The 41,036-nt window shown below is 43.6% G+C and carries 36 protein-coding genes, 2 tRNA genes, 3 pseudogenes and 1 CRISPR repeat array (1 of these 42 only partly in view); of the genes and pseudogenes, 24 read left to right on the top strand and 17 right to left on the bottom strand.

Translation table 11 applies throughout. The features are described 5' to 3' along the window. Positions 1 to 129: 129 nt before the first annotated feature. The 6 genes and pseudogenes from E2K52_RS00450 to E2K52_RS15160 form a co-directional block, all read left to right on the top strand. A pseudogene (locus E2K52_RS00450) lies at positions 130 to 669 on the top strand (rod shape-determining protein); the annotation flags it as partial. 16 nt (positions 670 to 685) lie between these two features. Further along, the gene (mreC, locus tag E2K52_RS00445; protein ID WP_151203039.1) at positions 686 to 1,543 is read left to right on the top strand and encodes a rod shape-determining protein MreC; all 858 of its coding nucleotides are present in this window, start codon (positions 686 to 688) and stop codon (positions 1,541 to 1,543) included. Beyond that, a complete protein-coding gene (mreD, locus tag E2K52_RS00440) occupies positions 1,530 to 2,021 on the top strand; it encodes a rod shape-determining protein MreD (RefSeq protein WP_151203038.1) in 492 nt (163 codons plus the stop codon). The genes mreC and mreD overlap by 14 nt, the downstream gene beginning before the upstream one ends. Continuing rightward, a complete protein-coding gene (locus E2K52_RS00435) occupies positions 2,009 to 2,575 on the top strand; it encodes a Maf-like protein (RefSeq protein WP_151203037.1) in 567 nt (188 codons plus the stop codon). Before mreD ends, E2K52_RS00435 begins: the two co-directional genes overlap by 13 nt. A 42-nt stretch (positions 2,576 to 2,617) precedes the next feature. Further along, the gene (gene rng, locus E2K52_RS00430) at positions 2,618 to 4,072 is read left to right on the top strand and encodes a ribonuclease G (RefSeq protein ID WP_151203036.1); all 1,455 of its coding nucleotides are present in this window, start codon (positions 2,618 to 2,620) and stop codon (positions 4,070 to 4,072) included. A gap of 134 nt (positions 4,073 to 4,206) precedes the next feature. Continuing rightward, positions 4,207 to 4,380 carry a PA1571 family protein gene (locus E2K52_RS15160; RefSeq protein ID WP_162850565.1) on the top strand — a complete coding sequence of 58 codons (174 nt, stop codon included), beginning with the start codon at positions 4,207 to 4,209 and terminating at the stop codon, positions 4,378 to 4,380. A gap of 187 nt (positions 4,381 to 4,567) precedes the next feature. Here E2K52_RS15160 and E2K52_RS00425 read toward each other — a convergent pair whose 3' ends face one another. Together E2K52_RS00425 and E2K52_RS00420 are read right to left on the bottom strand one after the other, a co-directional pair. Then, positions 4,568 to 5,920: a WS/DGAT/MGAT family O-acyltransferase gene (locus E2K52_RS00425; protein ID WP_151203035.1), complete on the bottom strand. Its 1,353-nt coding sequence runs from the start codon at positions 5,918 to 5,920 to the stop codon at positions 4,568 to 4,570. Between the two features lie 175 nt (positions 5,921 to 6,095). Beyond that, positions 6,096 to 6,830, bottom strand: coding sequence for a phosphoadenylyl-sulfate reductase (locus E2K52_RS00420; protein WP_151203034.1), 735 nt, complete (start codon positions 6,828 to 6,830; stop codon positions 6,096 to 6,098). A gap of 205 nt (positions 6,831 to 7,035) precedes the next feature. Here E2K52_RS00420 and thrH point away from each other — a divergent pair, with 205 nt between their 5' ends. Next, complete coding sequence (gene thrH, locus E2K52_RS00415; RefSeq protein ID WP_151203033.1) at positions 7,036 to 7,653, top strand: bifunctional phosphoserine phosphatase/homoserine phosphotransferase ThrH; 618 nt, start codon at positions 7,036 to 7,038, stop codon at positions 7,651 to 7,653. Positions 7,654 to 7,723: 70 nt separating this feature from the next. Here the strand turns inward: thrH and E2K52_RS00410 are convergent, their stop codons facing one another. The 11 genes from E2K52_RS00410 to E2K52_RS00360 form a co-directional block, all read right to left on the bottom strand. Then, the gene (locus E2K52_RS00410; RefSeq protein WP_151203032.1) at positions 7,724 to 9,109 is read right to left on the bottom strand and encodes an OmpP1/FadL family transporter; all 1,386 of its coding nucleotides are present in this window, start codon (positions 9,107 to 9,109) and stop codon (positions 7,724 to 7,726) included. Positions 9,110 to 9,513: 404 nt separating this feature from the next. After that, positions 9,514 to 10,734, bottom strand: coding sequence for an OmpP1/FadL family transporter (locus E2K52_RS00405; protein WP_151203031.1), 1,221 nt, complete (start codon positions 10,732 to 10,734; stop codon positions 9,514 to 9,516). Positions 10,735 to 11,072: 338 nt separating this feature from the next. Then, a complete protein-coding gene (locus tag E2K52_RS00400; RefSeq protein ID WP_151203030.1) occupies positions 11,073 to 12,326 on the bottom strand; it encodes an OmpP1/FadL family transporter in 1,254 nt (417 codons plus the stop codon). A 337-nt stretch (positions 12,327 to 12,663) separates the two neighbouring features. After that, positions 12,664 to 12,739, bottom strand: a tRNA-Arg gene (locus tag E2K52_RS00395). Between the two features lie 87 nt (positions 12,740 to 12,826). Beyond that, the gene (locus E2K52_RS00390) at positions 12,827 to 14,182 is read right to left on the bottom strand and encodes an amino acid permease (protein ID WP_151203029.1); all 1,356 of its coding nucleotides are present in this window, start codon (positions 14,180 to 14,182) and stop codon (positions 12,827 to 12,829) included. Positions 14,183 to 14,738: 556 nt separating this feature from the next. Further along, entirely contained in the window at positions 14,739 to 15,662 is a 924-nt protein-coding gene (locus E2K52_RS00385; RefSeq protein ID WP_151203028.1) for a CysB family HTH-type transcriptional regulator, read from the bottom strand. A gap of 51 nt (positions 15,663 to 15,713) precedes the next feature. Beyond that, positions 15,714 to 16,775 carry a sulfate/molybdate ABC transporter ATP-binding protein gene (locus tag E2K52_RS00380; RefSeq protein ID WP_151203027.1) on the bottom strand — a complete coding sequence of 354 codons (1,062 nt, stop codon included), beginning with the start codon at positions 16,773 to 16,775 and terminating at the stop codon, positions 15,714 to 15,716. 11 nt (positions 16,776 to 16,786) lie between these two features. Beyond that, positions 16,787 to 17,680 carry a sulfate ABC transporter permease subunit CysW gene (cysW, locus tag E2K52_RS00375; protein ID WP_151203026.1) on the bottom strand — a complete coding sequence of 298 codons (894 nt, stop codon included), beginning with the start codon at positions 17,678 to 17,680 and terminating at the stop codon, positions 16,787 to 16,789. Continuing rightward, the gene (cysT, locus tag E2K52_RS00370) at positions 17,677 to 18,510 is read right to left on the bottom strand and encodes a sulfate ABC transporter permease subunit CysT (protein WP_151203025.1); all 834 of its coding nucleotides are present in this window, start codon (positions 18,508 to 18,510) and stop codon (positions 17,677 to 17,679) included. The genes cysW and cysT overlap by 4 nt, the downstream gene beginning before the upstream one ends. A gap of 86 nt (positions 18,511 to 18,596) precedes the next feature. After that, positions 18,597 to 19,202: an alpha/beta hydrolase gene (locus tag E2K52_RS00365; RefSeq protein WP_151203024.1), complete on the bottom strand. Its 606-nt coding sequence runs from the start codon at positions 19,200 to 19,202 to the stop codon at positions 18,597 to 18,599. Between the two features lie 28 nt (positions 19,203 to 19,230). After that, the gene (locus tag E2K52_RS00360) at positions 19,231 to 20,244 is read right to left on the bottom strand and encodes a sulfate ABC transporter substrate-binding protein (RefSeq protein ID WP_151203023.1); all 1,014 of its coding nucleotides are present in this window, start codon (positions 20,242 to 20,244) and stop codon (positions 19,231 to 19,233) included. Positions 20,245 to 20,956: 712 nt separating this feature from the next. On the opposite strand from E2K52_RS00360, the gene pabC reads away from it, so the two are divergent. The 4 genes from pabC (at position 20,957) to E2K52_RS00340 (ending at position 23,961) form a co-directional block, all read left to right on the top strand. Continuing rightward, entirely contained in the window at positions 20,957 to 21,772 is an 816-nt protein-coding gene (gene pabC / locus E2K52_RS00355; RefSeq protein ID WP_151203022.1) for an aminodeoxychorismate lyase, read from the top strand. A gap of 1 nt (position 21,773) precedes the next feature. Continuing rightward, positions 21,774 to 22,832 carry an endolytic transglycosylase MltG gene (gene mltG / locus E2K52_RS00350; protein WP_151203021.1) on the top strand — a complete coding sequence of 353 codons (1,059 nt, stop codon included), beginning with the start codon at positions 21,774 to 21,776 and terminating at the stop codon, positions 22,830 to 22,832. 2 nt (positions 22,833 to 22,834) lie between these two features. Beyond that, positions 22,835 to 23,434 (top strand): dTMP kinase, encoded by a 600-nt coding sequence (gene tmk, locus E2K52_RS00345; protein WP_151203020.1) that lies wholly within the window; start codon positions 22,835 to 22,837, stop codon positions 23,432 to 23,434. Between the two features lie 92 nt (positions 23,435 to 23,526). After that, positions 23,527 to 23,961: a PaaI family thioesterase gene (locus E2K52_RS00340; protein WP_171478779.1), complete on the top strand. Its 435-nt coding sequence runs from the start codon at positions 23,527 to 23,529 to the stop codon at positions 23,959 to 23,961. Positions 23,962 to 24,018: 57 nt separating this feature from the next. Here E2K52_RS00340 and nadB read toward each other — a convergent pair whose 3' ends face one another. Further along, positions 24,019 to 25,665, bottom strand: a complete 1,647-nt coding sequence (nadB, locus tag E2K52_RS00335) for an L-aspartate oxidase (protein ID WP_161981112.1) — start codon at positions 25,663 to 25,665, stop codon at positions 24,019 to 24,021. A gap of 229 nt (positions 25,666 to 25,894) precedes the next feature. Here nadB and E2K52_RS00330 point away from each other — a divergent pair, with 229 nt between their 5' ends. The 11 genes from E2K52_RS00330 (at position 25,895) to E2K52_RS00280 (ending at position 35,320) form a co-directional block, all read left to right on the top strand. Then, positions 25,895 to 27,280, top strand: a complete 1,386-nt coding sequence (locus E2K52_RS00330) for a Do family serine endopeptidase (RefSeq protein WP_151203017.1) — start codon at positions 25,895 to 25,897, stop codon at positions 27,278 to 27,280. A gap of 127 nt (positions 27,281 to 27,407) precedes the next feature. Then, positions 27,408 to 27,869: an acyl-CoA thioesterase gene (locus E2K52_RS00325; RefSeq protein WP_151203016.1), complete on the top strand. Its 462-nt coding sequence runs from the start codon at positions 27,408 to 27,410 to the stop codon at positions 27,867 to 27,869. A 342-nt stretch (positions 27,870 to 28,211) separates the two neighbouring features. Continuing rightward, a complete protein-coding gene (gene lepA / locus E2K52_RS00320) occupies positions 28,212 to 30,029 on the top strand; it encodes a translation elongation factor 4 (protein WP_151203015.1) in 1,818 nt (605 codons plus the stop codon). A gap of 18 nt (positions 30,030 to 30,047) precedes the next feature. Further along, positions 30,048 to 30,875 (top strand): signal peptidase I, encoded by an 828-nt coding sequence (gene lepB / locus E2K52_RS00315; RefSeq protein WP_151203014.1) that lies wholly within the window; start codon positions 30,048 to 30,050, stop codon positions 30,873 to 30,875. A 24-nt stretch (positions 30,876 to 30,899) separates the two neighbouring features. Then, complete coding sequence (locus E2K52_RS00310; protein ID WP_151203013.1) at positions 30,900 to 31,271, top strand: DUF4845 domain-containing protein; 372 nt, start codon at positions 30,900 to 30,902, stop codon at positions 31,269 to 31,271. After that, complete coding sequence (rnc, locus tag E2K52_RS00305; RefSeq protein ID WP_151203012.1) at positions 31,243 to 31,941, top strand: ribonuclease III; 699 nt, start codon at positions 31,243 to 31,245, stop codon at positions 31,939 to 31,941. The genes E2K52_RS00310 and rnc overlap by 29 nt, the downstream gene beginning before the upstream one ends. Beyond that, positions 31,941 to 32,969 (top strand): GTPase Era, encoded by a 1,029-nt coding sequence (gene era / locus E2K52_RS00300; protein WP_151203011.1) that lies wholly within the window; start codon positions 31,941 to 31,943, stop codon positions 32,967 to 32,969. The genes rnc and era overlap by 1 nt, the downstream gene beginning before the upstream one ends. Before the next feature lie 26 nt (positions 32,970 to 32,995). Then, positions 32,996 to 33,190: an NF038104 family lipoprotein gene (locus E2K52_RS00295; RefSeq protein ID WP_151203010.1), complete on the top strand. Its 195-nt coding sequence runs from the start codon at positions 32,996 to 32,998 to the stop codon at positions 33,188 to 33,190. An 11-nt stretch (positions 33,191 to 33,201) separates the two neighbouring features. After that, positions 33,202 to 33,912: a DNA repair protein RecO gene (recO, locus tag E2K52_RS00290; protein WP_151203009.1), complete on the top strand. Its 711-nt coding sequence runs from the start codon at positions 33,202 to 33,204 to the stop codon at positions 33,910 to 33,912. A gap of 13 nt (positions 33,913 to 33,925) precedes the next feature. Further along, the gene (gene pdxJ, locus E2K52_RS00285) at positions 33,926 to 34,651 is read left to right on the top strand and encodes a pyridoxine 5'-phosphate synthase (RefSeq protein WP_151203008.1); all 726 of its coding nucleotides are present in this window, start codon (positions 33,926 to 33,928) and stop codon (positions 34,649 to 34,651) included. Between the two features lie 15 nt (positions 34,652 to 34,666). After that, complete coding sequence (locus E2K52_RS00280) at positions 34,667 to 35,320, top strand: tRNA-(ms[2]io[6]A)-hydroxylase (protein ID WP_151203007.1); 654 nt, start codon at positions 34,667 to 34,669, stop codon at positions 35,318 to 35,320. 207 nt (positions 35,321 to 35,527) lie between these two features. After that, positions 35,528 to 38,736: direct repeats of the CRISPR family, unit length 28 nt; unit sequence GTGTACTGCCATATAGGCAGCTTAGAAA. Between the two features lie 93 nt (positions 38,737 to 38,829). Here the strand turns inward: E2K52_RS00280 and E2K52_RS00275 are convergent. Continuing rightward, positions 38,830 to 38,905: transfer RNA gene (locus tag E2K52_RS00275), tRNA-Asn, on the bottom strand. Between the two features lie 236 nt (positions 38,906 to 39,141). Here E2K52_RS00275 and E2K52_RS00270 point away from each other — a divergent pair. Beyond that, positions 39,142 to 39,583, top strand: a pseudogene (locus E2K52_RS00270) (hypothetical protein). Between the two features lie 21 nt (positions 39,584 to 39,604). Here the strand turns inward: E2K52_RS00270 and E2K52_RS00265 are convergent. Further along, complete coding sequence (locus E2K52_RS00265; RefSeq protein ID WP_151203005.1) at positions 39,605 to 40,036, bottom strand: PaaI family thioesterase; 432 nt, start codon at positions 40,034 to 40,036, stop codon at positions 39,605 to 39,607. Between the two features lie 143 nt (positions 40,037 to 40,179). Between E2K52_RS00265 and E2K52_RS00260 the strand changes: the two are divergent. Next, positions 40,180 to 40,494, top strand: a pseudogene (locus E2K52_RS00260) (winged helix-turn-helix transcriptional regulator); the annotation flags it as partial. Between the two features lie 109 nt (positions 40,495 to 40,603). On the opposite strand, the gene E2K52_RS00255 reads toward E2K52_RS00260, so the two are convergent. Next, on the bottom strand, positions 40,604 to 41,036 hold the final stretch of the coding sequence (locus tag E2K52_RS00255) for a pyridoxal phosphate-dependent aminotransferase (RefSeq protein WP_151203003.1). Its footprint extends 803 nt past the window's final position; the window shows 433 of its 1,236 coding nt (coding positions 804-1,236); its start codon lies off the right edge, out of view; it ends in the stop codon at positions 40,604 to 40,606.

Below are 41,036 nucleotides of genomic sequence, written 5' to 3'. Positions count from 1 at the left end.
CTTAAGTGCTTCAACAACCCTATACCATTCTGATTGTTATCACTGCTTTTTTAACCGGTTAAGCCCAAATTTGCATGAATCTAGACTGATATAACAGCTCTATGTGCAAAGCCAAACTCAAAGTACATGACTGAAATCGCCATCATCTCGCTACAAGGCTGTGTCTATGCAGATTCGCTGCGTATCGGCGGTGATGTATTCGATGAGCAGATCATCAACTATGTGCGTAAGGCACATGGCTGCGTGATTGGTGAAACCACAGCTGAAGTGATCAAGAAAGAAGTGGGTATGGCATTGCCAGATGAAGGTGAAAAGCCACTGGAAATTGAAGTCCGCGGCCGTAACCTCGCAGAAGGTGTGCCACGTGCGATTGTGGTGAATTCGGATGAAGTCACTCAGGCCATTTCTGATCCCTTACAAAATATTGTCTCAGCAGTCAAATCTGCGCTTGAACAAACTCCGCCAGAACTGTCTTCGGACATTGCTGAACGCGGTATTGTGTTAACAGGCGGTGGCGCATTGCTCCGTAACCTTGACAAGTTGTTAGCCAAAGAAACCGGCCTGCCTGTAGTGGTTGCTGAAGATCCACTGTCATGCGTGACCCGTGGTGGTGGCAAGGTACTCGAGTTCTTCGATAATCCAAATCACGACATGTTATTTGTAGGCTAAGACAAGGATTCGGCGGGTGCAAGCACATCTGTTTTCTCGACAACCGCCATCTTTTCGCTCTTTTATCATTGCATTGGTCACCTGTCTGGTAGTGCTGTTCTTTGACTGGCGCATGCCACATGTGGTCCAACCTGCACGGGATGTCTTGTACGCGGCTTATAATCCGATTTATGCCGTGGCCAGCTATCCGGTACTATCGCGAGAATGGCTGAATCAACAAACCAAATCTGAAGCACAACTGCGTCGTGAAAATACCGCGATGCAGGCTGAGCTGTTGCAGGCCCAAGTCCGACTGCAAAAAATTGCCGAGCTTTCTGCCGAAAATACCCGTTTACGTGGTCTGCTGGATACACCGCTGATTATTGATGGACGCATGGAAATTGCCGAGGTGATTGGCACAGATGCCGACCCCCTGCGGCATATTATCGTGATCAACCGTGGTTCCAGAAATGACCTGAAAGTAGGGCAGACCGTATTGGATGATAAAGGCATCATGGGGCAGATTATCAGTGTCTATCCACATAGTAGCCGGGTAATGTTGCTGTCTGATAAAGAGCATTCGCTGTCCGTACGTCTGGAACGTACTGGCATGCGTGCGATTGTATCCGGTACGGGCGATCTGGGACGTTTAAAGATGGAATATGTACCGACCAGTGCCAACATCAAGGTTGGAGAAAAAGTATATAGCTCCGGGTTGGGCCAGCATTTTCCGGCCGGTTATCTGGTGGGGACGGTGGCTAAAGTCCAACGGCATAATTCAGGCGAGTTTGCCCAGATTGACATGATTCCGGCAGCGCAGCTTGCGGGCGGGCATCATGTGGTGGTGCTATTCTCCGACTCACTGGCGATGGAGCAGCCGCATGTCAATCGCTAAGATGAAATCAAGAACACAGCGTGATCCTTTTCTGGCAATTGTAATATCGGTAATCCTCGCTTCGATCTTGATGGTTTATCCCTTGTCCTATACCTTGTCGGGCTGGCGTCCGCTGTTTATGCTGATGGTGATGCTGTTCTGGGTATTGTGTCAGCCCACCTGGTGCGGGATCTGGTTTGCTTTTGCGACCGGTATTTTTGCGGACTTGTTGCTGGATGCGCCTTTGGGGCTTAATGCCCTCAGTTTTATACTTATCGCTTTTCTGGCACGTTTCCTGACCCGTGAACGCCGTATTTTGACCTTTTCCAATCTGTGGATCATCACTGCAATTGCCATTGTGGCCCATCTGATGCTGATCTTTTTTGCCCAGATTTTAGCCAGCTTACAGTTTTCCTTTGCCCGGCACTGGATTCCAGTGCTGACCAGTATTCTGGTCTGGCCTGTCCTTTACTATATGTTGAAGAAATGGCGCATATAATTCTTGCTTCTAGCTCGCCGCGACGTCGCGAGTTGTTACAGCAACTTGGACTAAGCTTTGATATTTATAGTCCGGATATCGACGAATCTGTGCATGCAGGCGAGTCCGCCGCAACCTATGTAGAACGTCTGGCACGGGCCAAGGCTGATGCCGTGGCGGAGCGTTTTCCAGAAGCAATTATCATCGCCGCAGATACCAGTTTAGGCGTCGATGATGAAATTTTGGGTAAACCCGCATCAAAACAGCATGCGATTGAAATGTGGACAAAAATCTCAGGGCGGTGGCATGATGTTTACACTGGGGTGTGTGTGCGTACAAAAGATGAAAAATACAGTATAGTCGTCAGAACCCAGGTTGAATTTCAGATACTGAGTGTCCAGGATATGGAAAGTTATTGGGCAAGCGGTGAGCCGGTAGGAAAAGCAGGGGCTTATGCAATTCAGGGCATTGCCGCACGCTATATTCCAGGCATTCAGGGCAGTTATTCCAATGTGGTGGGTTTGCCCCTTTATGAAACAGTACAGTTATTACAGAGAGTTAAGGCACTAAATTAACTACTGATAAAAAAGAATTTTTATAATGTTTTGAGTGTTGTTATGTCTGACGAATTGTTGATTAACGTCACGCCAATGGAATGCCGCGTTGCGTTAATTGAAAACGGCACAGTCAATGAACTGTTTGTCGAGCGCACGGCCAAGCGTGGTCTGGTTGGAAATATTTATAAAGGCAAAGTGGTCCGGGTTCTGCCTGGCATGCAAGCTGCTTTTGTCGATATCGGCCTGTCTAGAACTGCCTTTTTGCACATTAATGACATGGTCTGGCCGCGCAATCAGCCTACACCAAATGTATTTGAGTTGCTGCAACCGGGACAAATTCTTACTGTTCAGGTTATGAAAGACATGTTGGGCACCAAAGGTGCGCGTCTTTCTACCGACCTTTCGATTCCTTCACGTTATCTGGTGCTGATGCCGTATGGCAATCATATCGGAGTATCCCAACGGATTGAATCTGAAGATGAGCGCAACCGTTTACGTTCCATCATTGAGCATATTCAGGGTGAATATAAGCTCCCGGGTTCAGTCATTGTACGCACGGCTGCCGAAGGGATTGAAGAGGCCGCTATTGCCCAGGATATGGCTTATCTGGCCAAGCTCTGGGAATATATTCAGCGTAAACAAAAAGTCATTGCAGTCCCTTCACTGATTTTTGAAGAACTCCCTTTACCTGAGCGGGTGATTCGTGATCTGGCGAATGAGAACACCGCCAAAATCTATATTGATTCACGTGAAATTCATAGCAAGTTGCAAGAGTTTGTTGAAGAATTCGTACCGAGCATGAAGGATCGTTTGCTGCATTATCCAGGTGAACGTCCGATTTTTGACTTGTACAATGTTGAAGAGGATTTGCAAAAGGCCTTGCAGACCCGTGTCGCACTCAAATCTGGTGGCTATCTAATGATTGATCAGACTGAGGCCATGACTACGATTGACATCAACACCGGTTCTTATGTCGGTGGCCGTTCCCTGGAAGATACCGTATTCAAAACCAATATGGAGGCTACCCAGGTCATTGCACGTCAACTGCGCTTGCGTAATCTGGGTGGAATTATCATTATTGATTTCATTGATATGCAAGAGGCCCAGCATCGTGAAGAGGTTATGAAGCAGTTTGAGCGTATGCTGGAACGGGATTATGCCAAGACCAAAATTACCCAGGTGTCTGAATTGGGTCTGGTGGAAATGACCCGAAAGCGTACCCGGGAATCTTTAGAGCATTTATTGTGTGAAGCATGTCCAACCTGCCAAGGGCGAGGTTATGTCAAAACAGCAGAGTCAGTGTGTTACGAAATATTTAGGGAAATTCTGCGTTATGCACGGGCGTATGAGTCACAGAGTGGCTTTACTGTCGTTGCTCATCCTGCGGTGATTGATCGCTTGTTAACTGCAGAAGCACCAGCAGTCGCTGATCTTGAGCATTTTATTAATCGCGTGATTAAGTTCCAAGTGGAAAATTTATATACGCAAGAGCAATACGATATCATTCTGAGCTGAAATTGTAACAGAATATCGTTAAACACTTGTTACATCTGGAATTTTACAATTGGGTCGAGATTTACAATACTAGAAACATCAAATTAGCCAAAGCCATTTCTCCCCCGTTCTAGGCTTAGCAAAAGGAGTATATGATGAGTATGAGTAAAGCGGTTGTAAATAAAAGCCTAAAACATGTACTAGAACCAAAAACTGTTCATGCTGGATATATTGTTGATGAGCGCGGTAATGAAGTTCAGATTACGGCTTCTATGATTCGTACCGTGTGCCATCAGTTATTAAAACAGTGTCGTACTATTAAGGGTTAATTCAGGTTTAACGATTTTATTCTCTGTATAAAAATAATTCACTTGATGTAAATCAATAACTAAAGGGATCGATCAGATCCCTTTATTTATCTTTGCAGGATTGGCAAAAGTGCTTAATGCCAAATTGTTGAGTTAATGTCTTTCTGTGGGGATGCAATTAAGCTACCGCTTGCAACTTTAGGGCAGATTAGCTCTCTATGAGTTGCTCAAAACGTTGAATTTCTTCTTCTAGATGAGTCAGTAGATTCTGCATTTTCGGTAAGGCATTACGGCAGGCAGTGAGGCCGACTTCAAGTTTGTCCAGATAGCTTGTCATCGTGATATTCAGCGCTTGACCGTCCAATATAATCGAGGCAGGGTAGAGGGCTTCCAGACGTGCGCCATTCCAGTAAAGTGGCTCTTGTGGTCCTGGAACATTTGAAATGACCAGATTAAATGCCTGACGTTTAGGCATTAAACCCGATGCAATATTTAAACCGGCTGCACCATAAATAAATGCACTATAGTTTAAAATCTGATTGGCATTCATGCGCTTAAAACGTTCTTTGGCATTTAATACACTACGGCGCACAATATCTAGACGCTCCAGTGGGTCATTTTTATGCGTACCGAGATTTGCCAGAATCATGGTAATCCGATTGGAAAGATCGGAGTCATCGCTGCGTACTGAAGCTGGCACCATAGCAATCAGAGGTTTTTTAGGTAGTGCATTCTGGCTGAGCAAATATTCACGTAGGGCGCCTGAGCAAATCGCCAGTACAATATCATTAATGGTTACCCCTAACGCTTTGGAAATGTGGCGCAGGCGTGAAAACTCAAAAGATTGGGCGGCAAAACGGCGCGAGGAGCTGACCCGCTGGTTTAAAATAGAACAGGGAGCCTGAAAACTGGATACATAGTCGGGATTGCGTCCCATGTCTTTCATTATGGTCTGAGACAGCTCGTAAGCGACCCGTGGAGTACATTCAAGCTGCCCTTTAATAGTACGCAGGATATTTTTTAGCCGGCTCACCTTCGGGGTCATTAAACGTTTAGCCCGTGGGCCCTGTACACACCAGGGAGGTACAATACTTTTTGCATCTGGATCGTGGGACAGTGATTTTTCGACTAGACGCATTCCGGCAATGCCATCTACCATGGCATGATGTATTTTGAAATACATGGCAAAACGGTTATCTTCAATGCCTTCAATAATGTGACAAGTCCATAAAGGCTTGGCCCGATCAATCAGTGCGCTATGTTCCTGGGAAATATAGCTGAGTAATTCACGAATACGTCCAGGTTTAGGCAGAGCGATATGCCGAAAATGATGCTCAAGATCAAATTCTTCATCTTCGTCCCAAAATAGGCCGTTTAAGTAATTATTAAAAGGGGGAATCGGAGAAGATTTTGAATTACGAATATCGCTCACTAAGTCTTGAATAAAAGAGGCGGGCGCATGCTCAGGGATTTGAAACAGAAATAATCCGCCGACATGCATGGGTTGCTGGCGTTTTTCTAAAGTTAAAAAAATAAAATCAATCGGATGTAATGGACGCATAGCGTAGATTGCCTCACTGCATTTTCTTCAGCTGCTTTTGTGCAAGCAACCTTGTTAGAATTATTGGTATCGTAAGATAAAGTATAGCGATTTTGCCACACACATAAAAGGAGTACTTTTATGTAGCGGATAGGTTTACAAAAAAACCACCGACAAGGCGGTGGTTTTTACCAGATTATTTTTTTAAATTGTCGGCATGCAAACCGCATTCCTTATGAGTGGCTTCTTCCCACCACCAGCGACCTTCACGTTCATGCTGGTTTGGAAGTACAGGGCGGGTACATGGCTCACAGCCAATTGAAATAAAGCCTTTTTCATGTAGCAGATTATAAGGAATCTCCATCATACGGATATAACTCCATACATCGGCGCTTGACCAGTTCGCTAATGGATTATATTTGATCAGCTGTTTGCCGGGGCCAGAAAAGCCGGCATCCGCCTGTACCACTGGGATTTCCTGACGGGTTCCCGGACTCTGGTCTTTGCGCTGCCCGGTAATCCAGCCATCCAGCGTCGCCAGTTTTTTACGTAAAGGCTGAACCTTGCGAATCCCACAGCATTCCTGATGACCATCTTGATAAAAACTAAACATACCCTTTGTTGTGGTCAGTTGTTGAACGGCTTCAGTTTCCGGAAAACAGATTTCAATATCAATATGATAGTGTTTGCGAACCTGCTCAATAAACTGATACGTTTCGGCATGCAAGCGGCCGGTATCGAGACTAAATACTCGGAACGGCTTGCCCAGATGTGAGGCCATATCAATCAGGACTACATCTTCTGCACCTGAAAAGGAAATCGCAATCTCGCCAGATTGATTTAGCGCAAGCGCCAAAATTTCACTCGGTGATTTATCTGCATATTCGGATGCCAGCGCATCCACCATATCAATAGTCGGGATTTTGGTCATAAGAGTCCTGGCAACATAGGCCTGGAAATGACGCGGCCTATCAACTAATTTAATTTACAGGCATTTTAATAGACTTCACCTAAAGGACTTAGCACTAAAAAATAAATACTTATGAGGAAAATAGATTTTAAAAAGAGCAGTGCAAAATTTATTTCTTCAGCTATCATAAGACTGATTTTTTTAATACCGTTCAAAGGGGATAGTCATGGAAGTCGTATGTCTAGATTTAGAAGGCGTTCTGGTTCCAGAAATTTGGATTAACTTTGCAAAAAAAACCGGCATCAAGGAGCTTGAAGCAACGACACGCGATATTCCTGACTATGATGTACTGATGACTCAGCGTCTGAATATTCTTAAACAGCATGGTTTGGGTCTGGATGATATTCAGGCCGTGATTGCGGAGATGGGACCTTTTGAAGGGGCAAAAGAATTTGTAGAGTGGGTAAGTACACATTTCCAGCTGATTATTTTGTCAGATACCTTCTATGAATTTGCCCATCCTTTAATGAAGCAATTGGGCTGGCCAACTATTTTCTGTCATAAACTGGAAACAGATGGTAATGGCATGATCACAGACTATAAATTACGTCAGCCGGACCAAAAGCGTCAGGCTGTAAAAGCTCTGCATGGCCTGAACTTCCGTGTGATTGCAGCAGGTGATTCCTATAATGATACTACTATGCTAGGTGAAGCAGATCATGGTTTTCTGTTTGATGCGCCTGAAAATGTGATTGCTGAGTTTCCACAGTTTCCGCCAATCAACGGTTATGATGCATTAAAAGAAGCGATTCGTAATGCGTCGGTACGTGATATTCCAGCTTAATTTTTTAGGTTAACAAGAAAGGGCGCTCATGGCGCCCTTTCTTGTTTAATCCTGATTTTTGTGATGTAAATTAGAAGCGATAACCAATTTTCATGCTGTAGCCGATTGCATCATTGTCTTCAAAATTAGCTGCATAATTGTCTGTGCCAAAGTCTGATGCAACTTGTGATTTAGCATCCCCTAACCAGAAGTATTTAACCCCAGCTTGAATAAATGTTTGGGGAGTTGGGCTAAATTGACCACCCAAACCTAGGCTCCAATAGCCTTCAGTTGGTCCTAAAGTGGAGACAGGATTACCTGCGCCAGAGTCCCAGCCCACCATCACTGTACCTGCCCATTGATCATTGAATTTACGACCTACCCCCACGTTTGCAGAAATTTGATCTTTTTCATAAGCGATTAAGTCAAACCCACGTGGAGTACCAGCTACTGCTTGAGTTAACTGAGAGGATAATTGACCAAACTTGTAGGGACGAATTGCAAAACTCGACCAATCTACCCAACGTACTTGTGCAAAAGCAACAGTATTTTCCATGATGCCGGATTGAAGGTCTAAGTTTACAGACTGGGGTGTTGTAATTTGGGTATTGCCAGAGCTCGCATTGATGGCATTAATATTACTAGCCTGTAGTGGAGGAAAGCGACCAGATACTAAAGTATTGGTGACATAGCCTAAAGTTTCGTCGATATTGATATCATGATCAATTTCAGAACGGTAAGTTACAGAAGCTTTAAGTGCAATTTCTGGAATTTGGAATGCTGCGCCTGCTAACCAGCCTACAGCAGAATCTTCGCCAACACTTGCATCATAACCTTTAAATGGTGTTTTATCTGGACCAGTTGCGAGACCTGAACACATAACTGGGCAAAGCGCGCTGCCGTAGGGGCCATAGGCTGCACCACGTAGTTGAATATTACCTTTAACGGTTTGGTACACTGGGCCTGCGTAGATATTCCAATTCTCATTAGGTTGGAATCCAAAAATCATTGATAGGTTTTGAGTGCTTACATCAACTTCAGTACCTTCACCGCTCGCAAAGAAAGCGCCTGACTCTTTTAGTGCTGATTGGCCTGTACCGATGTCAGAATAGTTGGCATCAGTAGTTGAATATTTAGCCTTTGCGCCAAAAGGCTGATCATAGATTAAGCCGAAAGAAAAATGATCAGTTAATTGAACTTTAAGCGCTGCATTATAAAACTGGTAGCTTTCAGCCATATCTGATAATTCAGTACCCCCTAAACCTTTGCCTTGAATAGGAGAGTTTGGCGGCATCCAACCTTCACGCATCTGACCGGATACATCTGCATCTAGTACAGAAACCCCTGCTTCAAAGTAGTTGCCTGGCTGAAGAAAGGCACTAATAGACTGGCCAGAACGGTCCAAGGCGGCTGCAAAAACTCCTGAGGTTGAGATGCAGCTTAATAGAATGGCACTTGTTAAAGTTTTTAACTTCATTTTTCTACTTTCCTAGTATAAAAAAACGCTTCAATGCGTTAATAACAATATGAGATATGTAATTTATTTTTTAATCATATCTATGTGCAAAACATAGCATAAAGAAAAAAAGAGTAAAGGTTCTAATTTGAATTTTTAATAAAATAAAGATGTTGCAAAATAAAGCCAAATAAAGTAAGAATTCTAATTATGTGCATCTTTTTATTCATAAAATTGTTCTTTTGTGTCTGGTCTATATTGCTTTGGCTTATAGCTAGCGGGGGATTTTAAAGAACTAATAGCAAATAATTTAGATGAGTTATGCAATAATGAATGTGTAAATTTTAATGGATTAAGGGTATAAAAAAAGAGCTTCTAATGAAGCTCTTTTTAAAAGAGAGTTGGCTGGTATTTATACCTTGGGATTAGAAGCTGTAACCCATATTTAAACCATAAGCAATTGCATGGTTGTCTGAGAATGTGCCTGCGGGTGTATGTGCTCCCGTTACAGCATCAGCATCGCCTAACCAGAAATATTTTACGCCAGCGCCAATAAAGTAATTTGTAGCAGGGGAGGAGCGTACGCCAGTGCCGACACTCCAATAGCCGTCAGTTGGACCTAAGGTGGTCACAGGATTACCGGCGCCAGAATCCCAGCCTACCGATACATTTGCCGCCCAATGATCTGTAAACTTACGGCCCACACCTACTGTTGCTGAGATCTGATCCTCTTTATAGTCAATCAGGTTAAACCCATTTGGCTTGGTTGGAACCATACCAGCTTGACCAAGTCTTTCACTAAGTTTTCCAAACTTGTATGGTTGCACTTTGAATTTTGACCAATCCACCCAACGTACATTAGCAAATGCAATAGTGTTTTCCATAATACCTGTTTGGAAGTCAATATTTACAGACTGTGGAGTGGTTAGTGCAGTTTCACCTTTAGCAGAGTCTAGAGCAATCATTGCGTTATCTAAAACTGTGTTTCCAGTCATCCCTGCGGCATTAAAACGCTCAGAGGCATTCATTTTATGCTCGATTTCAGCACGGTAAGTTACCGATGCTTTAAGTGCTATTTCTGGAATTTGATAGGCAACACCTGCTAACCAACCTACAGATTCATCCTCGCCTGTTCTAAAATCATATCCATTAAATGCTGAATAAGTTTCACCACGTAAAAGAACAGTACCATCTACTGTTTGATATACAGCACCTGCATAGAGATTCCAGTTTTCGTTCGGTTGATATCCAAAAAGTAAATTTAAGTTTTGAGTATCGACAGTAACAGATGTGCCGCCTTGAAATGGAACTGGCCGGTTTTCTACAAATCTGTTGTTACCAGAATATTCTGCATCCGCACCGAAAGGTTGATCATAAATAAGACCAACAGAGAAATGATCTGTGGCTTGAATTTTTAGAGCAGCATTAGGGAAGTAGTAGTCACCTGCCATGTCACCGGTTTTGTTGCCACTTGTATCCTTTCCTTTTACTTCAGGGTCAAGGATTGAAATACCTGCTTCTGCATAATTACCCGGCTGTAAAAATGCAGAAATGGACTGACCTGAACGATCTAAACCGGCAGCAAATACAACAGAAGTAGGGAGTGTGGACAGGAGAATCGCGATAGAAATTGGCTTAAGCTTCATGGCTCATCCTTGACAGAGTTACATTAAAATTATTAAAAGTTGTGGAAAAGTAACACAATTTTAAAAAGAGTAAATACTCAGCTTTGTCGAAGAAGTGAACTATAGCGGTTAAGGAAAATGCTTGTCTAGAGTATTTATACTAGATTTTTTTGCTTAAGTATATGAAAAATATATATTTAATATAGAGTTGGTCAAAGGCAGAATAGTGTAAAAGTACTAATTCTTTATAAACTTTAATTGTAGTAAAAACCAGCAACTGAGATAGAGATGTAGGAGATTGAGCTTAACCAATAAAAGACCATTCGAAAATGGTCTTTTATTATGTTGTCTAGATTACATTAGAAGCGATAGCCTATTTTTAAACCGTAGCCCCAAGCATCGTTATCTTCAAACTCGGCAATTGCATTATTTGTTCCAAACATAGAAGCAGGTTGAGCATCTGCATCGCCTAACATGAAGTATTTAACACCACCAGCGATAAAATAATTTGGAGCTGGAGAATATTGCAGACCTAAACCAACGTTCCAATAACCCTCAGTTGGACCAAGCGTTGAAACTGGGTTACCTGCACCAGAATCCCAGCCAACTGAGGCATTACCAGCCCATTGTTCATTGAATTTACGACCTACACCTACAGTCGCTGACCATTGGTCATCTGTATAAGCAACTAAGTCAAAGCCATTAGGATTATCAGGAGTTTGTCCGGCAGCACCTAAAATACGGCCTACTTGATCAAATTTTTCTGGACGGATAGAAAAGTCTTCCCAATTGACCCAGCGTACGTTTGCAAAAGCCACTGTATCTGCCATGATCCCAGTTTGGAAATCCAGATTCACAGATTGCGGAGTTGTAATTTTGGTCGTTGTATTAACATCATATAAAGCAGCTGCTGGATTTTGTGTTACAAGAGCCAGGATATTACTTTGACCATATTCACGTGTCGCAGCTTCATGATCAATCTCTGAGCGATAGGTTAGAGATGCCTTTAACGCAATTTCTGGAATTTGGTAGGCGACACCCGCTAACCAGCCAACAGCAGAATCTTCTTTCATGGTTGCGTTATATTTACCTAAACCGTTAGCAGAACCATAAGCAGCTCCACGAAGTTGTACGTCACCTTCCACAGTTTGATAAACGGCGCCACCATAAATATTGATACTTTCAATTGGCTGGAAACCTAGAATGAAAGATAAACTTTGTGTAGTTACATCTACTTCAGTGCTTTCGCCATTAAGATGGAATAATCCAGTACCTGCTGCAACTAACGGATCAGAGTTTGAATAAGCCGCATCTGCCCCAAATGGCTGGTCATATAAAATACCTACAGAGAACTTTTCGGTTGGCTGGAATTTAAGGGCAGCACTTGGAAAATAGTAATCCCCTGCCATATCAGATAATGTTCCGCCCCCAGAAGCTGCTTTTGCTTTACCAGAAACATTTGGGTCTAGAACTGAAATTCCTGCCTCAAAGTAATTCCCTGGTTGCAGGAAGGCTGCAATAGATTGACCTGAACGATCTAGGGCTGCTGCAAATGCCCCAGTCATTGGTACAGTCGCGAGAATCATTGCAGTCGTTAATGTTTTTAATTTCATTTATGTCTTTCCTTGAGGTACAAATTTATAGCTAGCGTTGTTGTTTGCACTTGTTGAATTTTTGGAGACTTTAGGGGGATGAACCGCAATCATTTGTTACTCCATGTGACAAAAATAGCACAATTAAAATAAGAGTAAATGCTCTAGAAAAAACTAATTGGTTCAAAAAAGCATCAAAATAGAGTTTTTACACCAAAATATAAGAGTTGGTTAGGTTAAGTTATTGATAGTAAAAGGCATAAAATAATGAGAAGAAAATGTTTTTTTGTTTAAAAAATATTCTAAAAGGATGCAATTTCATGTTTTTTTTATGCGGAATAAATCACATTTTTATTCTTGGTGCGCCCTGCGGGACTCGAACCCACGCCGGTCGCTTAGGAGGCAACTGCTCTATCCAGTTAAGCTAAGGGCGCAAACAGAAGTTTATTTTACTGCAAAATGCATAAAAAAAGTTACTGCCGGAGCAGTAACTTTTTAAATATACAAAATAAATCAGCGTATCAAGTGTTTTTTGGCTTAAGCAATTTAAAAACACACAGCATGGTAATGATCCAGATTGGAATCATCAGTACAGATTCCTTGAAGCCCTGTGTCCACATGATGTACAAGATCATAGCAATAAAGCTTAAGACCAGGATATTGCCTGCAGGTGACCAAAGTGCAGGGAAACTGGTTTTTTGTCCCGATTTCCTCATACTCTGTAAAAACTTGAGATGGGTGAGGGAAATCATGGCCCAGTTTAAGACCAGCGCACCGACCACAATATAAATCAGATGGCTCAGTGCATTTTCAGGAACAAGGTAATTAAGCAAGACACAACCAAAGATCAGTAGCGCAGAGAAAAGCACTGCAGGAACCGGCACTCCCTGTTTATTGACTGTTTTGAACACTTTAGGGGCATTCCCTTGATGTGCCAGACCGTACAGCATACGGCTATTTGCATACATCCCACTGTTATAGACAGAAAGCGCAGCAGTCAAAATAATAAAGTTAAGCAGATGAGCAGCCCAGCCAATACCAAGCTGGCTAAAAATCATGACGAATGGACTTTTATCCAGGCCACCAAGTTCAAGCTGGTTCCAAGGTACCAGAGACAAGAGAATGGTCAAAGCACCCACATAGAAGATCAGAATACGGAAAACCACCTGATTAATCGCTTTAGGAATGGTTTTTTCCGGATCATCAGCTTCTGCTGCTGCCATACCAATCAGCTCAATCCCGCCAAAAGCGAACATCAGAAATGCAAGCATATAGAACAAGCCTTCAAAGCCGTTCGGGAAGAAGCCGCCTGCCGTCCAAAGGTTACTAAAAGATGCTGTTGAGGAGGCATCTGCTGTTAAAATCAGATAGAGGCCAAAGACAATCATCGAAACGACCGCAGTCACTTTAATAATTGACAGCCAGAATTCTGATTCACCATAGAATTTTACATTGCCGAGGTTGACCAGGGTAATCACAATAAAGAAAAACAGAACCGATGCCCAGGCAGGAATATGTGGCCACCAGTAGTTAATATATTTTGCGACAGCAGTCAGTTCGGTCATGGCAACCAGGATATATAAAATCCAGTAGTTCCAGCCTGCAAGAAAACCCGGGAATTTCCCCCAATATGTATAAGCAAAATGGCTAAATGAACCGGCAACCGGTTCATGAACAATCATTTCACCTAATTGGCGCATGATTAAAAATGCGATTAATCCACCAATGGCATAGCCTAAAATAATAGAAGGGCCAGCTGATTGGATCACCTGTGCGGAACCTAAGAATAAGCCTGTGCCAATTGCACCGCCCATGGCGATCAACTGAATATGACGGTTCTTTAAGCCACGCTGAAGTTGTGAAGACTCGTTATTCAAAGTTTTCAGCCCGACAATGGAAAATAATAAGTCGCTGATTGTAATAGATCAAAGATAAGAAGCCTAGTGCATCATAAAAATCAATGATGGCTATAAAAACAATAATGATTATTTATGGTGGTAAATTAAATATAATATCAATTAATCAACGGCTTATTTTTATTGACACAATAATTGACGGATTTTTACTTTTTGCCGGCGAATAGGCTGCAAACCAGATGTGACACCTGAGCAATGGGATAAAAACTCAGATATGCTGGAATATTTGAATTTTTAATTTGTAATTTGAAAGTTTTCAATGTCCTCATATCTGTAACTTTTCAAGAAAAAAAGACAGAATTTATTCTGCTTGAAATAGTAAAAATGAATCCGCCCGCAAGTACAGAAACTTATTTTTAGACCACTTGAGCCGATTTAAAGGACGATAAACGAAAATAGAGGAAGGGAATAGCGCTGTTTTCTTGATTGTACTTGTGCCTTGAATCTGTCGTATAGACAGAAGATCAACACGCACTCATTAAAAAAGAGGCCATAGTGCCTCTCAATTTTTTAGTTTCTATTCATCCGGATAAGCGACTCTCTTTAAGGCTTTAATATCGGCATCGGGCGAGCAGAGTGAAATAAACTCATAACCATATCCCCGCAACAGATGACCTTTACGAACTGCGATCCAGGTGGTATTTAAGCCAAAAATCTCAGTTTTAATCTGTTTTAGGCGATAATCCCGTTCTGAATCATAAGCCACATCATTGACGATTCCCACGCCCATATTCAGCTCCACATAGGTCTTGATCACGTCGGCATCAAGTGCAGACATTACAATATTGACATCAACACCTGCATCTTCAAACGCTTTGTCAATTTTAGAACGGCCAGTAAAACCACCATGATAGGTAATAATCGGGTAGCTGGCTAAGTCCTCAATCTGAATATGCTCTATAGCTGTTAATGGGTGATTTTGCGGGGTAATAATGCTGTGCTGCCAAGTATAGTAAGGAACGCTCACCAGATTATCTTCAGTTGTAAGCGCCTCGGTGGCAATCCCGATGTCAGCTTCACCTTGCAGCAGCATTTCAGTAATTTCGACTGGACTGGCCTGCTGTAAAATCAGATGGACTTTAGGAAACTCTTTTTTAAACTGGTTTACGATGGGCGGCAAAATATAACGTGCCTGCGTATGGGTCGTGGCAATCGTCAGTGTGCCTTCATCGACTTTGTTAAAGTCATCCGCCAGACGTTTGATATTATCCGCATCGACTAGCATACGTTCGACAATGCCTAATAGGGCCTGACCCGGTTCAGTCAGGCCAAGTAAGCGTTTGCCTTTGCGAATAAAAAGCTGTACCCCCAGCTCATCTTCCAGATCTTTAATGTGTTTGCTTACTCCAGATTGTGAAGTATAAAGTGCTGCTGAAGCTTCAGTTAAATTAAATTTCTGTCTAACCGTTTCCCGGATAATTCTTAATTGTTGGAAATTCATGATGATATACTCTATAAGAGGATGGGGCATATTATCGCCCCACCTTTGGTCTTAAGCGACCTGATTTTCAAACAAATGCAGGTTTAATGCACTTAACCAAACGGTCTGATTTGGTCTGAACTGATGTGCTCTGGCTTCTTCTGGGGTCAAAGAAATTTCAATCAGGTTGTCTTGACGATCAGTGAGCTCAGCAATTACTTTGCCAGCAATCCAGACCTCACGCAAGAAAGTCGCCTGAATGGCATTGTCCTGCGGCTGCGCATGTATACGCAGTTCATCGGGGCGTGCAAAAACAATGACATTGCCTTGGGCTGACTGTTTGGCGGCATCAAACTGGATGCGGTCCTCACCCAGTTGTAAAATACCGCCATGATTTTGTCCTTCAAAGCGGTTGGCCTGTCCCAGAAAGTCAAATACAAAGGGTGTGGCTGGAGTTTCATAGACTTCACGCGGTGAACCAATTTGCTCGACATTACCTTTGTTCATTACAATAATTTGATCTGCTACCTCAAGCGCTTCTTCCTGGTCATGAGTCACAAAAATAGAGGTGATATGCAGTTCATCATGTAGGGTGCGTAGCCAGCGGCGCAGTTCTTTACGCACTTTGGCATCCAGCGCACCAAAGGGTTCATCCAGTAACAGGACACGTGGCTCAACCGCTAAAGCACGTGCCAAAGCAATACGTTGACGTTGGCCGCCAGAGAGCTGTGCCGGATAACGGTCAGCCAGAAAACCTAACTGAACCAGATCCAGCAAACGGGTAACACGTTTTTTAATTTCTGCTTCGGAAGGGCGAGTGGAACGTGGACGTACACGCAGACCGAAAGCGACGTTGTCAAAAACCGTCATATGGCGGAATAGGGCATAGTGTTGAAATACAAAGCCCACTTCACGTTCACGCACATGTACCCGGGTTGCATCTTGGCCTTCTAAAATAACCTGACCGCCATCGGCCGATTCCAGACCGGCAATAATCCGCAGCAGGGTGGTTTTACCACAGCCCGATGGACCCAGGAGTGCAACGAGCTGACCATCTGGAAAATCGAGGGAGATATTTTTCAGTGCATGAAATGCACCAAAGTGTTTTTCAATATTTTTAACTTGAATACTCATGTGGGCATTCCTTAAGAAACTGTTGAATCTTCATTACGTTTGCTTTGTCGTTCCTGACGCAGCTCCACCCAGGTTTTTAAAATCAGGGTGATAATCGCGAGGAAAGCCAGCAGTGAGGACACAGCAAACGCAGCACTAAAGGTATATTCGTTATAGAGAATTTCGACATGCAGTGGCAAGGTATTGGTTTCACCGCGAATATGACCGGAGACGACCGATACGGCACCAAACTCACCCATTGCACGGGCATTACACAGAATCACGCCGTAGATCAGCCCCCATTTGATATTAGGCAGGGTGACTTTCCAGAAAGTCTGCCAGCCCGATGCACCCAGTACAATCGCTGCTTCTTCTTCTTCAGTTCCTTGTGCTTCCATTAGCGGAATCAGCTCACGTGCCACAAAAGGTACAGTAATAAAGATTGTGGCCAAGACAATGGCAGGTACTGCATATAAAACTTTAATGTCATGATCCATCAACCAGCCGCCGAACCAGCCTTGACTGCCAAAAATTAGGACCAGCATCAAACCTGCAATCACCGGCGATACAGAGAACGGCATGTCAATGATGGTGGTTAATATCGATTTGCCACGGAAGTTAAATTTCGCCACAGTCCAGGCTGCCGCTACACCAAAAACCACATTCATAGGTACTGCAATTGCGGCAGTCAGTAAGGTCAGCTTCACGGCAGACAGGGTATCTGGATGTACCAGAGCTTGGGCATACACCCCGACCCCTTGTTTAAATGCTTCTACAAAGACTAAAACCAGAGGCAAAATCAGGCAGCTCAGGAAGAAAATCATGGCAATCGTGATCAGGGTATAGCGCACCCAGGTCGGCTCTCGAGTCGCATCGCGTGATTGTAGTTTTTCAGCCGGCGCATTGCTGTTGGTATTTAAACTCATCGCGCAGTTCTCCCGGTACGACGGCTGGCCCAGGCTTGGACTAAGTTAATCAGGAACAAGATTACAAAAGACAATACCAGCATGACCACCGCAATGGTGGTGGCACCGGCATAATCATATTCTTCCAGACGGGAGATGATCATTAAGGGCGCAATTTCCGTTTCAAATGGCTGGTTACCCGCAATAAAAATGACCGAACCATATTCCCCGACACCGCGAGCGAATGCTAAGGCAAAACCGGTAATTAACGCTGGCAATAAAATCGGGAAGATGATTTTAGTAACAATCTGCAAACGGTTGGCACCCAGCGCAGATGCCGCTTCTTCCAGCTCGGTTTCCAGATCGCTCAGAACCGGCTGAACCGTACGCACCACAAAAGGCAAACCGATAAAGATTAAAGCCAGGGTAATACCAATTGGTGTATAGGCCACCTGAATTCCAAGTGGCTCAAGATACTGACCAATCCAGCCGGTCGGTGCATATAAAGAAGTTAGGGCAATACCCGCCACTGCAGTTGGCAGGGCAAAAGGTAAATCGACCAGAGCATCTATAATGCGTTTACCCGGGAAGCTGTAACGTACCAGACACCATGCCAGTAACAGGCCGAAAACCACATTGACCAGTGCTGCAATAATGGCGGCACTAAAGCTTAGCTGTAATGATTTTAAAATACGTTCAGAGCTCAGGATTTCCCATAAGCCATCCCAGCCAATGCCCAGTGATTTAATAAAAACGGCAGAAAGCGGAATTAGAACGATTAATGATAAATACGCTAGGGTAAAGCCTAGAGAAAGACCAAATCCTGGCAGCACTCGGGATCGCTGCGACATGATTACTCCTCAAAAGAGAGAATGCTGGTGGAAGCTGACCAGCGAAAATTAGAAAACAAATTTGGCACAAGCATAGTTAGCAGCATCTAAAATGCAAATTTAAATAAATACTTGCAGTCATCAGCTTTACTGATATGTGGCATAGTCTTTTCTGAAATTAAGTATTGTTCAATTTCAGGAAAAGGCCCAAAACCGGAAGAGACATTGACATGGCCGACCTGACCTAAATTAATCGGTTTGATGTTCCAGGCTTTGGCAAGTTGCAGGGCATCTGCAAAACTCAGCCAAGGATCATTTTCACTGATCAATAAGCGAGTCGGCACCTGAATCTTGAGTTGCTGAAAATAGGCGCGGTAATCCGTCAGGCTGTCATCTGCAAACCCATTTTCCCCAAAACGTGCCGGATTGGCAGGTGCAACCAGCACCAGATTTTTAATCTTGGCCTTTAGTTCGGGATACCGGGCAAGGGCCGCCAGACTGGTCAGACAGCCAAAACTATGCGCTACAATCTGCACATCATCTGGAATGGCTTGAAGGGTTTTGACACACTCGGCCACCCATTCATTCAGGACAGGATGATGCCAGTTTTTTTGCTGTACCCGGGAGCAGCGCATCAGACGATGTTGTAACCATGTCTGCCAGTGGCAGTATTCACTCCCACCCACACCTGGAACAATAAGCGTATGTGTCATATCGATGCTCCTTAAAAGTAATGAGTTGTTATTTCGCTTGATTGGCTTTGACGATCTGGTCGAAAATTCCGCCATTTTCAAAATGGGTCTGTTGTACCTTAGTCCAGCCGCCAAATTCCTGCTCAATCGTCACCAGTTTTAGTGGCTTAAAAGTCTGCTGGTATTTTTTAAGTACTGCCTTATTGCGCGGACGGTAATAGTTTTTTGCTGCAACTTCCTGACCTAATGGAGAATAGAGGAAATTCAAATAACCTTTGGCCAGGTAGCTATTGCCTTTTGCCTGGGCATTTTTCTCGACAATAGCAATCGGTGGTTCAGCCAGAATAGAAAGAGAGGGCGTCACAATTTCAAACTTGCCGGGCTGTTCACGCAAGGCCAAATGTGCTTCATTTTCCCAAGTCAGCAAGACATCTCCGATACCGCGTTCAGCAAAAGTCGTGGTTGCACCACGTGCACCTGAATCCAGAACTTTGGTCTGCTTATATATTTGACGCACAAAATCGCGGGCTTTGGCATCATTGCCACCTTTCTGGTGTTTGGCCCAAGCCCAGGCAGCAAGATAGTTCCAGCGTGCGCCGCCGGAAGTTTTTGGGTTTGGCGTAATAATGGCCACGCCGGGTTTAACCAGATCATCCCAATCCTGAATCCCTTTGGGATTGGCTTTACGAACCAGAAAGACAATTGTCGAGGTATATGGGGTTGAGTTGTGCGGTAATTTTTTCTGCCAGTCTGTGGGTAGCAGCTGGGCTTTCTTTGCCAGCACATCAATATCGGCTGCCAGTGCGAGAGTAACAACATCTGCCTCTAAGCCATCCAGCACAGCACGTGACTGTTTGCCTGAACCGCCATGCGACTGTTTAAAATTAATTTTCTGACCGGTACGGCTTTCCCAGTATTTGCTGAAATTTTTATTGATCTCTTCATACAGTTCCCGGGTTGGGTCATAAGAAACGTTAAGAAAATCCTGTGCTATCACACTAAAAGAGCTTGCCGAAATCGCTATAGCTAAAACCCCAAGTTTTAATGTCTGTACAATGCTCATCTGCATCCCCGCTCTTTTCTATGTTTTGTAACTTAAGCGCAGCATAATCCTATTAGCTATGCATAAAAAATAACTAAAAATGAATTCAATATGAAAAAAAGAGATAATAAGCACTTAAGTTGTGGTCATGAGTCTACGCTTATAAAAAAAGCCTGACTGAGTGACCAGATGAGTCAGGCTTTTACGTGATTGCTTGTGACTCTCTCATCCAAGTCCCGATATTGGTCTAATTGCTATTTTTGTCCCTGAGTTCAGGCATTATTTTTTCTGAAGGATGGGCGCTTTTAATGACTTGAGTGCAGGACTGTCTTACTTCGATACCTTTATATTGCGAAGAGCAATGCTTGATCAGAACCAGTATCCGATGGTTAAAATGAATCATTGGATCGGTAGTTTTTTCCAGCATGGACTCAATTCTTGATTCGAGTTGTCGTACAATTTGTAAGTTGGTTCATCAAAAATATTCAGGCAAACTTTTGCAGGTATATTTCCTGTCCTGACTGACAGGAGTGCTGCCAGTTCCTTGGGCTTGTTAATTACTGAAGATGTATGCCGACCTCGGCTTCTTTGGTTTTGGTTAGATGAGGCGGATATGGCGTGATATTTTTGTATAAAAAATAATGAAAAACCAATGTAAGCTGGGTAACAGAGATAGCGGGACTAGGCTTATAATTTCACTACCTCACTTTAAGGCTTAAGAGGCGATCTAAGGATGCTATGTTTAAGAAATGCTCAAATTGTCAATAATATAGATTTGTTAGATCGTGCCTTTCATTATGGAGATGGCTGTTTTAGCACAGCCCGCATCCGGCACAATCGCATTGAGTTAGCTGAACGTCATCTGGCGCGATTAAGAATGAGCCAGCAAAAACTAAGCTTAGATGTTGATCTGGGGCTGATTACAAAAAGCCTAGCGGTCTTGCTTGAATCAGAAACTGCACTGAATGGCACATTAAAAATCGTACTTAGTCGTGGTATTGGTCAGCGAGGTTATAGCCTGCCAGACCATCCTGCGGACCTGTGGATGTTTTATTATCCCCAAGCCGTATCAGAGTTTAGTTATGAGCAGATTCAGAGCGGCGTGCTACAGCAGGCTATAGGTCTGAGTATGCCAAATCTGGTCGGACTAAAAACCCTGAACCGGCTGGAACAGGTCTTACTCAAGCAGGAAGCGGATTTACGCGCTTGGCCTGAAGCCTTGGTGACCAATGTACAGGGGGCAATTGTTGAAGGGGTGAGCAGTAATTGCTTCATTCGTATAAACAATCAATGGGTCACGCCGAAACTTCGTTATAATGGCGTCTTCGGTGTTATGCGTGCAGAAATTATGCAACGGATGCAAGAGCAGCAAATCGTCTGTCAGCAACGTGATGTGGAAATAGATGAAATTCCACATATTGATAGTCTGTTTTTTTGTAATGCACTTAGCCCGATGAAAATTGCCACTCAATTTGAGCAACGCGCTTTAAATGTAGATGCTTGTATTGAACTTTTTAACCGTCTTCGATTGAATCAGATGTCGTATTAATATGTCAGCTTCCAAGTCCAGCAGTAAAAAGACAAATAAAACCAACTCGACAGGTTTTCTAAACGGGATCGCCTTAGTGCTGATCGGAATCATGCTGGTTCTCGGCCTGATCCTGAAAAGCAGTCTATGGAAAGCCTATCCGGTCGAGGGGCAAAAACAGCTATTGGCGATTGGTTCAGGTGAGACCTATTCGGGTTTTATTGATCGTCTGGCAAAAGAGGGACAGGTCAGCTTTCCGCTTGTTTTAAAGCTTTATCAGCGCATTATGATTCATGACACCATGAAGGCCGGGGTGTATGAAATCCGTCAAGGCATGAGTATGCGTGAAGTGATGGAGATGATTTCCAATGCTGAAAATGCCCAGATGAACCGTATTCTGGTGATTGAAGGCACCACCTTCAAACAGTTAATTGATGCTTTAAAGCAAGATGAGCTGGTCACCAAGGAAGTGGTGCACCTGCCTACTGAACAGCTGCTCAAGGAACTTGATATTCCCTTTTCGCATCCTGAAGGGCTATTTGCGCCAAATACCTATTTCTTTGCCAAAGGTGAAACTGACCGCAAAATTTTGACTAATCTTTATCAGCGACAGATCAAAACACTGGATCAAGCCTGGGAGAAACGCGCATCAGGTCTGCCGTATCAGAATAAATATGAAGCGCTGATTATGGCATCGATTATTGAAAAAGAAACCAGTGTTGATAGTGAGCTGCAACAGGTTTCTGGTGTGTTTGTACGCCGTTTGAACATGGGCATGCGTCTGCAAACCGACCCGACGGTTATTTATGGTATGGGCGATGCCTATACTGGCAATATTACCCGCAAAGATCTGCGTACCCCAACGCCTTATAATACTTATACCATGGCAGGTTTACCGCCAACGCCGATTGCATTGCCAAGTAAGAAAGCCATTGAGGCTGCCATGCATCCGGATAACTCACAAAATATTTATTTTGTTGCTACAGGCAATGGCGGACACAAGTTCAGTAGCAATCTGCAAGAGCATAACCAAGCTGTGCAGGAATACCTTACCGTTTTACGCTCGAAAAATAAGGAATGAGTATGTTTATTAGCTTTGAAGGCACAGAAGGGGTAGGCAAAACGACGCTCATTCATCGAATTTATGCTGATCTGATGGCACAAGGCAAAGAAGTCATTCTGACCCGTGAGCCGGGGGGTACGCCCATGGCAGAGCAAATCCGGGCTTTATTGCTCAGTGTTAATCATGATGAGGCCATGTGTCATGATACCGAATTGTTGCTGATGTATGCTGCACGTGCCCAGCATTTGGCACAGGTCATTCTGCCTGCCTTGTCTGCCGGTAAAACCGTTCTATGTGATCGTTTTACTGATGCCAGTTTTGCCTATCAGTGTGCGGGACGTGGCGTGAGTGAAGATAAGCTGAATTTGCTGAATAAAAGCTTTGTAGCACACATGCCTGATCTGACGTTCTGGCTGGATGCTCCGATTGAACTGGGGATGACGCGTGCCCGCGAGCGCGGAGCATTGGATCGCTTTGAACAAGAAAAAATGACTTTCTTTGAAAAAGTCAGAACAGGTTATGCGACCTTATGGCAGCGTTATCCTGAACGGATCAAACGTCTCGATGCTACTTTGCTGCCTGATCAGGTATTTGAGCAGGCCTTTCAGTATCTGAAATAAGTAATTTTCAATTATACTTTTGATCTGGTTTTTCCCTCGATTTTTACCAGCAAAATCTTCTATAGTGTAAGAAATCAGGAAGATTAAATATGATGAAAAGTACACGAGAAGAAATTATTCAGTTTCTGGAGCAGGAGTTTCCTCAGAGTCTGGAAAAATGTGAGATTGAAGCCGTTGTTCCTTGCGGTGCCACGATGCTGTATCGGGTTGGCGAGCAGGAATTACGTCCAGGGGGAACCGTTTCTGGACCCACAATGATGACGCTGGCGGATTTTGCCTTATATGTTGCAATCTTGGGAGAGATCGGTCTGGTCGGTTTAGCGGTCACTACCAATATGAATATTAATTTTTTACGTAAACCTTCGGGTGGCGTGAACTTGCGGGCAGAATGTAAATTAATGAAAGTCGGCCGGGTACTGATCGTTGGCGAGGTCTGGATCTATTCAGTTGATCAGGAACAGCCGGTCGCGCATGTAACCGGAACCTATTCTGTGCCACCTCAGCCGGCTTTTGCAGTGCAAGCATAATCAGCTATAAAAAACCGGAACTTGTTTCCGGTTTTTTTATACAAGCTTAAATCCTCTTTAAGCTTCTGCGGTATTGACCAGCACCTGCTCTACTTTAAAGTTCGGTGGAATCAGCACCGTCTTGCGTAGTTCTGGTAAAAGCTGCGGATAATCCAGAGTAAAGTGCAAGCCCCGCGATTCTTTACGCTCAATGGCACAACGTACAATCATTTCTGAAACCAGAACCAGATTACGCAGTTCAATCAGGTTTTTACTGACCTGATAGCCCTGATAATATTCTGCGATTTCTTTTTTAAGCATCTCAATGCGGTGTAGCGCACGTTGCAGACGTTTGGTCGTACGGACAATACCGACATAGTTCCACATGGTTTGACGTAATTCATCCCAGTTCTGCAAAATGACCACATCTTCATCCGGGTTGGTGACCTGTGAATCATCCCAAGCGGGCACCGAAGGGGACTGATAAGATCCCTCAAAATGCGTTTCAATATGTCGGGCAGCACTGATGCCATATACAAAGCATTCTAAAAGAGAGTTACTGGCCATTCGGTTAGCACCGTGTAAGCCGGTATAAGAGGTTTCTCCAATTGCATACAGGCCCTGAATGTCGGTTTGGCTGTTTTCATCGACCACAACGCCCCCGCAGGTATAGTGCGCAGCTGGAACAACCGGAATCATATCTTGGGTAATATCAATGCCAAGTTCGAGCAGGCGTGTATACAGTGTCGGAAAATGAGTTTTGACAAAATCTGCATCTTTATGAGTAATGTCGAGCCAGACATGACGAATCCCGAGACGTTTAATTTCATAGTCAATCGCACGCGCCACAATATCTCGGGGCGCCAGTTCAGCCCGCTCGTCAAAGCGCAGCATAAAGCGCTCACCGTCCGGTAAACGTAAATAGGCGCCTTCACCACGCATGGCTTCAGTAATTAATAAGGAGCGTGCCTGGGGATGATATAAACAGGTGGGGTGGAACTGGTTAAATTCCATATTGGCCACACGGCAGCCTGCCCGGTAAGCCATGGCAATCCCATCACCGGTTGCAATATCCGGGTTTGAGGTATAAAGATAAGCCTTCATCGCACCGCCACAGGCGAGGGCGGTAAAAGGTGCTAAAAAGGTATGTACCTTTTCTGTTTTTTCATCCAGCGCATATAAGCCGAGCGCACGGTTGGCCTGATCTGCAAGACCAAGTTTCTGTGAGCAGATCAGATCAATGGCAATATAGTTTTCAAAAATCGTAATATTGTCTTTTTCCTGGGCGCGCTGTACCAATGTGGTGGAAATTGCGCGTCCGGTGGCATCCGCTGCATGAATGATACGGCGTTGGGAGTGGCCGCCTTCACGGGTCAAATGCAGCTGCTCCTGTTCATCCAGTGTAAATTGCACCCCATGCTTAAGCAGGAAATCGACAGAAGGCTTGCCGCCTTCGACGGTATGTTTAACCGCGTCCATTTCACACAAATGGACTCCTGCAATCATGGTGTCATCAATATGCTGTTGAATTGAATCAGTTTCATCCAGTACGGCAGCTACGCCGCCCTGGGCATAGAAGGTACTGGCATCCGTAAGACTGGATTTTGCGAGTACTGCAATATTAAAATGTTCTGGCAACGATAATGCTAAACTTAAGCCGGCGCCGCCACTGCCTACAATAATCACGTCAAAATGATGGGTGAGATGTAAATTAGACATGTCCATCAGCTAATTTAAAAGAAGTCTGGTAATGACAGCGCTTTTTTGCATAAAAGGCAAGCTTTTAAATACAGATTTATTGATCAAAAAAACTAATAAAAGCCTTAACTTAATGCAGTAAAAAAACCAAGATAGCAGTATTCTGATATGTGAACATATTGTTACTTAAAACCAATGATGTTTATGATAAAACCTATTTACATAAATTTATCAACAATTTGAGTGAATAATTTATATGAAAATTCTGGACTTAAAAAAAGGATTATTTGCAGCTACTGTCACTCTGAGTGCTGCCCAGCTACAGGCTGCTAACCCTGTAGACTTTTCAAATCTGGTCGAGCAGGTCAGCCCGGCTGTGGTGAGTGTCAATGTTGTCAAGAAAATGAGCGAAGAAGAGCTCTTGCAGCAACAAGTGCCTGAAATTTTACGGCGCTTTTTTGGCAATCAGGTGATTATTCCACAGCCACGGATGCCACAGGAAAAAACCGGCTATGGAAGTGCCTTCTTTATCAGTAAGGATGGCTATTTGCTGACCAATCATCACGTAGTTGAAGATGCGTCCAAAGTGACCATTACTTTAAATGACCGCCGTGAAATTGATGCCACGGTTGTCGGAAGTGATGAGCGGACAGATGTTGCCCTACTTAAAGTACAGGGTGCTAATTTCCCCCAATTAAGCACGGGCGATGTAGACCGTTTACGGGTAGGGGAGCCAGTGCTGGCGATTGGTTCTCCTTTTGGTTTTGACTATTCGGCTTCTGCCGGGATTGTCAGCGCCAAAATGCGAAACATGATGGGAGAAACGGCAGTTCCGTTTATTCAGACTGATGTAGCCTTAAACCCGGGGAACTCCGGGGGGCCATTATTTAATCAACGCGGTGAAGTGGTGGGGGTCAACTCACGGATCTTTAGTGGTACAGGCGGCTATATGGGGCTGTCTTTTTCAATCCCGATCGATGTGGCCATGGAGGTTGCAGAGCAGTTAAAACGAAACGGAAAAGTGACCCGTTCCTATCTGGGAGTCAGTTTGCAGGACATTGACCGTACTCTGGCGGAATCTTATAAGCTGTCTAAACCGGAAGGTTCGCTGGTGACCCAGGTCGAGCCAAACTCTCCGGCAGCTCAGGCCGGACTACGCCCTGGAGACGTGATTCTAAAATATAATGGAACCTCTATTTCAAGAACCAGCGAGTTGCTGAATTACCTGAACCGTACTGCCCCAAAACAACGCGTTCAACTGGAAGTGTTACGTGATGATAAACGCCGTCAAATTGCGGCAACTTTAGTCACCGCTCCAGACAATACACCAGCCAAAACGGCTACCCCAGCTCGGCCTTCCAAAGGCCCGATCTTGGGGGTGACCATCCGGAATCTGACCCCGGCGGAACTGACTGGGCTGGAAATTAAAGGAGGGGTGGTGATTCAGGATATACGCCCGGGCGGAATTGCAGCTCAAGCCCGGATCATGCCGAATGATGTCATTACCCAGGTCAATAATGCACCGATACAGGATACCAATGGCTTTATTGAAGCTGTTTCAGAGTTGAAAAAAGGCACAGTTGCACGGGTGACCTTAATCCGTCAGGGACAGCGTGCAATAGTGGGAATGCGTATTTCCTGAAGTTAAGAAGTTCTATTTAAAAACCGTCTTTAAGTGAAGACGGTTTTTATATTTTGCAATTTACCCCAGTGAAAATTTCTGTAGACTGAGGCAAGCCAGAACAATTGAATGAAAGGACAAATAAAAAGTGTCAGGTATTTTTGATCAGGTCTTAGAGGTAAAAAACGAGCATATTGACGCTTTGGGGCATGTTAATAATGTGGTTTATGTGCAATGGATGCAGGATGTAGCCTCAGCACATATCGAGCATTTGGGGCTGGGACTCAAAGAGTACCTACAACTTAAACATGCCATGGTCGCAGTGCAACATCAGGTGCAATACCGGAAAGCTGCCTTTGAGGGTGACAAGATTATTTTAAGGACCTGGCTGAATGATCTAAATGCCTTGTATTTATTCAGACAATATGCATTTTACCGTCCTCAGGATCAGACTCTGCTATTTACAGGAAGTACCCAGTGGGCCTGTATAGAAATCGAGACCGGGCGTCCCAAACGTATGTCACCAAGCTTTACCCAGGCTTATCAGCCTATTTCTGCTGAGCTAAATCCGCTTGATTTTTCTCAATCTTATTGCATAGAGACTGCCTGATTCGCTTTTAAACCAGATAGGTTTTGTTATTCTGCCGAGCGGACTGAATCATAAAGATCCGAGATATTTTAAGTGGCTTGCTACGACCTGAAAGCAGGGTTTTTATCAAGAAAAATGATCTGGGTTACTGGCTCATTCAAGCACAAGTGATCTGAACAGCAAAAACATATGCTTGAGTTGCCACAGTAAACAATCAGCAGGGCGGAGTGGCGACTTAAAAGCAGGAAAAGATAATCCTTTTTCTGTATCATCATTCTGCTATAATCCTCGGCAATTTCTATTCGGTTTTTGTTGTGCAGTATCTTTTTTAATTGCATGACACGTTTTTTCTCAAGGTAGCCCATGGCGCAAGCTAAAAAATCTGTTGATATTAAAAATATTCGTAATTTCTCGATTATTGCGCATATCGACCACGGTAAATCGACTCTTGCAGATCGTTTTATTCAAACTTGTGGTGGTTTGCAGGATCGTGAGATGCAGGCCCAAGTTCTTGATTCAATGGAGCTAGAGCGCGAACGTGGGATTACCATTAAAGCCACCTCCGTGACGCTATACTATACGCATCCAAATGGTCAGGAATATCAGCTGAACTTTATTGACACTCCGGGACACGTGGACTTTTCTTATGAAGTTTCACGCTCTCTGGCAGCATGTGAAGGGGCACTTCTGGTGGTGGATGCCGCACAGGGAGTAGAAGCCCAGTCTGTAGCCAACTGCTATACTGCGATTGAGCAAGGTCTGGAAGTACTGCCAGTCCTTAACAAGATTGACTTGCCGCAGGCTGAACCTGAACGTGTGATTCAGGAAATTGAAGATATTATTGGCATTGAGGCGACAGAAGCTCCAACCTGTTCAGCGAAAACGGGTCTGGGAATTGAAGGTGTTCTGGAAACTCTGGTCAATGTGATTCCACCTCCAACAGGTGATCGCGAGGCACCCCTTCAGGCGCTGATTGTTGACTCATGGTTTGATAACTATCTGGGCGTTGTCTCTCTGGTTCGGATCAAGCAGGGTCGTGTGCGTAAAGGCGACAAGATGTTGATGAAATCAACAGGGCAAACGCACATCATTACGTCGGTAGGTATCTTTAATCCAAAACATACTGAAACCGACATTTTGGAAGCGGGTGAAGTTGGCTTCGTCATTGCAGGGATTAAAGACATTTTTGGTGCACCAGTCGGGGATACGATTACCTTGGCGACCACACCAGAAGTTGAAATATTACCCGGATTTAAAAAGGTGAAACCACAGGTCTATGCGGGGCTTTTCCCGATTGATGCCAGTGACTTTGAACCATTCCGTGAAGCTTTGCAGAAACTACAGATCAATGACTCGGCACTGTTTTTTGAACCGGAAAGTTCAGATGCACTTGGTTTTGGTTTCCGCTGTGGTTTCTTGGGCATGCTGCACATGGAGATCGTACAGGAACGTTTAGAGCGTGAATACGATCTGGACCTGATTTCATCTGCACCGACGGTCATTTATGAAGCGGTGATGAAGAACGGTGAAATCCTCTATATCGACAGCCCTTCAAAAATGCCGGATGGTACAACCGTTGAAGACCTGCGTGAGCCGATTGCTGAGTGTCATATTCTGGTGCCTCAAGAGTATCTAGGGAACGTAATGACTTTGTGTGTGGAGCGCCGTGGCGTACAAAAAGACATGAAGTTCATGAGTAATCAGGTTTCCATTACCTTTGAAATCCCGATGGCTGAAGTGGTCATGGATTTCTTTGATAAATTGAAGTCGTGTTCACGCGGCTTTGCTTCGCTGGACTATAACTTTGTGCGTTTTGAAAGCTCATCACTGGTGAAAGTGGATGTCCTGATCAATGGTGAAAAAGTTGATGCGCTGGCCATGATTTGTCACCGTCAGGATGCCCGTCATCGTGGTATTGCCCTGGTTGAAAAAATGAAAGACCTGATTCCGCGTCAGATGTTCGATGTGGCGATTCAGGCGGCCATTGGCGCACAAATTATTGCTCGTTCAACCGTAAAAGCGATGCGTAAAAACGTATTGGCAAAATGTTATGGTGGTGACGTCTCGCGTAAGAAGAAACTGCTTTCGAAACAAAAAGAAGGTAAGAAACGTATGAAACAGGTGGGTAGTGTTGAAATCCCGCAAGAAGCGTTCTTAGCTGTATTGAAAGTCGAACGCTAAATAATAAGGATAAAGCCCATGGATTTTGATTTTAATTTGATTCTTGTTCCTGTGACCTTAATCTTTGTCGCAATCTGGTTGCTGGATAAGTTTGTACTGAAGCAGCGGCAGACCCGGGGCAAGGGCAATGAAAATTTTATCATCACATGGGCTTATGACTTCTGGCCAGTGCTGACAGTGGTCCTGATCTTACGTTCGTTTTTGTATGAGCCTTTCAATATTCCATCAGATTCAATGGTACCGACCCTGGAAACGGGTGACTTTATTTTGGTCAATAAGTTTGACTATGGGGTAAAACTGCCGATTGTAAACACCAAGATTATTGATACCGGCCATCCGGAACGCGGTGATGTGGCGGTATTCCGCTATCCGCCACAGCCAACGATCAGTTATATCAAGCGTATCATTGGTTTGCCGGGTGATCATATTGTTTATGATCATGGTCAGCTCATTATTAATGGTCAAAAAGTCGAAAAGGTTCCGGTAGAATTTAGCCGTGAAAAAGACCGTATGGATACGCCAAATTCGATGTATCATAAAGAAACCATTGGCGAGCATACGTTCACCATGCGTGAACTTGAAAATGTGAATGTTGCACGTCAGGCACCATTTATTAACTATGTGGACAATGGTAAATATTCCACTGAAAATGGATTATATTGGGAAATCAAAGTACCAGAAGGGCACTATTTCGCGATGGGGGACAACCGCGATCAGAGTGCTGATAGCCGTTTTTGGGGATTTGTTCCGGAAGAGAACTTAACAGGTCGAGCATTCTATATCTGGATGCATAAAGAGCCTGGCTTTAAAATGCCATCGTTTAATCGAAACGGAATGATTGATTAATTGTTTCAGTCAGGAAAATAAAAAATGAAACATCAACAAGGTGCTTCTTATATTGGAATTTTGGTTGCAATTGTAGGCTTTGCATTTCTTGCAAAAGTGGCAATTGCAGTGTGGGGGCCGTATTTCGATGACCGTATGGTTGATAACCAGGTTGAGGAGCTGCTTAAGACTGCTCCTGCCAATATGGCACCATCGCAATTCAGTCAACAGATGGATCAGCGTTTACAGATGAATAATATTCGTGATCTGAAGTTTGATGACATTGCCCGAGTCACCAATACGGATGGCTTGCAGGTACACAAGAATTATGAAATTCGCAAAAATTTTGTAATGAATATCGATTTAGTGATGAAGTTTGAGAAAGAGTTTGATCAAAGCACAGTCAAAACTAAATGATGAACGTCTGACCAGACGAATTGGTTATCAGTTTCAACAGGCTGATTTACTTAAGCTGGCCCTGACTCATCGTTCAGTCAGTCATAAACATAACTATGAGCGCCTAGAATTTCTAGGCGATTCACTTTTAGGAATGATCATTGCGAACTATCTGTTCACAGCTTATCCGCACGAAAATGAAGGGCGCCTCACGCGTATGCGTGCGACCTTGGTGCGTCAGGAAGCGCTGGGTAGAATCGCCAATGATTTAAAACTTAGCCAGAATTTAATTCTCAGTACGGGTGAATTGAAATCTGGCGGTCATCATCGTGAGTCTATACTTGCAGATACGGTCGAGGCGATTATTGGTGCCATCTATGTTGATTGTGGCGATCTGAATATCCTGGAAGCGGTTGTGCTAAAATGGTATGAACCATATTTGGACAATATTGAGCCCACCGACCAGTTAAAAGACCCGAAATCACGCTTGCAGGAATATTTACAAGCTCGTAAAAAACCTCTCCCGGTTTACGAGGTGGTCGATATTCAGGGTGATGCCCCGAATCAACATTTCAAGGTGGAATGTCAGGTTCAGGGGATGTCAGTAATGACCGGGGAAGGTTCAAGCCGCCGATTTGCCGAACAGGCTGTAGCGGCAGATATTTTAAAACTTTTGGAGCATAAGTCTTAATGACTACTCATTCCGATCACATCGATGCTGATCACGAGTCGCAAAGCGACAGCAATGACTTGATTAGTCAATTCTTTAGTGCAGAAGGTACTGAGATTCCTTCGGATTATCGTAGCGGTTTTGTTGCGATTGTTGGCCGGCCAAACGTGGGTAAATCTACCCTGATGAACCATTTGCTCGGTCAGAAACTTTCCATTACTTCACGTAAGCCACAAACCACACGTCATAAAATTGTGGGAATTGATTCACGTGAAAAATCTCAGGCGGTCTTTGTGGATACGCCAGGGATGCATAAGAAAGAAGTCCGTGCCATCAATAAAATGATGAACCGTGCTGCACATTCGGCCTTACGTGATGTGAACCTGGTGCTGTTTGTGGTCGATGCACAGAAATGGACCCAGAACGATGAACTTGTGCTGGAAAAATTAAAGAATGCCGAGATGCCGGTAATTCTGGTCATCAACAAGCTGGATACGTTTGAAAACAAGAATCAGGCCTTACCGCTGATTCAGGAACGTGCCAAGTTGATGAATTTTGCGGAAATCGTACCAGTATCTGCACTGCGTGGTGCCAATCTGGAGCATTTACGTGACACGATTGCCAAATACCTGCCATTTCAGCCACCGCTTTATTCGCTAGATCAACTGACAGACCGTTCAGAACGTTTCCTGGCTTCTGAAATTATCCGTGAAAAAATCATGCGCCAGCTTGGTGAGGAGCTGCCGTATGACCTGACGGTTCAGATTGAATCTTTTAAAATCGAAGAGCCGGTACTGAATGAAAAAACAGGGCGTATGAAGCCTGCCTGTACCTATATCGATGCCACAATTTTTGTTGACCGTCCGGGACAAAAAGCCATCGTAATTGGTGAAAAAGGATCTAAACTGAAAAAAATCGGTATGGATGCACGGGTGGATATGGAAAAAATGTTCGAGCAAAAAATCATGCTGACGCTTTGGGTGAAAGTCAAAGGCGGCTGGTCTGACGATGAGCGTGCATTGAAGAGCCTTGGTTATAGCGATATTTAATCACTGAAATTTTACAGGTAGAGTGCATGATGAAAGTTTTAGCCCTCATGGTATGTGTCTTGTTCTTGCAGGGCTGTATTCACAAAGTTGTGACTGTACCTGTAAAAGTGGCCTATAAAACCACGAAAGGGGTGGTCAAAGGTACTGCGGCCGTCGTTGGTGCCGTCATCCCGGATGGGGATGACGAAGATGAACAACAATCTAAAAAAGATCGTGATTAAGCCAGCAGTCTATGCGTAATGAAGTGCTGCATGGCTATTTGATTCATCATCGTAAATATCGCGAACGTAGCCATATTGTGTACCTGTTTACGCAGGAATATGGCCGCATGGATGGCATACTTCGACAAACTCCACCCCCTCAATATCAGCCGATCAGTTTGCAGGCTTCAGGAAAATCCGAACTGAAAAACTTTACCAAGCTTGAAATTGTTAATCAGCCTATTTTCTTTTTTGGTGATGCCTTCTTTTCCGGTTTTTATCTAAATGAAATTCTGCTGCGGCTGTGTCCCCTGGAAATGGAAATGCCACAGACTTATGCCAAGTATGGCGAAACGCTAGTGGCTTTGCAGCAGCTTTCTGTCCAGACTGATCCGCATAGTTATTTAAAGCAAATCCTGCGCCAGTTTGAGCATGTGCTGCTTGAAGAGTTGGGCTACGCTTTGGACTTTTCAGTCGATGCCAATCAGGTGCCCATCAATCCCTCGCAGCATTATTATTTTCAGTTAAATGATGGCTTTATGCCTACCGCCAAACCATCTCGCTCAAATTTGTCGGGCCAGCAGATTTTAACCATGCTGCATTATGAAAGTGGTAGGGATTTTAGCCCAGAACAGTTACAATTACTGACGAAGCTTTATCGACAGGTGATTACTGCCTTGCTTGGCGATCGCCCCTTGAAAAGTCGACAATTGTGGATTCAAAACTCTCAATCTCAATCGTAGTTAGGAAGATATTATGGCTGCATTACTTGGTGTCAATATTGACCATGTCGCAACATTAAGACAAGCACGTGGTACGACCTACCCAGACCCAGTCAATGCTGCATTGATCTGCGAGCAGGCAGGTGCAGAGGGCATTACTTTGCATTTGCGTGAAGACCGCCGCCATATTCAGGATGATGATGTACGTCGTATGCGTCCCGCACTCAAAACCCGGATGAACCTGGAAATAGCGGTGACGGATGAAATGGTGGCTTTTGCCAAGGAAATTCAGCCACAGCATGTTTGTTTTGTGCCGGAAAAACGCCAGGAAGTCACTACCGAAGGTGGGCTGGATGTGGTTGGCCATTTTGAAGATGTGAAAAAGGCGACTCAGGAATTAACAGCGATTGGTTGTGATGTTTCACTGTTTATTGATGCTGATCTGGCGCAGATCGATGCAGCAGTGGCATGTGGTGCGCCAACAATTGAGATTCATACCGGTGCCTATGCCGATGCAGAAACACCAGCAGCCCAGCAGGCTGAGCTTGAGCGTATTATTCAAGGCGCTGAATACGCAGTTTCTAAAGGTCTGGTGGTCAATGCTGGCCATGGCTTGAATCTGGATAATGTCACTCCGATTGCTGCTATTCCACAGATTCATGAACTGAATATCGGTCACTCCCTGATTGCAGATGCTGTCTTTGTTGGTTTGGCGCAGGCAGTGCAAGAAATGAAAGCCGTAATTAAAGCTGCCCGCTAAGATTAAAAGATCGTTATGTCAAATATAAATTATGATGAACTCATGAAGCCCGTGATTGGCTTCCTGGGTTGTGAAACGCCGCAAGCCTGGCTCAATGAAGCACTGAATAATCTGGATATTCTGATGCAGGATCATGCCAACTGCGAGAAAAAAGCCGCCAGTACGGCGATGAATCTGATGTTTCGCTACAGTTTCTTTGTAGATTTGCAGGTGAAACTGGCACAGCTGGTCCGTGAAGAGATGCTGCACTATGAGCAAGTGCTGGAATTTATGAGTAAACGTGGTCAGCAATGGATTGGTCTTAGTGCGGGGCGTTATGCAGGTGGCCTACGTAAAGAAATTCGGACCTATGAGCCAGAAGCCCTGATTGATGTATTGATCATTGGTGCCTTTGTGGAGGCTCGTTCTTGTGAGCGTTTCTATGCACTTGCACCTTTGGTCGATGAAGAGCTGGGCCGTTATTATCGTTATCTGCTGAAATCCGAATCCCGCCATTATGAGGATTATCTGGCACTGGCGATGGATGTGGCAAAAACCGCAAAATGGAAAAATCCAGAAGAGAATATCCAGAGCCGTATTGAGCATATCCGGGAAGTAGAAAAGAATCTGATTTTAAGTCCAGATGAGCTTTTTCGTTTTCATAGTGGTGTGCCCGTACAGACAGCATAAGTTTGACATGATGCAAGCGGGACAAAGTTCCCGCTTTTTCTTTGGGTTGAAGTTGATTAAATAGAGGCTTTATTTAACCCAAAATATTTTTATGCTCTAATTAAATATAAAAATCAGAGACTTATAGATGGATAGGAATAAGAGGGCTATTGGGGTATATTTAAGATAATACTATGTTTTTTATCTGGTTTTAGGTATTTTGGTTGTGTGTACTGCCATATAGGCAGCTTAGAAATTTTGAATTACTCATAATTGATGAGTTCAACGGTGTACTGCCATATAGGCAGCTTAGAAATATAAGCAATGTTGGCATGACGCTTAATGTTTGTGTACTGCCATATAGGCAGCTTAGAAATTTGTGATTATTAATTTGACTGGCTCTGTCATGTGTACTGCCATATAGGCAGCTTAGAAAATGGAGAACAATGTCGCTTCTCAAACTATCGTGTGTACTGCCATATAGGCAGCTTAGAAAATGGTAAATTTCCGGTAAAAGTTTCTGACTCAGTGTACTGCCATATAGGCAGCTTAGAAAAAATGGTGGATTGGCAATAACATAATCAACTTGTGTACTGCCATATAGGCAGCTTAGAAATTGATATTATTCTTGTGGGGCAAGGCTCTTTAGTGTACTGCCATATAGGCAGCTTAGAAATCCATCTTTTTCAATATCAACCATGTGAAAGCGTGTACTGCCATATAGGCAGCTTAGAAACGTTTCCTGATCCTGAAGGCAATCACAAGGGCGTGTACTGCCATATAGGCAGCTTAGAAAAATATAAACTTAGATATAGCATCTCATCAGCAGTGTACTGCCATATAGGCAGCTTAGAAAAATGACTGCTCAGGAAGCAGTGAATGCGCGTGGTGTACTGCCATATAGGCAGCTTAGAAAATTAATTTAATTTGAGTGTCTAAAAAAGGACTGTGTACTGCCATATAGGCAGCTTAGAAATTCTGGTGGGTTTTCTTTTGCCTGCTAAATTTGTGTACTGCCATATAGGCAGCTTAGAAAATTAACAGCTTGAACATAAACAGATAAACCCTGTGTACTGCCATATAGGCAGCTTAGAAAATGTAATATCTCTGTGAATATTAAACATAGTTGTGTACTGCCATATAGGCAGCTTAGAAAATGATACTGATTTATGGAAAGAAATTCGCACGGTGTACTGCCATATAGGCAGCTTAGAAATTTCGGACTCATTTTTAGTAAAGCCCGTTGTGGTGTACTGCCATATAGGCAGCTTAGAAATCTTTGAGTGGGTAATGTCGTTTATAACGCGCGTGTACTGCCATATAGGCAGCTTAGAAAAAACGCTGACCCATTTTTTAATGACCAAGCACGTGTACTGCCATATAGGCAGCTTAGAAATTCAGTTAAACTAACTGGTACTGAAGAATTTAGTGTACTGCCATATAGGCAGCTTAGAAATTAGCTCTGTAAGCCTTACATACCAGCATTTCGTGTACTGCCATATAGGCAGCTTAGAAATTTTGCATAAGTATTTCAGTTTGTTTACGTTGGTGTACTGCCATATAGGCAGCTTAGAAATTTAAGCGAACATATTATAGAAATATGTACCTGTGTACTGCCATATAGGCAGCTTAGAAAAGTCTTAGTATGCTTGTTATCAATATGCTTAAGTGTACTGCCATATAGGCAGCTTAGAAACTACGCTGGTCACTGATCGTTGTACTACTACCGTGTACTGCCATATAGGCAGCTTAGAAAAGTCTGACGGGCAATAGTTACGATACCTAAAAGTGTACTGCCATATAGGCAGCTTAGAAATCCTTCATGATTTTGAATTGTTCCCGCGGCCCGTGTACTGCCATATAGGCAGCTTAGAAAAATAGTTTCTTGCGTTACTGATTGATTAGCAAGTGTACTGCCATATAGGCAGCTTAGAAAATCACATCAACCGAAATGCCTATAGCTTTAATGTGTACTGCCATATAGGCAGCTTAGAAAAAAGGTTATGACAACAATGGCGAACCAGTTAAGTGTACTGCCATATAGGCAGCTTAGAAAGCAAAACCTCATCAATTTTAGTCAATGCTTTACGTGTACTGCCATATAGGCAGCTTAGAAAATATTAATTATGGGTTTTCTAGCAGTTAAATTGTGTACTGCCATATAGGCAGCTTAGAAAGAAGCAGTTAATTTGATTATATCTATCGAAAAGTGTACTGCCATATAGGCAGCTTAGAAATTTTTCTAACATTTCCTGGCGTTGCTTCGCTTGTGTACTGCCATATAGGCAGCTTAGAAACTCCGCATGAAAACACTTTGCAGCTTTACTATGTGTACTGCCATATAGGCAGCTTAGAAAAAACGTAATTTTTTTTTGTTAAGATGCAAAATGTGTACTGCCATATAGGCAGCTTAGAAAGATCCAAAAAACAAAAGCCAAAGCACCGCCAAGTGTACTGCCATATAGGCAGCTTAGAAATGCCAAATGATCCCCCACACATATCAGCCCCCGTGTACTGCCATATAGGCAGCTTAGAAAGTTTCAAGATTGTGCGTGTGATTGAGCCGCGTGTGTACTGCCATATAGGCAGCTTAGAAACATGACTCTACAAGGTCATTTATCCATTCATCGTGTACTGCCATATAGGCAGCTTAGAAAAAAACCAAGCTGTATTCATCTGCGCCTTGCATGTGTACTGCCATATAGGCAGCTTAGAAAGCTTATGAGTCGGTAATAACTTGCCCTGATATGTGTACTGCCATATAGGCAGCTTAGAAACCAATATCAAAAGGTGGGAGCAATGATATTTCGTGTACTGCCATATAGGCAGCTTAGAAATTGACGTCAGGATTGTAGTAAGTATTCACCAAGTGTACTGCCATATAGGCAGCTTAGAAAACAATACAAGAAGTCGCACAATCAGTTAATGGGTGTACTGCCATATAGGCAGCTTAGAAAATTCCACCTGGTACTTGGTTGCACCTTGTGCTGTGTACTGCCATATAGGCAGCTTAGAAAAAACGCAGCATTTGCCAATTGAGTATAAAAAAGTGTACTGCTATATAGGCAGCTTAGAAACCCAGCAATCGCAGCATTAATTTTTTCAATCTGTGTACTGCTATATAGGCAGCTTAGAAATCCTAACCCAGCCTTTTATATGCAAAAGCATAGTGTACTGCTATATAGGCAGCTTAGAAATTTGGATGGTGAGGTTCGCGTGGTGGCAGGGGGTGTACTGCTATATAGGCAGCTTAGAAATATGCGATTTGTAAATTAGATTGATTAAAAGTGTGTACTGCCATATAGGCAGCTTAGAAATTGACGTCAGGATTGTAGTAAGTATTCACCAAGTGTACTGCCATATAGGCAGCTTAGAAAATGAAAAGAAAATTGATTAGAACCATCATCAGGTGTACTGCCATATAGGCAGCTTAGCAAAGCGAGTTGATGATTTTAAGGTCGCTAAAAGAAGGAAGGGCATAAAATAGAAAATAAAAAAGCCCGCTTTAATGCTGCGGGCTTTCTTGAATTTGGCTCTCCCACCTGGGCTCGAACCAGGGACCTGCGGATTAACAGTCCGTCGCTCTACCGACTGAGCTATGGGAGAATCTGCATGCGATTATAGAGACATTTTGACAAGGGTCAAGCAAAAACTTTCATATTTATGACAAATCATATTTATCTGATTTTAATTTAAACAATTGCATAAAAATATTGAAAAATACTTGTCAGGAGAATATCCAGTTGCTAGATTGAATCCATAAAGTCGTTTGATCAAATGGTCAAACAGTGTGGATTTAAACCGACTTGCCAGCACAAAAATGGCTAAACTGGAGAAAGCGAATGAATACGCTCACAATCCCCCAAATTTTCGCGCAGTTGTCTTTCTATCAAGAGCATTATCTCGATATTATTCAAGATTCGAGCCAATATTTTACTCCTGTCACAGGTGCTGAAATCTGTTTATGGCCCTTAGCGAATCAGCAGTTATATCTCGGGGATCTCTTGCAACTGTGGTTTTCAGAAAAATGGTTGGCTAAAAAAGAACCGCAGTTCAGTTTTGAAATATTCCTGCATGTTCCTGAAGTCTCACAAAAAGATTTATATATTTATGCAATTTCAGGTAATTTTTTGACTGGATCGAATCAATCTAAAGTTTGGCAGGCATCGACTGGCCAAACTCAGGAGTTGAGTCTGGCGTATATCTCGAAACATTATTTTGAATATCGTGCTTTAACCCGACCGAAATCTGTCAAATTAGCAGATAGAGTGGGGAGTGCTTTAAAGCATAATATGCTATAAACCTTTAACGAAGAATCATACATGTGGCTGTTGCGTGTGCATAGAGTTTGCCATCTTCATCCACAATTTTTCCTTCTGAAATCGCAAGATTTTTACTCATATTAATCAGTTTGCCAATAGCAGTCAGCGGTTGGTTTTGTGGAACAGGGCGACACATTTTAATATTCAGATCAATAGTGCCATATCCAATGCCTGCTTCTAAAGCGCTGTGAACAGCGCAACCTGTTACGGTATCGAGTACGGTTGCAGCAAAGCCGCCGTGTACACCACCTAAAGGGTTTAAATGACGTTGATCAGCCTGTACTTCAAAGGTGACCTGTCCACTTTCAATTACGGTCGGTTTCATGGGGATCGTCTGGCTGATACTGGCAGGAGGAATATGGCCGGCGGCCATGGCTTGCAGAAGTTGTAGTCCGGTCATTTCTTTAGGGTTCATGGTTATTCCTTTACTTCACTGTTTTATCAATATGATTAGATTGTTATTTAAAAAATTTTCAAGTTCTAAAGTAGAACTTGTGTCGAGAAGAGTCAATTGTTTAAAGTAGAGTCAGTAAAATAATTCTCTGCGGGCTTACATTTATGAAATGGACTGAAGCAACTGAGCAAAACTGTCCGATTGCCAAAAGTCTGGCAATTTTTGGTGATCGCTGGACCTTGTTAATTATTCGTAATGCCTTCTTAGGCATGACCCGCTTTGAACAGTTTCAGCAGAATCTGGGCCTGACCCGTCATGTATTATCTGATCGTCTGTTGCGTTTGGTGAATGAAGGCATTTTAGTTAAACAGGCCTATGTTGACCGGCAACAGCGTTTTGAATATGTACTGACTGAAAAGGGGAAGGCTTTGGCGCCTATGTTGCAAGCCATGATGCAATGGGGTGTAAAATGGACTGATGCTCAAGTTCCAGAAAAGTATCGTGATGCTTTAACAGCTGTAAATGTTTAAAATTAAAAAACCCGCGCTCATATCATGACCGCGGGTCTCTTTAATCTAATAATTTAGATTATTTTGCAGCTTTTTCAGCTTCAATTGAAGCAATCGCTTCATCAACGCCTTCAATAGAGTCAGCCGCTTTCTTAATACGTGCAAGCGCATCGACCAGTACTTCATCAGCAGTTGCATAAGAGATACGCATGAAGCCACCCAGGCCGAATGCATCGCCAGGAACAACTGCAACACCCGTTTCTTCCAGTAACCAGGCAGAGAACTCTGTGCAAGATTTCAAGCCTTTGGCACGAATCAACGGTTTGATGTTGGCATAAGCATAGAAAGCACCATCAGCAGGTAAGCAAGAAATACCCTTGATGTCATTCAAGCCATTGACCACGAGGTCATGACGACGTTTGAAAGCTTCAACCATTGGCTCAAGTACATCTTGAGGACCGTTCAATGCAGCTTCTGCCGCAACTTGTGAAATCGAAGTCGGGTTAGAAGTT

The organism is Acinetobacter sp. RF14B, from assembly GCF_006864105.1.
In the GTDB taxonomy this organism is placed as follows: domain Bacteria; phylum Pseudomonadota; class Gammaproteobacteria; order Pseudomonadales; family Moraxellaceae; genus Acinetobacter; species Acinetobacter lwoffii_C.
Note: the sequence above shows the minus strand (reverse complement) of the source record. Positions and strands in the feature narration are given on the sequence as shown.

Bases quoted from the DNA above. Each gene is read 5' to 3' on its own strand.
- cysW (WP_151203026.1), bottom strand. From the start codon at position 17,680: ATGAGTTTAAATACCAACAGCAATGCGCCGGCTGAAAAACTACAATCA.
- E2K52_RS00365 (WP_151203024.1), bottom strand. From the start codon at position 19,202: ATGACACATACGCTTATTGTTCCAGGTGTGGGTGGGAGTGAATACTGC.
- E2K52_RS00400 (WP_151203030.1), bottom strand. From the start codon at position 12,326: ATGAAATTAAAAACATTAACGACTGCAATGATTCTCGCGACTGTACCA.
- E2K52_RS00280 (WP_151203007.1), top strand. From the start codon at position 34,667: ATGTCAAATATAAATTATGATGAACTCATGAAGCCCGTGATTGGCTTC.
- thrH (WP_151203033.1), top strand. From the start codon at position 7,036: ATGGAAGTCGTATGTCTAGATTTAGAAGGCGTTCTGGTTCCAGAAATT.
- E2K52_RS00405 (WP_151203031.1), bottom strand. From the start codon at position 10,734: ATGAAGCTTAAGCCAATTTCTATCGCGATTCTCCTGTCCACACTCCCT.
- recO (WP_151203009.1), top strand. From the start codon at position 33,202: ATGCGTAATGAAGTGCTGCATGGCTATTTGATTCATCATCGTAAATAT.
- E2K52_RS00360 (WP_151203023.1), bottom strand. From the start codon at position 20,244: ATGAGCATTGTACAGACATTAAAACTTGGGGTTTTAGCTATAGCGATT.
- E2K52_RS00330 (WP_151203017.1), top strand. From the start codon at position 25,895: ATGAAAATTCTGGACTTAAAAAAAGGATTATTTGCAGCTACTGTCACT.
- era (WP_151203011.1), top strand. From the start codon at position 31,941: ATGACTACTCATTCCGATCACATCGATGCTGATCACGAGTCGCAAAGC.
- E2K52_RS00265 (WP_151203005.1), bottom strand. From the start codon at position 40,036: ATGAACCCTAAAGAAATGACCGGACTACAACTTCTGCAAGCCATGGCC.
- rng (WP_151203036.1), top strand. From the start codon at position 2,618: ATGTCTGACGAATTGTTGATTAACGTCACGCCAATGGAATGCCGCGTT.
- E2K52_RS15160 (WP_162850565.1), top strand. From the start codon at position 4,207: ATGAGTATGAGTAAAGCGGTTGTAAATAAAAGCCTAAAACATGTACTA.
- E2K52_RS00340 (WP_171478779.1), top strand. From the start codon at position 23,527: ATGAAAAGTACACGAGAAGAAATTATTCAGTTTCTGGAGCAGGAGTTT.
- E2K52_RS00385 (WP_151203028.1), bottom strand. From the start codon at position 15,662: ATGAATTTCCAACAATTAAGAATTATCCGGGAAACGGTTAGACAGAAA.
- tmk (WP_151203020.1), top strand. From the start codon at position 22,835: ATGTTTATTAGCTTTGAAGGCACAGAAGGGGTAGGCAAAACGACGCTC.
- mltG (WP_151203021.1), top strand. From the start codon at position 21,774: ATGTCAGCTTCCAAGTCCAGCAGTAAAAAGACAAATAAAACCAACTCG.
- E2K52_RS00410 (WP_151203032.1), bottom strand. From the start codon at position 9,109: ATGAAGTTAAAAACTTTAACAAGTGCCATTCTATTAAGCTGCATCTCA.
- lepB (WP_151203014.1), top strand. From the start codon at position 30,048: ATGGATTTTGATTTTAATTTGATTCTTGTTCCTGTGACCTTAATCTTT.
- E2K52_RS00420 (WP_151203034.1), bottom strand. From the start codon at position 6,830: ATGACCAAAATCCCGACTATTGATATGGTGGATGCGCTGGCATCCGAA.
- E2K52_RS00380 (WP_151203027.1), bottom strand. From the start codon at position 16,775: ATGAGTATTCAAGTTAAAAATATTGAAAAACACTTTGGTGCATTTCAT.
- nadB (WP_161981112.1), bottom strand. From the start codon at position 25,665: ATGGACATGTCTAATTTACATCTCACCCATCATTTTGACGTGATTATT.
- E2K52_RS00310 (WP_151203013.1), top strand. From the start codon at position 30,900: ATGAAACATCAACAAGGTGCTTCTTATATTGGAATTTTGGTTGCAATT.
- mreD (WP_151203038.1), top strand. From the start codon at position 1,530: ATGTCAATCGCTAAGATGAAATCAAGAACACAGCGTGATCCTTTTCTG.
- lepA (WP_151203015.1), top strand. From the start codon at position 28,212: ATGGCGCAAGCTAAAAAATCTGTTGATATTAAAAATATTCGTAATTTC.
- pdxJ (WP_151203008.1), top strand. From the start codon at position 33,926: ATGGCTGCATTACTTGGTGTCAATATTGACCATGTCGCAACATTAAGA.
- E2K52_RS00425 (WP_151203035.1), bottom strand. From the start codon at position 5,920: ATGCGTCCATTACATCCGATTGATTTTATTTTTTTAACTTTAGAAAAA.
- cysT (WP_151203025.1), bottom strand. From the start codon at position 18,510: ATGTCGCAGCGATCCCGAGTGCTGCCAGGATTTGGTCTTTCTCTAGGC.
- E2K52_RS00295 (WP_151203010.1), top strand. From the start codon at position 32,996: ATGATGAAAGTTTTAGCCCTCATGGTATGTGTCTTGTTCTTGCAGGGC.
- pabC (WP_151203022.1), top strand. From the start codon at position 20,957: ATGCTATGTTTAAGAAATGCTCAAATTGTCAATAATATAGATTTGTTA.
- E2K52_RS00435 (WP_151203037.1), top strand. From the start codon at position 2,009: ATGGCGCATATAATTCTTGCTTCTAGCTCGCCGCGACGTCGCGAGTTG.